Raw genomic sequence first — 57,671 nt, 5'->3', positions numbered from 1 at the left:
TCACTGGACACTACTTCGGTGCTGTTGGTGAAATCAATTTGCTTACGCAGCGGTGAATGCAAGGCCATGTGACGCATGTACTCGTTCAATTCTTCAACCGTAGTATCTTTTTCCAACTCCAAGTTGAGAATAGCCATAGAAACATTCGGAATTGGCACGCGAATCGCATTACCTGTCAGCTTGCCCGCCAATTCTGGCAGAGCTTTGGCAACGGCTTTTGCTGCACCCGTTGAAGTGATAACCATGTTCAACGGCGCACTACGACCACGGCGCTCCGCTTTGTGATAGTTATCAATCAAGTTTTGATCATTGGTGTACGCGTGTACAGTTTCAATATGACCTGCTTTCACACCAAACTTATCGTTGATGGCTTTCAGCGCAGGAACAACGGCGTTGGTGGTGCAAGATGCCGCAGAAATAATTTTGTCATCTTGAATCTGATCATGATTCACACCGAATACAATATTTTTGATATCGCCTTTCGCAGGAGCAGTGAGCAACACTTGGCTGACACCTTTGGCTTTCAAGTGTTTTGACAAGCCCGCTTCGTCGGTCAATTTTCCGGTGTTTTCAACAATAATGGCATTGTTGATGCCGTATTGCGTGTAATCGATCTCTTCTGGCTTATCGGCATAAATGATTTTGATTTCATTGCCGTTAGCGATGAAGCTGTTGGTTTCTTCGTCGACGCGAATCGTGCCTCTAAAAGGTCCGTGCACAGAATCACGGCGCAACAGCGAAGCGCGTTTTTCCAAATCGCCATCGCCTTTACCTTTGCGCACAACGATAGCGCGCAGGCGCAACACATCGCCGCCGCCTGCTTTTTCGATCAACAAACGCGCCATCAAACGACCGATACGGCCAAAACCGTACAACACCACATCGCGCGGCGCAGGAATGGGTTTGACATCTGTGCCAATAGCTTCTGCCAATTCGCGCTTAACAAAATCTTCCACCGACAAACCGCCGCTGTCTTTCATAAATTCAACCGCAATGCGACCGACATCAACATGCGCGCGACCGAGATTCAGCGCAGCAATCGCTTTCACGATAGGAAAAGTATTGAATTCGGACAGCTCATTGTTTTCGATCTGGCGCACAAAACGGTGCGCTTTCATGATGTCGATAACAGAACGGCTATAGAGTTGCTGACCGTAGATGTAGGTGTTCACATTGTGTTCGCGATACAATTTTCCGATCAACGGAATCATGTCTTCTGCCAACGCCTCGCGTTGTTTCCAATCAGAGAAATAATCAGCGGGTTTCGGGCGTTTTTGTTCTTCGGCCATTGCGCAACACCTGTGGTCAGAGGTTAAAAAGAGGCGTTATTATCGTGGTTCGCCGGAGGGGCTGCAACTTGTAGCGCCCTGTTTTTATTCATTTTTTTACCCAAATAGCCAGCACCCAAAGGATACTTCCATGCTTGAGACAACATTGCCATCACTGCTCCCTCAGGTTTTACAACTGGCGCGCGAAGCGGGCGACGCCATCATGGCGATCTACAACACTGCTGATTTTGGCGTGGATATGAAAGCCGATAATTCGCCGCTTACCAAAGCCGATCTCGCGGCACACGCGATTCTTGAGCCAGGTTTGCTCGCACTAACGCCAGAAATTCCTGTGCTTTCCGAAGAAGGAAAATTGCCAGATTGGGCAACGCGCCAGCAGTGGCAACGCTATTGGATTATTGACCCGCTCGATGGCACAAAAGAATTTATCAAACGCAACGGCGAATTCACCGTCAATATCGCACTCATCGAAAATGGAGAACCTGTTTTAGGGGTGGTGCATGTGCCTGCACTCAATATCGGCTACAGCGGCATTAAAAATAATGGCGCATTCAAATACGAAAATGGTGAGAAAAAGCAATAAAAACTCGCTCTCTGGACGCAAGAAAAAATGAGCCTGTTGCGGTTGTCGCCAGCCGCTCTCACGGTGCAGATGCCGTGGATACGCTACTAGAAAAATCAAAACAGCACACGGTGAGATTACGCTAAAAAATATGGGAAGCTCACTCAAACTGTGTTTAGTGGCTGAAGGTGCAGCCGATATTTATCCGCGTTTAGCACTGACTTCTGAATGGGATACCGCTGCCGCACAGGCGGTGGTTGAAGCAGCAGGCGGCCAAGTATTAACCGACAAGCTCGACATCATGCGTTACAACACGAAGGACGATATTTTGAATCCATTTTTCTATGTGATTGGCGACACGCAATACGATTGGCGCGCGCTGCTATAAAACGCGCACAACTACAAAAATCGCACCAACTCTCGTGCCGCACTGTAGGGGGTGATCTGACCAACCACCAGCTCACCCTGCAGCACGGGCAAACGCGCTGCAAAAGCAGGATTTTGCTGTAATCGCTGATCAATCATTTCATGCAGCAATTTTTTCATCCATTCCACATTTTGTTGTGAGCGCTTATTGGCAAATGCCCCTGCATCACAACTAGCCGCGCAATAATCGACAATCATTTTCCACACCGCATCAATACCTTGATGTTGCAGTGCAGAGCAACACACCACACGCGGTTGCCAATACTCTGGATGTTTCAGCAACTTGAGTGCATTGCGATAATGGCCGCGCGTTTGTTCCGCAAAAACAGCCGCCTCACCATCCGCTTTGTTGACGACTAAACCATCTGCCAACTCCATAATACCGCGTTTAATGCCCTGCAATTCATCACCTGCATTGGGCAGCATCAACACCAGAAAAAAATCGACCATGCTGGCGACTTCGTATTCTGACTGCCCCACACCTACAGTTTCCACGATGATGACATCGTAGCCCGCCGCTTCACACAACAACATCGTTTCGCGTGTTTTGTGTGCCACACCGCCGAGCGAGCCCTCAGAAGGTGATGGTCGAATAAATGCTTCATTACGGCGCGACAATTCTTCCATGCGTGTTTTGTCACCGAGAATACTGCCGCCCGCAACAGGCGAGCTGGGATCAACGGCCAGCACCGCCACTTTTTTTCCCTGCGCAATCAAATGCAAACCAAACGCTTCAATGAATGTCGATTTGCCGACACCGGGCACGCCAGTAATACCAATGCGCACGCTTTTTCCAGAATGCGGCAATACGGTTTCTAATAAATGTTGCGCCTGCTCGCGATGATCATCGCGTTTACTTTCAATCAAAGTGATGGCTTTTGCCAATGCGCGACGATTACCCGTATACAGCGCATCAACATCTACAGGAATAGCGATCATTTTCACAAACTCTCTCGAAACCGTTTCCAATCAAATGCAGCACCCGGATCCGTTTTTCTATCAGGCGCAATATCGCAATGACCAACGATACGATTCATTGCGATGGAGGGAAAATTCTGCCTGATTTTTTTCGTCAGCCATTGTAGCGCAGCATACTGCTGATCTGCATAAGGAATGCTGTCAGCGCCCTCTAACTCAATACCAATGGAGTAATCATTACAATTTTCTTTGTCACACCATTGTGAAACACCAGCATGCCACGCGCGATGATTTAACGAAACATATTGTGTGATTTCACCGCAACGCTTGATAAAAAAATGTGCGGATACGCGCAAGTTACGCAGTTGATCAAAATAAGGATGTGCGTCGCAATTCAATGTATTGCTAAACAATGCGTCAACATAATCACCACCGAATTGTTCTGGCGGTAGGCTGATGTTGTGTATGACTAATAAATCAACAACCGCATTCTGTGGGCGCTCATTAAAATTTTCAGAAGGTAAATGGCGCACACCTTGCAGCCATCCTTCCTTAAAATCCAAAGCTTTCATTGGCGTGGTGTGGATGTTGGCAACAACGGCGCAAGAGCAGGCATTACTTCCAAATGTCCATCATAAAAGGCCGTTTGTAATGCTGCGGTGCTGCAACACTCCAACGCGGCATTGTGTGTATCGAGTAGTGCTGTACACCAACCATCAGAGAACTCTACGGCTAACACACGCCCATCTTCACTGCGCAGCCAAGCCCCCACTTCAAACGGCTCACCTTGCTGTGGCATTTCACCCACAGCCGGCCACACAACGGGCTGTTCTGCTAGATCAACGGTGTGGCCACTTTTCATCAGACTAAGATGAACGGCTTGTAAGCGCTCCAGCAGCGCACTATAGGTTTGCCGCGCGCATCCCAAACTGTCGAAACCTTTGCGCAACTCCTGCAATAAGCTGGGAATGCTTTGCATTATTTGCTGACGAGCTTGCCTATCCTGCTCAGGTTGTACAGACGCCAATAAAGCATCAACTACCGCTAATGCATTCAGCCATGCAGTCGAGGCGGTACCCTCTCGCCAATGGATGTTCATTAACAAGGTGAGCCAGTAGTTGTATACGATTTCAACCACAACAGGCGGCCACAAATTCTGCTCTGTACGGCTTGCCAGCAGCTGCTCCACTTCAGTACGCACCGTGAGTACCTGTAAAGATAAACGCGTACTTGCAACCGCAGTAGAGACATCTTTTTGCAGGCGGTGGCGCAACTGCTGCAAATAATCCAAGAGTGCTTGCCACTCAGGCATTGGCGATGATGAGCCATGCACAAGCTGCTTCGCTAATTCTGCCGCTAACTCGCAGCAGCGCTCCGGCACTATGCCTTCCAACCCAAAACTATCCTGCCAACCTGGCGCCCAGTGCATCCATTCCGATAATGCTTTGCGCGCTGGATGTGCATGATCGACAAACGATTCATCACAAGCCGCTTGCAACAAAGGCCCTGCAAGCAAACACAGCATTTTTCTTGCTGGCAAAGGCGTACTACTTTCTGTTTCTCGCACATGCTCGGCAAGCCAAGAAAACAGCGTAGTCACACGCTGACTATCCAATAAAAATTGCACACGCACATAATCTTCAGCAAGTGCCGCAGCGGCCACAGATTCTGCCAGTGACTGTACTCGCTCTACTGTGCGCGGCGGTGCAATCAAAGCCAAAGCTGTTGCAGAAGGCTGATGCGTTTTTTCCAGCGGTTCCCACCACTCAGGCATTGCCACTGGCTCTCCCTTAGCATCCGTCGCCCCACGCAGTTGCAAAGCAGCAAACAAAGCGCTCTGCAACTGCGCAGAAAACTGCGGCAAACCCTCAATAAAAACTTGTGCCAGCCGGTAGCGCACTCGTAACGGTGCACGGATATCGGACAGCAAGAGAAAAAATAAACGCGTCAGCGTGTGTGGCGTGAATGGGCATTCAAACACCGTCACTGTACCGCCTGTTTGCTGTATCCAAGCAGCCACTAAGCGTCCTATATCTATCGCTTGTGATTGGTACAGCGCGCGCACAACGCCATCAGCGTCGGCAAAGTACAGCAGTGTGCGTGCACGCGTGGCAGCGTTACTGCCGCCGACAACCCATTCTTCTTTAGGGTTCTGACAACGCAACCACAACTGACTGAGGTAACTATCAATAAAAGATCGGCGCGCGCGACGCAATTCACAACACAACGCAGTGCGTTCTCTGGCAGCCAACATATTTGATTCACACACATCAAAAACATGGCGCAGTTGATCGTGTAAATAAACGCTGGCTACAGCAAACCAGTGTTGTTGAGAGGATGTTTTTTTTGTTGATTCAGCGATTGATGCCACCATCGTTGCGCGCCTTCACCGGTGTTATTGGCTGAACAGAAACTCAGGACAGCATAAGCGAAGAGCGCGCCGAGGTCACTGCATCAAATCGTCAATATTGTCATCTTCTGGGTTGCTGTGCCCAGTGTCATCACCTGTGGTTTTAGCGCGTACCTGTAACCAGCCATCACGGGTATAGGCATACGGATCCAGTGCAGCATCCTTGATAGTGTCTTCCACACCCAACAGTGATTCGCGTGTGCTAATGGCTGAAGTTACACCGGAAAGACTACGGCGATCACTGTGAGGGTTGCTGTAAATAATTTCGTTGCGAAAGGCAGTATCGGCCACTTCACCTATGCCATCGCGAACAGTTGAAGGCCCATACAAGGGCAACACCAAGTAAGCGCTATTTTTCCAACCCCAACGCGCCAGCGTTTCACCAAAATCTGTCTTAGCAAAACGGCGCTGTTTCTCACCGGTAAGATCAAACACACCCAAGATGCCCGCTGTTGAGTTAAGCACTACCCTAGAAAAAGAATAAAAACTGGGTAGTGGTTTTGCCTGCAACGCGTAATTGACCGTGCTAGACATATCGTCCAAGTTGTTAAAAAAGTTTCTTACACCCGTGCGTACTGGCTGCGGCGTAATGGCTCGATAGCCCTCGGCAACTGGCTTCATAACATAAGCATCGGCTTTGTCATTAAATTGATACACCGCGCGATTCATCGGCTCCAAAGGGTCACGAGAATTACTGCTTGCACAAGCCGTCAGTAGAGGTAAAAAACTGAATAACAATGCTAATTTTATTTTTCCAGCTGTCATGGTTGCATTTCCATCATGTCTTTTAACAGGCTATCAATACCATACACTCGCGCCAAACTGAGCATATCGTCCTTCATACCGCGCACCAATAAACGCTTACCGTGGTGCTGCAATTGGCGCTGCAAATCCAACATTGCCGCCAGCAACAAAGAATCTGTAAAAGCCAGCGCACTGATATCGAGATGCAAAACTTCTTCTGTCTGTAGTTTCTTTGGCAGCGCTAATAATTCACGCAACAGCGGCGTGCTGTCACGCATACCCAGCTCTCCTTGCACACGAAATTGATTGACTGACAATGCTTCCAACATCACAAAAACCGTTTGAACTATTGCGCAGGCTGCGCATTTTTATTGCGCAAAGATTGAATTAAGCCAGCCATTCCGCCTTTATTGATTTCTTCGGCAAATTGATTGCGGTATACCGTTACCAAGCTAGCACCTTCAACCACGACATTAAACACCTTCCAACCTTGATCCGTGTTATACAAAACATAATCAATTTTGACTGGCTGCTGGCCACCATCCATTGCGACAGAAGTTTTTACTGTGGCTTGCCGACCTTCGTTTTCCATCAAGGTATCTGGGCTGATATTCACCTTGACATGACGATAACGCAGCATGGTGGTGTAGTAAGTGCGAGTCAGCAATACTTGAAATTCATTGCTCAGCGCCGTCTTTTGCTCTGGTGTTGCAGTGCGCCAGTATCGGCCCACTGCCAAAGCCGTCATGCGCGAGAAATCAAAACGAGGCAACACTAATTTTTCTACAGCAGAACGCACTTCATTGGTGTTACTACCATCTTCTTTCAACAATTCCGCACGCACAGATTCTGATGTGCTGCTAACAATCGAAATAGGCGTTTCATTGGCTTGCGCGTGAAAACTCAAAGCCAATGTCGCTGCCAATACTGCTTTCAACCATGCACGCATTATCTTCACTCCTTATCAAGGATTTGTTGCGGGTGCAGCGCTCTGGCTCACCGGCTTTTCTGCCATGGAAGTCATGAACTTACCAATCAGCTGTTCTAGCACCAAGGCTGAAGATACCAAAGTAAATTTATCACCCGGCTTTAATGTTTCTTCATCGCCACCTTGCGTGACACCGATGTACTGCTCGCCCAACAAACCGGAAGTAAGAATTTCCGCACTGGCATCGTGGCTAAACTGATACGACGCATCCATAGTCAATGCAACATGCGCACGGTAAGTTTCTTTATCCAAACTAATATCGGCAACACGCCCCACCACAACACCGGAAGACTTTACAGGCGCCTTTACTTTTAAGCCGCCAATATTGTCAAAATCAGCATAGAGCGTGTAAGTGGCACCACCGCTACTGCCCGTAAGGTTCGCCACTTTCAAAGATAAAAATGCAACAGACAATAAGCCAATTGCGACGAATACGCCTACCCACAAATCAATGGTTGCCCTTTTCATTCTTCAACAACACCCTTTATCAAAGTAATTCCTAAAACATAAACGCTGTAAGCACGAAATCCATCGCCAAAATGACTAAAGCGGATGTCACCACGGTGCGCGTTGTCGCCGCTGACACACCCGCTGCTGTAGCGTCGGCATCATACCCCTCAAACACAGCAATCAAAGTGACGGCTAGGCCAAAAAATAAGCTTTTAATCAAGCCGTTGATGACATCGTCGTGTAAATCCACAGCGTTTTGCATCTGCGCCCAGTAAGAACCTTGATCTAAACCGATCATCTCCACACCGACAAAATAACCACCAATAATACCCATGACATTAAACAGCGCTGTCAGTATAGGTAGCGAAAACAAACCGGCCCAAAAGCGCGGCGCAATCACGCGCGCCAATGGATTCACGCCCATTACCGCCATCGCGTCTAATTGTTCGGTGGCTTTCATCAAACCGATTTCCGCCGTCATCGCTGACCCAGAACGACTGGCAAACAGCAGCGCAGCCAACACAGGACCCAACTCACGCAATAGTGACAGCGCAACCAGCGTACCCAGCGCATCGGCTGAACCAAAACGCACTAAAGTGTTGTAACCCTGCAAACCCAACACCATGCCGACGAACAAACCCGACACAATAATGATGATGAGTGAAAGCACACCGGCGTAAAAAATTTCACGAATCAGCAGTTGCGGACGTAAAAATAATTGCCCCGACTGCAATACCACTGCTGCTAAAAACCGGCTGGCAAAACCCAGTTTCCACAATGTATTAATAAACCACGCTCCCAAAGCGCGCAGCGTGTTCAAGCCACCACTCGGCAAGTTGCGATCTTCAGCCATGCCCACTTTTCCCCAACTGCTTCTCCAAACCAAAATCCTGCGCCACACTGGTTTTTGCAGGGAAGGAAAACTGCACTGGGCCATCTGCAGCGCCGCGTACAAACTGCGCGACCCAAGGGTCGGTAGAACTCAACACTTCCTGTGGCGTGCCTGACGCCACAATCTCTCCGTGTGCCATGAAATACACATGATCGGCCAGTTCCAATGAATGATGCATATCGTGCGTCACCATGATGGCTGTTGTGCCCAGCGCTGCGTTAATGCGCTTGATGAGATGCGCAATGACGCCCAAAGAAATTGGGTCCAAACCGGTGAATGGTTCGTCGTACAACATCAGTGCCGGATCCAAAGCAACTGAACGCGCCAAGGCCACGCGACGAGCCATCCCGCCAGACAGCTCTGATGTTTTCATGTCTTGTGTGCCGCGCAAACCGACTGCCGACAGCTTCATCAACACCAAATCGCGAATCACACTTTCAGGTAAATCAGTGTTTTCGCGCAGTGGAAAAGCCACATTGTCGAAAACGGACAAATCGGTAAACAGCGCACCGAACTGGAACAACATACCCATCTTGCGACGAAAGCGGTACAGCGCCTTGTTGTCCATTTGATCCACGCGCTCGCCGCCGACAGTCACTTCGCCGCGTTGTGGTCGCTGTTGACCAGCTAGCAATCTCAATAGCGTGGTTTTGCCACAGCCGCTGCCACCCATCACTGCAACCAATTTGCCCTTAGGGATGGAAAGATTGATGTTGGTGAGAATAGGCCTTTCACCATAAGCAAAGGCTACATTCTTGATGTCGATAAAAGATGCTGCTGTCACGAACTTGCTGCCGTATTAACAGGAAGGCGCATTGTATCGGCTCGCTGTGTACTGTCCAAATATCATGGCTGATCTCTCTTTGCCGCTTTCGCAAACCCTATGCGAAACGGAATGTGTATCCACTCCGGCATCAAGCGTTTGAAGATTTCAAAAATGTACGCGTCTGGTCCAATCAAGACACGCATACGATTATTTTTCACGGCTTTGATCACTTTTTTAGCTAGCACTTCTGGCGACTTTCCAAAACGCGCCACCAAATCCGCCACGCGTTGTGTGTCTTTATCCACACCAGAATGCGCCATTGTGGCGTTCATAATATTGGTGCGAATCGCGCCCGGATGAATGCTGGTTACGCCGATGTTGTAGCGCACCAACTCCACGCGCAGTGTTTCACTAAAAGTTTTTACGGCAGATTTACTCATGGAATACGCGCTTTGATTGGGAAAGCCGAGAAAGCCCGCCATGCTAGAGGTGTTGACGATATGCCCTTCACCCTGTTTTTTCAGATACGGTAGAAAATAATGACAACCGTAGATCACACCCCATAAATTGATACCCAGCACGAAATCCCAATCCGCCATCGTGTGATTTTCAAAACTTTTATTAACAGTGACACCCGCATTGTTAAACAGCAGATGAATCGCGCCGTGTTGCTGTTCCACTTCTTCCGGCAACGCCGCCATACGATCGCGATCTGCCACACTCGCCACATGCACACTCGTGCGAACTTGGGTACTGGCTACTAACTGCACGGTTTCTTGCAGCCCTGCTTCATTGATATCCACTAGAGCCAAATGGCAGCCCTCCGCCGCCAACGCTTGCGCCAAAGCACGGCCAATACCGCTACCCGCGCCTGTCACTACTGCCACTTTGTTGTTCAAGTCTTTCATGCACGCTCCTGTCTTATCTGTAACAATGCGCTCCCGCCAAAATGCCGTGAAGTGACTATGCACCGCATCCAACATCTGCAATCGGACATCATCGCACAAGTGCGCGCAGCACTGGCAGAGGATATCGGCACCGGCGACATCACCGCACAACTCATTCCTGCCAAACAAACAGGGCAAGCACGCGTTATCACCCGCGAACCGATGATTATGTGCGGCAAAGCGTGGGTGGATGAGGTTATGCGCCAAGTCGACGCCAGTATTCGTGTGGAATGGAAAGTCAGTGAAGGAGAACTGGTGGATGGCGACAGTGCTCTATTCACGCTTCACGGCTCTGCGCGCAGCCTGCTCACCGCCGAGCGCACTGCCCTCAACTTTCTGCAATTACTAGCTGGCACTGCAAGCACTTGCCGCCGCTACGCCGACATCGTTGCCGGTACTAGCGTGCGTTTGCTGGATACACGCAAGACCATCCCAGGTCTGCGCACCGCACAAAAATACGCGGTCACGATTGGTGGCTGCCACAACCATCGCATCGGTTTGTACGATGCATTTCTCATCAAAGAAAACCATATCGCCGCCTGCAACGGCATTGCCGCCGCTGTGCAGCAAGCACGCATCATTGCACCGAATAAACCCGTTGAAGTGGAAGTTGAAAACTTTGATGAACTCGATCAAGCGTTACATGCAGGCTGTGAGGTCATCATGCTGGACGAATTCTCAATGGATGATATGTGTAAAGCTGTGAAACACACAGCGGGCAAGGCACTCTTGGAAGCCTCAGGCAATATCAACGATGAGAACCTTCGTGCTACCGCTGAAACCGGTGTCGATTTCATTTCCATTGGTGGGCTGACAAAACACTGCCGCGCCATTGATTTATCCATGCGTTTTTTCTGAAAGTAGACCCGTTATCATTGCTGCTGAAATTTTAGAGAAGGACTTTTCCATGCGCCAAATCACACAACATTTTTTGCTGGTCATTAGCCTACTCTTTGCACCTGTTGTATTGATCAACACAGTCGTGGCGCAGGAAACTTTGCGAATTGGTATTTCTCCTGACTATCCACCACTGGTATTCAAGCAAGAGGGGCAATTAACCGGCATCGAAGTTGCTGCAGGCGAAACCATCGCACTGCAACTTAACCGCAAAGCAGAATTTGTTGAATTGCCATTCAACCAACTCATCCCTGCACTGCAAGCAGGAAAAATCGACATCGTTATGTCTGGCATGTCGGCCACACCAGAGCGCAGCCGCTTGGTTGATTTCAGTGACACTTATCTCAACGCAGGTCAGATGGCCATAATTCGTTATGCTGATGCAGGTCGCCTAGGCTACAAAGGCACGCTATTTCGTCCAGGCGCGCGCGTGGCTGTTATCAAAAAGACTACCGGAGAAGACTTTGCTAACAGCACTTTACGCAATGCAGAAATTTCACACTGCGATTCAATTAGAGAAGCACTCGCCAAACTCAAAAGTGGCAGCGTCGACTTTGTCATCCATGACGCAGCAACCAGCTGGTCTCTTTCCACTGACTTATCGCACCAAGAGTTTATGAGCCTCAATACAGAGCTAACGGATGAAAAACTCGCTTGGGCGGTCAACAAAAATAATGGCCGTCTATTGCAAGCTGTTAATCAGCAGCTTGCCATCATGAAAAAAAATGGCATGTTGCGCGCCATTATCAACAAATGGATTCCTGTCACTGTTGAAGTGCAAACTGCAACTCCAACACCAACCAGTGCAGCCGACAGCGAAGCCTCTCAAGTTCAATCCTCTTCCATCAACCGTGGTACTCGATAATGATCTCCAACTCTTTTTTTCGTCTCGCTTTGCTATCCATAGTGTTGGCAACTACTGCCTGCTCAACCACCAATCGTGACAATGTAAAAACTTACAGCACCGAAGCCAGCGCTGATTTTTCTGATACAAAAACTTATCGCTGGGATTTTTCTGGCATGGAAAGCACAGTGCCGGAAGGTGGCCACACGCAAGAATTTAATCGTGTTGTCTGCGAGCATGTTGATATGTTGATGAACGATCGCGGGTTCAAGCGTGTTGCGCAAGGTGATGCGGATATCACTTTGGATTACCGTGTTGTAGTGACGCAAGAAGAAGCCGTGGAAGATAGTACGGCTGACATCGACAACACTGCTGAAACCGACAACGACTACGGTTTACGCTGGACTTTCGATAAAGACGAATTACCTGCCTTCCAAGGGCTGCAAGCACCCAAAGATCAAACAACGCTATACCGTCGTGGCACTTTGCACATTGCCGCTTTCAACTCACAAGGACAGGCAATTTGGCACAGCTCTTCCACTCGCATTCTGGAAGGTCGCTCTAACGAGGCAGAACGCCGTGCAGCATTGCGTATTGCCGTTGATAAAATTATGAAAACTTTTCCAGTTGAGCCAGAAGTTCAACAATAAACGAAACAGCTAACACGGGCAGCGTTTAATGCTGCCCTCTTCTCCACCGTAACGACTGTTTTGACAGTGGCGAAAATACTCTCGCTCCGACATCACTGGTGCATCGGCATGATGTAATTTCATGTGCGCAACATACTGCGGATAATCACCCACACCCACCATCAAACGCGCTGTCTGCGCGACTTTCTGCAACATCATAGCTATGGCATTTTTATTCATGCCACACTTATTCATGCCACACTGCCTCTTCGCGCCAAGCGTGATCGGTGCGCCATACCACTAAGGATTCATTGGCGGTCACCGCTGGGTGTTGATGCGCACGCCAAATCGTTTTTACAGCACAGAACAACATTGTTATCACCACTGCAATAAACAGCAGTGCCATCACGGCATCGACATAATTATTGAAAACGATTTGTTCCATCTGCTGCACAGTTTTAGCGGGGGCCAAAACTTCATTGCGCGCCAAAGCGGCTGAAAATTTTTCCGCTTGTGCTAGGAAGCCTATTTTCACATCCGATGAAAAGATTTTCTGCCAGCCTGCCCACAGAGTGACCAACAACACTCCCGCCGCAGGCAGCGCCGTGACCCACACGAAGCGTGTTTTTTTCATGCGTACCAAAACAACAGTAGCGAGAATTAATGCCATACCCGCCAACATTTGATTGGCTATGCCAAACAACGCCCACAAACTATTGATGCCACCAAAAGGATCGGTAACGCCTTGATACAAAAACCAACCCCACGCACCAACAGCTAAACCGGTAGCCAAAATATTAGCCATCCAAGATCGCGTGTTACCCAATGCAGGCACAACATTACCTAAAAAATCTTGAATCAGAAAACGACAAACACGCGTTCCTGCATCCAATGTCGTCAAAATAAATAACGCTTCAAATAAGATGGCAAAGTGATACCAAAACGCCATCATCGATGCACCACCCGTTATATCGGAGAGAATTTTTGACATACCCACCGCAAAAGTTGGTGCGCCACCGGTGCGCGACAACACAGACTGCTCGCCCACATTCTGTGCCAGCTGCGACAACATCTCTGGTGTCAGCACAAACCCCCAACTGCTAATGGTCTGCGCTGCTGACTCCACGCTCGTGCCAATCACCGCCGCTGGGCTGTTCAGTGCGAAATAAACGCCGGGATCCAACACGCAGGCGGCAATCATCGCCATCACCGCGACAAAAGATTCCATCAGCATTGCGCCGTAACCAATGGCGACGATATGCGATTCTCGCTCCAACATTTTTGGTGTAGTGCCAGAGGCGACTAGCGCGTGAAAGCCACTGACAGAACCACAGGCGATAGTGATAAATAAAAATGGAAAGAGCGAACCGGCAAACACAGGACCTGTGCCATCCACAAATTGTGTGATCCCTTGCATTTTCAATGGTGGCGCAACAATCACGATGCCGATTGCCAAAGCCACGATGGTGCCAATTTTTAAGAAAGTGGATAAATAATCGCGCGGCGCAAGCAATAACCACACAGGCAAAACTGCTGCAATAAATCCATAAATAATTAATCCCAGTGCGAGTGTTTCACCTTTCAAATTAAAAGTAGCACTCAGCACAGGATGTGCAGCTGCCCAATGGCCGCCGTACAGTGCCAGCATCAAAAAAATAAAACCAATCAGCGAGACTTCACCCACTTTGCCTGGACGAAACCAACGCGAATAAATCCCCATAAATAACGCAATAGGAATAGTGAGCAGTAAAGTCGATACCGCCCAAGGGCTACCGATCAAGGCTTTCACCACCACCATGCCCAGTACAGCCAACAAAATCACCACGATGGCCAAAATTCCCACCATCGCCACCGTGCCAGCCGTGCTACCCATTTCCATGCGTATTATTTCGCCCAATGAGCGACCATCTCTGCGCGTGGAAATAAACAAAATCATGGCATCTTGGATTGCGCCCGCTAAAACCACGCCTAACAAAATCCACAAAGTACCAGGGAGATAACCCATTTGCGCAGCTAGCACTGGCCCTACTAGAGGCCCAGCACCGGCAATTGCAGCGAAATGATGGCCAAACAACACGCCTTTATGTGTCGGCACATAATCCAATCCATCGTTGTGGCGTTCTGCAGGTGTTAAGCGGCGATCATTGAGTTCCATCACGCGCGTTGCAACAAAACGCGCATAAAAACGATAAGCGATGGCATAAGTACAAATGGCGGCGATCACCAACCACAAAGCATTAACGGTTTCGCCTTGCGATAAAGCCAACACACCAAAAGCTGCCGCGCCCAATAAGGCCACAGACATCCATATCAGCCATTGTTTCATTTTTATTTCCTATCTTTTATTTTCTATTTTTTAACTAGACAAGCACTAAATTATCGCGATGGACTAATTCTTCGCTGCTTAAATAGCCTAATTCTTCAGCAATAGCAGCCGTTGTTTTTCCGATAATTTTTTTTGCATCTTCCGCACGATAGTTAACCAATCCATGAGCAATTTCATTACCCTCTTGATCGAGGCAAATCACCATGTCGCCGCGCTGAAAATCACCACGCACAGCAGTAACCCCCACAGGCAACAAACTTTTTCCCTGACTGCGCAACACATTGACTGCACCGGCATCCAACACCAATTCGCCGCGCATTTGTAACTGCCCCGCCAACCAGCGCTTGCGTGCCGCCATCGGCTTTTCATCCGCCACCAACAAACTGGCCGGCGTTGTTTCGTCATGCAAAGTACGCAACAGGGATTGACGGCGACCACTGGCAATAATGGTGTGGCAGCCAGAACTCGCCGCCAATTTTGCTGCGCGAATTTTGGTGCTCATACCGCCGCGCCCTAAACGACCGCCGACGCCACTGGCCATACTCTCTAAACTTTCGTCATTGGCAGGCGCGCGCGCAACGAGCTGTGCATCACTATGGCTGCGCGGATCTTTATCAAACAAGCCGTCTTGATCGGTAAGAATGATGAGCAAATCCGCTTCAACGAGATTGGCCACCAGCGCCGCCAAAGTATCGTTATCACCAAAACGAATTTCGTCTGTCACCACAGTATCATTTTCATTAACGACAGCAATCGCACCCAACTCAATTAAAGTTTGCATGGTGCTGCGCGCATTCAAATAACGCTCACGATTCGATAAATCGTCGTGATCTAAAAGAATTTGTGCAGTGTGAATATTGTATTGATGAAAACAAGATTCATAGGCTTGTACCAAACCCATCTGCCCAATCGCCGCCGCCGCTTGTAATTCATGCAGTGCTTCGGGACGATTTTTCCAACCTAAGCGACTCATGCCTTCGGCAACCGCGCCGGAAGACACCAGCACCACTTCAATGCCGCGCTGACGCAACTCGACGATTTGTTCTACCCAATGTTGAATGCTATCGCGATCTAAACCACGACCATCATCTGTTAGTACAGCGCTGCCAATTTTAATCACCCAGCGCTTAGCTTCCTGTACTTCTGCTCTCACACCACGACCTTTTTATTTCTGTTTTTATTTATTGAACATAATGGACTTCGACATCGCCGTCATCCCAATCTTCGTCCCAATCGTCGTCATCGTCATCCGTTTTTTGCAGACGCGCACGACGACGCGCTTCTGCCAACTGCGCAATCGCTTCACGCGATTCTTCTTGCATCGCCTGTTGAATCGCCAATTCTTCACGCGCCAACTCAGGATTTTCTTGCTGCATTTCGCGCTCAAGTTCGATGTGCGACATGATGGCTTCGCACAAATCTTTCGTACCTTCGCCCGCTGCGGCGATGATCGAAAAATGCGGCATTTTTTTCGTCAGCTTCAATCGTTTGTATAATTTTTTGCAAAACGCTTCGCGTTCATCTTCTGGAATCAAATCCAATTTATTCAGCACCAACCAACGCGGGCGTGCCGCCAATGTCGGACTAAATGCTTTCAGCTCTTTTTCAATGGCGCGAATGTTATCGAATGGATCAGAGCCATCGGGTGGCATCACATCCACCAAATGCAGTAACAAACGCGTGCGCGTGAGGTGCTTCAAAAAGCGGATGCCTAAACCAGCGCCTTCAGCCGCGCCTTCGATCAAGCCTGGAATATCTGCCACCACGAAGCTGCGCATTTTGCTGACGCTGACCACACCCAAGTTCGGCACTAAAGTCGTGAACGGATAATCCGCCACCTTGGGGCGCGCAGAAGAAATGGCGTGAATCAGGGTGGATTTACCGGCATTGGGCAAGCCGAGTAGACCGACATCCGCCAGCACTTTCAATTCGAGGCGCAAGTTGCGCATCTCGCCAGGCTGCCCCGGCTTGGTTTGACGCGGCGCGCGATTGACGCTGGATTTGAAGCGCGCATTGCCGATACCGTGAAAACCGCCTTGCGCCACAAGCAAGCGTTGGTTGGCTTGCGTCAAATCGCCCAAGACCTCGCCGGTGTCTTCGTCGATAACGGTTGTACCCACAGGCACATCCAGCACCAAATCTTCACCACCGTGCCCAGTGCAGTTGGCACCGCGACCCGACTGACCATCTTTCGCGCGATGGCGGCGCTGATAGCGGTAATCCACCAAGGTATTGAGCGATGCATCGGCGCGCAGATAGACGCTGCCGCCGTCACCGCCATCACCGCCATCTGGGCCACCGAAAGGCACATATTTTTCACGACGGAAGCTCATGCAGCCATTGCCGCCCTTGCCCGCGTGAACGGCGATAGGTGCTTCATCAACAAATTTCATCGGGAAATATCCAGCTTGCTGCGCTTTTCACTCAAGAGACGCGCTAGATTAAAACAAAAAAGCCCCGCATGGCGGGGCTTTGTCGAGCAAGAAACCTTGATTAAGCAGCGATGATGCTGACAAAACGGCGGTTGTGCTTGCCTTTTACTTCAAATTTTACTTCACCGTCTGCTTTTGCAAACAAAGTATGGTCAGTACCCATACCTACATTGGCGCCAGCATGATATTCAGTGCCGCGCTGACGCAGAATGATGTTGCCTGCAACCGCTTTCTGACCGCCAAACATCTTTACGCCAAGGCGTTTTGACTGGGAATCGCGGCCGTTTTTGGTACTACCGCCTGCTTTCTTGTGTGCCATGTCTGCTTACCCCTCTATCTCAAACAATCAGGCGCTGATTGCTGTAATTTTGATTTGGGTAAACCACTGACGGTGACCCTGCTGCTTACGGAAGTGCTTACGGCGGCGAAACTTGATGATACGAATTTTATCACCGCGACCGTGCCCCACCACTTCCGCAGATACCTTACCACCAGCCACAAAAGGCGCACCGATTTTGACATCAGCGCCGTTGCCGACCATCAATACTTCATTGAAATCAATCTTCTCGCCTGCTGCTGCTTCCAGCAACTCGACATTCAGAACTTCACCTTCAATAACCCGGTGTTGCTTGCCACCAGACTCAATAACCGCGTACATGTTTGCTCACTCCAAAAAACGCCCGCCTTTTGAGGCAGGTCGAAGGGCGCGCATTGTAAGAAACTCAAGCCCTGCAAGCAAGCCATTCTCTAGCAATAATCGCGTAAATGGGCAATTGCATTAGAATTGCCGCCCCAACGCCGAGCAAGCCCATGGAAATCTACAAAGAATTCTCGATTGAAGCCGCCCACCGCCTGCCTCATGTGCCTGAAGGGCACAAATGCGCACGCCTGCACGGCCACTCTTTTCAAGTCTCTATCCATGTTTCAGGCGAGGTAGAACCGCAGGCTGGCTGGGTGATGGATTTTGCCGATATCAAAGCAGCCTTTCGCCCCATTTATGAACGGCTAGATCACCACTACCTGAACGACATCAGCGGACTGGAAAATCCCACCAGCGAAAATCTCGCACGCTGGATTTGGCACGAACTAAAACCTGTACTTCCGCTGTTGAGCAAAATCACCATCAAAGAAACCTGCACCAGCGGTTGTGTGTATTTGGGTGACTAACCGCCGTGGTGACTGATACCACACTTGGAAAAAACCACTCGGCGGGATTATCATTCAGCCATTACTTATTCATGAAGAAGTTCTTCTAGCCATGCAACGCAAGCCTCTCGACAAGCATTGCACTCATCGCGGACTCGCCCTGCAGTCCCCGCATGGCTTTTGCCTGCTCCTGCTGCCCTGAGGGGCATCGATATCGCACGCCTCGCGCGAGGCACCCCAGAACGCATTTTCTTTTATTTAGCAGCAAACAAATTCTTGGAGCAGCATCATGTCCACTAAAGAACAGTTAATTATTTTCGACACCACTTTGCGCGATGGAGAACAAAGCCCTGGCGCATCCATGACACGCGATGAAAAAATTCGCATCGCTCGTCAGTTGGAAAAACTGGGCGTGAATGTCATTGAAGCCGGTTTTGCAGCAGCGAGCCCTGGCGATTTCGATGCCGTGCGCACTATTGCCGAAACCATCAAAAACTCCACCGTGTGTTCATTAGCGCGCGCGACAGAAAATGATGTGCGTCGCGCCGGTGAAGCAATCAAACCAGCAAAATCAGGTCGCATTCACACTTTTATTGCCACCAGCCCAATTCACATGGAAAAGAAATTGCGCATGGCGCCTGACCAAGTGGTTGAGCAAGCCATCATGGCAGTGAAATTGGCGCTCGAGTACACAGACGACGTGGAATTTTCTGCTGAAGATGCCGTGCGTTCTGATATTGATTTTTTGGTACGTATTTTTGATGAAGTGATCAAAGCTGGCGCAAAAACTATCAATGTCCCCGACACGGTGGGCTACTCCATTCCTGCCTTATGGGGCGATCGCTTTCGTCAATTGATTGAACGCGTGCCCAATTCCAACAAAGTAATTTGGTCCACACACTGCCACAACGATCTCGGCATGGCTGTTGCCAATTCTCTCGCCGCCGTGATGAACGGCGCGCGACAAGTGGAATGCACCATCAACGGCCTCGGCGAGCGCGCAGGCAATGCATCGTTGGAAGAAATTGTGATGTCTGTGCGCACACGCAAAGATATTTTTCCGGTGGAAACACGCATCGACACCACGCAAATTGTGCCGACATCAAAATTGGTTTCCAGTATTACCGGCTACCCTGTACAGCCGAATAAAGCGATTGTCGGCGCAAATGCGTTTGCACATGAATCCGGCATACACCAAGACGGTGTACTCAAGCATCGTGAAACTTACGAGATCATGCGCGCGGAAGATGTGGGCTGGAACGCCAATAAGTTGGTACTTGGAAAATTGTCTGGTCGCAATGCATTTCGCACGCGCCTCAAAGATCTCGGCATTGAATTAGATGAAACAGCGTTGAACGAAGCCTTTGCTCGCTTCAAAGATCTCGCCGATAAAAAATCTGAAATTTTTGATGAAGATTTGCAAGCCTTGGTGAGCGACATGGAACCACGCGAAGCAGCGGAAACCTATCACTTAGAATCACTTGCTGTAACTTCAAAAACAGGCGACCGCCCACACGCCAGCCTTGTGCTGAATGTCAAAGGCGAAGCCACTGCCAGCGAAGCGCACGGCAGTGGTCCTGTCGATGCAGCATTCAAAGCGATTGAAAAAATTGTGCAGAGCGGTGCTGATTTATTGCTCTATTCCGTCAACGCCATTACCAGCGGCACCGATTCGCAAGGCGAAGTGACCGTGCGTTTAGAGCGAGCTGGACGCGTAATCAATGGCAATGGCGCGGATACTGATATCGTCGTCGCGTCTGTGAAGGCTTATCTCAATGCTTTGAATTTATTGGCGGAAGGAAAGCTGCGCATCAACCCACAGGAAGGCGATCACATTTAATAACGTGATCGCAAAAAAGGAGAGCGTGTGAACGAGTGGCTGCGACTGGACTACTTAGAGGCGATGGGCGTAGTCCAGTATGCAGCGCGTTTTCCACTGCCAAACGCCCTGTCCTCACCTGTTATTGAAATAGAAGAATCTTTCGAGGATGAGATCGTCGCGCCAACTGCCAATAGTGCGCGCGCTGCTATGCCTGAAAGTCTGCGATCTATTTTAGAAAAAGAAACCGCTTTGCTTACCCCCCCTCAACCGCAAGAAAAATCTACCGCAGCGCCAAAAACAGAAGTCACTCCCGCACAGACCACAGCATTGCCACTATTCCGCTGCCAAATTGCGTTTTGGTTGATTGATGATTTGTTAGTGATCGCTGAAACGCCGCGCATGGATAATAAGCAACTCACGCTGTTGCGCAACATCCTGAAAGCTATTGGTCGTCCCGAACAATTAGCCAATACCCATCAATTTTCTTGGCCATTGTCACAAAACAAAGACAAAACACTCCATGCTGCACGCGATCACTTCCAAGGCATGTTGGACGGCGGCGCATTAAAAAATACCGCAGCACGACAAATTATTTGCTTTGGCAATACAGCTAACACCCTGCTCGCACATACCGATTCTGGCAGCACACACACAACGCAATATCGTGATTGGCCAATCATTACCGTCTGCGCACTGCATGAAATGCTAGAACAACCTTCACGCAAAGCAGAAACATGGCGCACCCTGCAAATACTGGTTCGCGCTTGAATTTACGCGAAGCCACACTCAAAGATCTGGACGAGCTACTGTTTATTGAAGAACAGGCACACCATTATCCTTGGTCAGCAGAAACACTGCGTTGGTGCATTATCCAGCCACATATCCACTGCTTCGTCTTGCATGAGCAGAAAAATATCATCGGATTTTCAGCGTATGAGATTGTGATTGATGAGGCTTCACTGCTCAACATCGCCGTCTCACCTTTGCTGCAAAGCAAAGGTTATGGAGCCACTCTACTGAAGCAATCCCTACTGCAATTAGACGAAGCTATTGAGAAAATTTTTCTTGAAGTGCGCGTATCCAATATTGCCGCTCAGAAACTGTATCAGCGAGCTGGCTTCATTGAATACGGGAAAAGAAAAAACTACTACCCAACAGATACGGGTCGTGAAGACGCACAGTTATTTAGCCTAGAAATGGCACCGTTTCGCACAGCACACACATCCAATACCAATTCGCACTGAGCAAAACGATTAGCTTATCGCCATACTGCGCAAAGTATAAATATCAAAGCGCGTTGACTCGCCTTCCATCACCAAACTGGGTTTAATCCCCGACAAAACAGGAGCGTGGCGCGGTCTTTTCACCACCACGCGCCGCTGCGCCACTTGCAAAGCTAAGGGCAACAACGCATCTGCATCTTCATCTGCACCCACCAAAGTATGAAAAGCCGTCATACTTTTTTTCGCTGCTGCATTTTTGCGTTTTTCTGGAAACATAGGGTCAAGAAAAACCACATCCGGTTTGTGCCGCACAGAATCAGAACACAGTAATTGTTGCATATAGTCCACGGCATTGATCGACAACAAATCCATACGCCCGACAATTTCGCGCACTTCGTTATCATCACATTGTTTTGCGCGTTGAATGCCATCATTTAATAAAGCAAATGCTAATGGCGACCGCTCACACAACTGCATCGCACAACCTAAAGATGCCAGCACAAAGGCATCGCCGCCTAAACCAGCTGTTGCATCTAAAACTGTAGGAATAATATTGCCCGCTTTTAAACCGACAGCTTTCGCCACTGGCTGACCGCGCCCACCACCTTGTAAACGACGATGACGGCTTGCACCTGCAACAAAATCCACCGCAATGCGCTGCTTATTTTGTTGCAAGCTGCAGCCGTTTTCATCCAGCACAAGGAGATAAGAAAAATTGGCTTTTTGTGATGGCTCCACATCCGGCGGCAGCTGAGGCGCAGATAAAAAATCGGCTAAAAGTTGCGCCTCTGAGTACAAGTGCGATGCCGTTGACCAAACAGCCAAAGGCATGACCGAGTTATCTTGATCAGCGCCGAGCTTTAGATCGACGCAGCAAAGCACACACAAAGCAAATACAATCCAACAACACTGGCACAGCTGCAATATTGATAATTTTAATACTGTACCGAGCCGATCAACATCACTGTTAATTGATGCTGTACATCGCATAGATTTTTCTAATTTGCGCACGCTCTTTCTAGAAATTGGCAATTTCTTGTTGTTGTGCTGGTGAAATCTCAGCGGATGAACCGGATTCTCCTTCTGCTGCGGCATTGAGCTGAAGCAATTTTCTTTCTGTTGCAGATAAGGCTTGCGCTAATGCATCCTGCTGCTCGCGCGAACGGCTGCTGCATTTCAGGCATCTACTCGTGTGAATGGGCGCTGGTAAGTACCGCGGCTGCGCAGATTAGTCAAATCCATACTGCCTCCCAGCGCATCCAACATGATAACGACCATATCGCCGTTCGCTGCAAAGGTGTCGCCATCGTTTTAGCCCGTACATTTCACTATCAGCCCATACGATCCACAATACATCGGTATCAATACAACGACCAACTGTATAGGCGATTTTGATGACTTCAATATGTCATCGGAAAACCGGCTATGCTGGCTTCCCCTCAGGAAATGCTGTTTTCACATCACCGCTGACCCACGCAGCAAAGGTGTACTGCTTGTCACTGGGTTTCATTTTTTCCAGCAGCTCGGCGTGATTACCAATCATGCTGTAGGTTTGTGAATCCATGACATCGGTTTTATGGCTCGATCTCAGTAAGGGAATAAATTGCGTGTTAGCACCCGCGTGGTGCGCAATAAATCCACTGGAAGCGATATTGATATTTTCCAAATCGGCAATCACATTCTGTTCACGATTAATTGCGTCGCCTTCTAGATTTAAAATACCCACATGTGGAATGGGTTGCCCACTCATCTGCGCAGGAATTTGATGCGCACGGCCTAAATCCAAAACAATTTTTGATGCATCATAATCAATACCCCAGGCAGTAAATAATTGCTCCAAATCAGAACTGCGGTCAGCAAAACCCGTTGCGAGCAGCCTAGTGTCGCTATCATCTGCTTCGGCTAATGGATCTACAAAAACCAATAGCTTTCCACCGCGTAATACAAATTGATCAATAGCAAACAGTGTTTTTTCTGGCAACTTGCTTGGGTGAGTCACAATGAGCAAGTTGAGATCATTATCAATTTTGTCGACACCGACATCGATCATGCGCCGCAAATCAAATAGCTGTTTTAACTGATTGACAATCAACCAATCTGGGCGCGGGCGATTTGTCTTTGGATCAACACCGCGAAATAACGGAAGATTTCCAATAACGCCGACGATTCGTTGTTGTGGCAACATCAGGCGGTATACCAACTGGCTAATTTGGTATTCCAAAAGATTTTCTTTTTGAGGATTAAATACATCAATAATTTCAGAATGATCAGCGCTTGACCCAATCAAACCCAGATAAATTTTATCACCTCGACCATTGGGCATGCCTTGCAAACCACCAGCCGCCGCCGCGTCTTCTTCTTCGGAGAATGGCTCTGGATTTATCACTTTTAAAGTAATATTTCCATGTGATTTGCGTTCATATTCACGCAAAATATCCTGCACACGCCCTGCATAATTACGCAGCATTGGTATGTCACGCGATAAAGATTCCGAGTAATACAATTCCAATACAATGGGTTTATCAATGCCTGCTAGGATATTTCGTGTCCCTTGTGACAAGGTATACAACTTATCTTGCGTTAAATCGATCTGCCAACGGCTCAGCAAAGACAACGACGCCGAGGAAACTAACAGCAATAAAGCTAACACCAATAGGCGAATAGTAAATGGCAGTTTTTGTAATCGCGAATATATAGAAGCTTTAGATAGAGACATCTGCCACTCACTCCGCCTTATTTTTTTCGATAATAATGCTGTTAGCTATCAACCAACAAGCAATAAACAAACCGTAATACAGCAGGTCAGCTACATTGAGCACACCGCGAGAGATCGCACTAAAATGTGCCAGCAAACTTAATTGGGCAACAAGATCAATGCACCACTGTGGCACAACGCCTTGTAGCGCATTGAGCACTTGAGAGAGTCCTAACAACACAAACAAAAAACAAACCGTTACCGTAAGAACAAAAGCAATGACTTGGCTTTTGCTCGTAGAAGATAAGCAACAGCCAATAGAAAGAAACGCTCCGGCCAATAACCAACTACCCAAATAGGCTGCGAAAATAACGCCGTTATCGGGAGAGCCCAAATAATTCACCGTGATCCAAATCGGAAATGTCAGCAGTAACGCCAAACCGATAAACAACCACGCCGCAAAAAACTTAGCTAAAACAATGGTGCGTAATGGCAAAGGCAAGGTGAGCAACAACTCGACAGAGCCACTCTTTAACTCTTCCGACCATATACGCATTGAAATGGCCGGTACAAGAAAGAGAAATAACCAAGGCTGATAAGAAAAAAATACCGACAAATCTGCCTGATTCTTCTGGTAAAAACCACCCAACTCAAAAGTAGCAAACCCGCACAACATTAAAAAAACAATCAAAAAAACATAGGCCAAGGGTGTGGCAAAATAAGACTTCCACTCTCTAGTGACTACTGCGATAAAACCTGTCATCACATACCCCCAGTCAGCTGGCGAAACACATCATCTAGCTTTCCTGTTGTCGACCGTGCCATCAGTGCAGTTGGCGTTTCATCCACCAGCATTTTTCCACGCGCAATAATCATGGCTCGCGTGCAAACTGCTGACACCTCTTCCAAAATATGCGTTGAGACGATCACCAATTTCTCTTGTGACAAACTGCGAATCAATTCACGCACATGGTGTTTTTGATTGGGATCCAAACCGTCAGTGGGCTCATCCAAAATCAACACTTGTGGATCATGCAAAATGGCTTGCGCCAAACCCACACGGCGACGATAACCTTTCGACAAGGTATCGATAACTTGCAGCATCACATCAGACAAAACCGCTTTTTCTGCGGCAACTGTAACAGCGCGCTTCTTATCACCTCCGCGCAAGCCACGCACATCGGCAATAAACTCCAAGAAACCGCGCACCGTCATTTCACCGTAACTGGGCGCACCTTCTGGCAGATAGCCGATCATTTGTTTAGCAGGCAAGGGCGAGCGCCACATGTCATGGCCAAACACATCAACACGACCACTGCTAGGCTGCAGAAAGCCCGTGATCATCTTCATGGTGGTGGATTTGCCCGCGCCGTTTGGTCCAAGAAAGCCCAGCACTTCACCAGGCTTTACTTGAAAACTGAGATTATCCACCGCAGTAAATTCGCCAAAACGACGCGTCAGATTTTCAATCTGAATCATAAATAACCCTTATTTATTTCGATGATTGGAGCCTAACTACGCATCCAAGTTCCGCACGGGATTGGCATACATTGCCAACCAGTAAGGACGACAATTTTCTGGGCATTGCGCTAAACGCTGCTGGAAAAGACTTTTTTCAGCGACAACATTCGCAGTAGAAAATTGCCGCGCAGGAAAATCAAAATTTCCAACTGCTTCACGCCCCAACTGTTCTGCCGCCAAATAATTGGATGCAAAACGCACATAATTTTTATGAATTTGCCTATCCAACTCAGCAGTAACTTCTTCAGTCGTTTGATAATCACCGTGTAGCACATCACCAAAACTGACATGCACTCGACCTTTTTTCCCAGCTATACCTTGCGCAATACTTTGCACATCTTCATGTGTGTCTTTTTGATAGCTACCCTGCTCTGCTTTCTGCTGCAACTCGCGCGCTTTAGCCACATCGCAAGGATCCCATTCATACGAAATAGATACCGGTACAATATTTAATGCATGAATAAAATCGGCAAGTGACTGCTCTTTTACTTTACTCATAGCAAACATTTTGATGATGGCCTCTTCCGTCAAATCAATGCCGTCCTTAGCGCGCCCTTCTCGTTGTGCAATCCATACAGAGGCTTTTTCTTCCACTACAGAAAAAGAAATATAGGAGGACAACAATTTCAACGCCGCATAGATTTTTCTTGGCGCCGTTTCGCCACGCTGCACCAAAAAGCTTTTATTCATTCGCATCAAATCAGAAACAAACGGTTTGGTGAGTAAGTTATCGCCAATCGCAATACGCACCGTATCCATACCGTTATGCCACAACACCCAATTTACCAGCGCTGGATCCATCGCGATATCACGATGATTGCTGACAAATAAATAGGCTTGTTTGCTATTCAATTTATCCAAACCAGAAACTGTCAAATGGCTGATTGTGCTATCAACCATATGCCGCATATACGACTCGATAATTGCTTGAAAACTGCGCACATCATGCACAGACTGCGTTTTGTTACGCAAAAATAAACGCACTAATGGCGATGCAAAACTATGCATCCAAGCAGGCAATGACGGAAAACGAAAGCGCATCAACGCAGAGACTAGCTCTTTATCCTCTAACACACGGGCTAATACAGCAGGTACTTCATCATCGTTATACGGACGAATACTATCGAAACGAGAATCTGAAACAGACATCAACAATCCTTACATAAACTATCGACCAACTCCTTGAATGTTTCTTTATTTTTTTGATTCAAGGTCATTAAAATTTGATGCGCTTGCAGCACTTTTTCTTTCGCTTGTTTTTCGTCTAGCTCCGCAGCCTGTAACTCGCAATCAGCCACGGCTTGCACTTCACAAGTACGCTGTATATCCATGATCTGCTCAAAACCCATACTGTTGAGCAGATGGATAATACTTTCATTACTAGTCACCGCGATGGGACGCAAATGTAACTGTTTACGCACAAAAAGCGCCATTTTGGCGAGCATACCCAAAGTTGTACTATCCAAGCCTTCAGTTTCCGTCAAATCAATAATAACGGACTGACATGACACACTCGCAAACATTCTTTCAACACACTGATCAATCGTGGATGACAGCGTTAAACGCACATCACCCAGCAACTTCACAACATAAGCACCTTTGTGTTCGGCGACTAGAACTCGTCCTTCCATTTCACACCTGTACCTGAAAACGCTGCACGCTTTCGTTGCAAATGAACAAAACTATCACGCCGTTTTTACCAATGTCATTACGGCAATATCATCGGGCGCACCGCTGACATCATCCAAATTCAATTTTTCTTCAATACCTTTTTGTGTACGGTCACTTGATTTAACCAGTTCCAACAACAAGGCTTCTTTAGCAATAAGGTCTGCGGCAGGCATAATTTCCAGCACACCATCCGAACACAACACCAAAGTAAAAGTATCTGGTAACTGTACGGTAAAGTTTTGATACTCCGCTTCTTGCAGTATCCCCACCGGCATCCCGCCTCCCTCTAGGTAATAGACTTTATCACCAGAGGCAAGAATAGGACGCGGTAAATGCCCTGCTACGCTGTAAGTCAGCACATTACTTTTTCTGTCAATTAAACCCATAAACAGCGTTGCGTATTTGTCTATCCCCGCTGCCAAAAGTTCGCGGTTGTAATACGCCATGGCATCAGCAGGTGTCGGGAAAGGAATGGGCTTTCCATCCAGAGCTGCTTCACGCGTTTCACGGTGAATATTGAGCGAGAAATGGCGCAGCAAGGCGGTGACAAATGCCGACGACACACCGTGACCGGAAACATCCGCGATATAAAAACCTAAATGTTCTTCGCCAAAACGAATGTATTCCAAAAAATCGCCACTCAAATACAGCGAAGGAATCATGCAATGCGAAAAGTGATACTTGCCCAGATGCAAATCTTGTTGTGGATACAGCTTCAACTGCAACTGACGGCCAGACTGCTGATCCTGCTCCAAAGCCTGCAAATGCGCTTTCAATTCGCTGTTGGTTTTTTCTAATTGTGCTTGGTACGCACGGTTCTGATTAAGCAAACGCACACGCTCTAAACATTTCTCAATGGCGTGCTGCAAAATATGAAAATCAACAAACGGTTTGACGAGATAATCTGAAGCGCCACAACGCAGCGCCTCAACCACTTCATTCACACTGCCAATCCCTGAAAATACAATCACGGGAACCGGAGACTCAGAGGCCATAATTTGTCGAAGTAACTGCAAGCCATCCATGCGCGGCATACGCAAATCCGTCAACACCAAGGAAGGCTGGCGCTGCTGGAAACGCTCCCAAGCATCCACACCGTCAACAGCCTGCTCGACTTCAAACAATCGGCTCTCTAAAAACGCCGCCACGCTCGTGCTTACGGCGGCATCATCATCAACCAGCAGTATCGAAACAGCGTGTTCTTGGATGTAGGTTGCAGGCATAAATGCCATTCTCCGGCGCTGGGGTGCAGGCCATTGACAGGGTGGCAAACCCTACTCCGTTCGTAGTAGGGCTGCAAGCTTGACTAAAGGAATAGATAGATGGGCAATTAAGCCGCTTTTTCTTCTGCCGTCATCTGGCGCGCTTCTTCTTCCAACATCACGGGAATGCCATCGCGCACGGGGTAGGCTAAGCCGCTGGCTTTACACAGCAACTCTTGTTTTTCGGTGTCGTAAACCAGTGGGGCTTTGCTCACCGGACAGACCAGTATGCTGAGTAATTTTTCGTCGATCATGACAAGCTCCTAAATCGTGTTGGCATCATAGCAAATCAGCGCAACTGCCTCAGAAAACCCAATACAGCCGAGGAAAAATATCATTTTGATCACCCGCCACCATGTGCCCCGCATCTTGAATATCTGCGTATTGCGCGTGCGGCACCATACGCAAAAAGCTTGCGCGGATTCTGGGCTGATCAAATCACTCATACGACCGCGCACCAACATGGTCGGAATGGTTAAGGCGCGCGCAGATTCTTCCAAAAAACCAACACGAATGGTCGAGCCATCTTCTGGCCGATGCCCCGTTCGTATCATAAAGTTGGGGTCCCAATGCCAACGGTAGCGACCGTCATCACATAGACGCAAATTTTTTCGCAAACCTTCGGTACTGCCGCGACTTTTTCGATGAGAGGTATAACTGGCAACAAACTCTGCCGCCTCTTCCAGCGAAGCAAAACCTTGCACCGCACGCTCCAACATGAAATCACGAATACGCGCCAAACCATCCGCTTCTAAATGCGGTGTCACATCGACTAACACTAAAGCGCGCAATAAATTTTGATGCGCAATCTGCTGTGCAGCCAACGAAGAAATACCGCCCAAAGAAGCGCCAACTGCCACAGGCTTTTGCGAAAAAGTTTTTGCGATATCGATAAAATCTTGCGCGAAAGTATCAAACGCATAATCTTTATCAGCAGCCCAATCGCTCTCGCCATGACCGCGCAAATCCACCGCCACGGCATAGAAGCCAGCGTCCGCCACTTGCTGCGCCGTTTTTCCCCAAGCGTGGCGCGTCTGTCCACCACCGTGCGCTAAAATCACTGGCTGTAATTGCGGATCGCCGTAAGCATCCGCCACCAAACGCAATGCACCACGCGATGTCTGAAACGCTAATTGTGTCGACATATTCTGTGTTTCCTCAATTTCTTACCGCATGATAGCGAATTGCTCATCCAGCAACACCGCAGGAAAAACCGTAAACTAGCTGCATTCACTGTTCAATAAACTCACCATGCTGCACATCGTACTGTATCAACCCGAAATACCGCCCAATACCGGCAATATCATGCGTCTGTGTGCCAATACAGGATTTTCCCTGCATTTGATTGAGCCGCTAGGTTTTACGCTGGATGAAAAACAATTGCGCCGCGCCGGTTTGGATTACCGCGACAGCGCCTGCACCACCACTTATCGCAACTGGCAGCAGTTTATAGAGACAGTGCAGCCGCCTCGCATTTTTGCGTTGAGCACCAAAGGCACACGCCGTTATAGCGATGTGCAATTTGCAAAAAATGATGCCGTGGTTTTTGGCCCAGAAACGCGCGGGCTTTCACAAGAATTTCGCGAGAGCTTGCCAGAAGGTCATGTACTGCGACTCCCCATGCAGCCAGACAGTCGCAGCCTCAATCTCTCCAACGCGGTTGCCATCATCGCCTATGAAGCATGGCGACAATGGGATTTTTCTTGACGGTTTATGGCAGGGAGTAACTCGGTTGGCTCGCTTTAAAGGCATCAATGTCATCAATGCGATGGAATGCTTTTGCCTCGCCCTCCAGCCATGTTTGCACACCCAACTTGCCAGGGCTAACCAATAACATCTCCCTACGCTCTGGAGATAACAACACCGTTTGATAGACAACCAACAAATCTTGCTTCGTCATTTTTTGCAAAGCGGCAATTTTTTGTGCACGCGAATCAAATGCATTATAGCCCAGCGTCAAATCATCAAAAAATCTTTCTGCTTGTTCCGATTGATTTTTAGGCTTATCTTCGAGCTGCACTAAAAGCGCCCTTTTCTGCTGTTCAAACCATGCATCATCGCGCTGACTAATTGTAGAAAAATATTTTTGAATAAACTCTTGGGATTTCTCATCAATATCCGCCGCACTGTGGCTGGGCGACTGCACTAAAAACGCCAAGCCCGGCACGCGCGTCAAAGGCAAATAACGCGCCGTGACGATATAACCCAACTGCTGCTCTGTGCGCAGGCTATTAAAATAAGCGGGGGCTAACACTTGTTCCAACATCAGCAGATGCACTTGCTGCACTACCGTATCTGCAGGCGCTTGAAAGTATTTCACCAACGCAGCGTCATTGTGCTGCATGGCATCAACATAGATGGATGGCTGCTTTTCAGGTTTTAATGCAGCAACCAATAACGGTTTTTTGCTAGAGAAATTTCCAGCAACATCCACTGCACGCTGAATAGTACCTGCCAATTGTTTGGCATCCTCTTTTTCAAAATTCCCATACACCAACATTTCTGCCTGCGCATTGCCTATAAAGCCCTGCGCAAATTGCTGCACGCTTTGTAGTGTTACCGCATCCAACGCGGCAAGATATTGCGCCCGAGACCAATAACCATGCATCAGCACTACAGGAATATCCGCCATCAACGGCTTATAAGGTGCTTGCTTATCAACATTATTTAATTCATCGCGCAACTGTGCTTTCAGAAGATTAAAACGCGCTTCGTTAAACTCTGGTCTTTGCAATAATTCTATTGCCTCTTTTAGTAACACGCCCTGCTTTTCACTGTACCCAGCCAAAGAAAAACTAACGCCGCGCGCACGCTTCTCAATGGCGAGCTCCAAGCCACCGAGTAGCGCGCTGTACAGCGTAGGATTTAATTTGTCTCGCAACAAACGCACAAATAACTCCGTCTTTAATGCATTCTCAGCAGAGTCAGAGGTCTGGTTATTGTAAAAATACACCATGACATTGCCTTTCGGCACTTTGAACTGAGTATCTTGCAAAAACCACAGCCGTGTGTTTTTTGAAGAAGAGGCTTCCTTTGGCACATTAACTAATTTTTTTTGAGCATTGTCAGAGTGTTTCAATTTCAAATTTTCTGGAATAAATGGATTAGCCGCGGGTAAAGCAAGGCTACTATCTTTTGTGACGCCTATCCATGTTGCTTTTTTATTGTCTGGAATACTTTCAACGCGATACGCCGTGTTGTAATACTTAGAGTGTTGATCGCCTTTGATATCTGGCGCACTGATACCAACGAGCACATTGTCTGGCTTTAATTGCGACAACACAGAATCAATCAATGCCTGATCAAAACCCTCCATTAAAGCAGCACCGCGCATTACCTCTTTCGCAGGGAAATATTGCAAATTGTTAGCCAGCGTACTAACAAACATCATGGCATCCGCCTTTTCAGAAAAGCGAAAAGCGATATCCATCATATTTTTCTGTTCTTGATAACGCCACGCAGCAACGCCGCTCTGGCGCAGCAAAGCAATCGCATCAAAACTCAGCGCGAGAATATCATCAATATGTTGATAACCTTCTTGCGTCAGCTTGATATCCACATCCATCGTCGCAGCAAAACGGTTGGACAAACCACTGCCTGCCACCAAAGATTCCGCCCAACCTTTCTGCTTTAACACATAGAGCAAGCTGCCCTCGCCTTCATGCCCTAACAAATAACTCACATAGGCGTCTGGCTTTACGCGATAAAAAGGCTGCATAGAAGGCAGTGGAAAACTCAACACCAGATGACGCTCGTCGCGTTGGGATTGCGCATACACTTTGGCCGGCAGCAGGTTTTGGCGGAACACTGGCTTGGCCGACTGATCAATCACCAACTTGCGATTAGGCACTTCAGCAAAATATTGCTCAACCATGGCTTGCAAGACAGGCAACGGCTCACGCCCCAACACCACCAGCGTCATCACATTGGCGGAATAGTGTTGTTGGTAATACGCCAGCAAATCGTCTCGCACTTTATTGTTTGGCCTATCTGCCAGTGTTTCCAAACTCCCCACACTAAATTTTGACGCTGGATTTTCTTTGGCGTACAACTCGCGATACACATCGTTCATGCGCCGCGCGTCATCATTGATACGCGCTTGATACTCTGCATTCACCGCATTTTTTTCTCGCTCAACATAGTCTTCATTAAATAAAGGCGAAATAAAAAACTGTGAAAACCGCTCTAAAGCTGGTTTTAACTGTGTAGTGTCAATATCAAAAAAATAGTTGGTGTGCTCTAAGCTGGTATAGGCATTGTGCGAACCACCATGCGCACTAATAAACTCTTGATATTCACCTGATTGGGGAAATTTTTTTGTCCCAAGAAATAACATATGTTCTAAAAAGTGCGCCAAACCCTGCCTCTGCCGAGGGTCATTGTCACTACCTGTTGCCACATCCAACGCTGCCGCCGATTTATCCGCTGTTGGGTCTGATATCAACAATACTTTCATGCCATTGGGCAGCTCAATATTGCTGTAACTACGCTGATCAACATCACTTTTTATTGGAGCATCCAATAGTTTCGCATGCGAAACCTCTGCCAATACAGCAGGCGACATCAACCACACGAAGCCAATCAACAAGAGAGAATAAGACAAGCGAATCGTGCGCAAATTAAGCATAAGCACTCCGTTTATTTCGATTAATCAACAAAAAAAATTAGGCGCGATGTTGAATCAAATAGTAATACACAGCATCCATTTCAGCTGCTTCGAGCAATAAGTGACCACTTTGTTCCGCAAAAGCAGCAAAATCTCGCCACGAGCCAGCATCAGTGGCTAACACCAATAAAGTCTCACCCGGTTGTAAACCGCGCAAAGCTTGCCGTGCTTTTAGCAGTGGCAATGGACATGCTAAACCGCACGCATCAAGCTGCTGGTTGATTGCAATCGATTGAAACTTTTCTGGCAGTGAAACCGTCATAACATCACACACTCCACAGAGTGCGCCTTAAACAAGCAGAACCTGTGTAGTATATCTTAGCCCCTTTTAACTGGCAGACAACGATGATACGCATAACATCTCGCACACTACTGCAATTAGTACGCATCTCTGTAGCTTGCGCACTAACAAGTATTTATCTCACTGTCTCCGCACAAGAAAAAAAAATTCTGCTGCCAGAGTTAGGTGATAGTGTTGGCTCTCTCACTTCTGATGAAGAAACACATGACCTCGGCCAAGAGTGGTTGCGCCAGTTTCGCGCCAAAGTCCCCGAATCTAACGACGCTGTAATGTATGACTATTTACAAAAACTCATACAGAAAGTAGCAAGAGGATCAGAGTTACAAAATAAACAACTAGAATTGATTGTGGTGAAAAATCCAACACTGAATGCTTTTGCTGTACCAGGTGGCATCATCGGCATACATGACGGTATGTTTTTACACGCAGAAGATGAGCAACAACTGGCGGGGGTTATTGCGCACGAACTAGGTCACCTTTCCCAAAAACATTGGCAGCGCAGCGTAGAACAACAAGAAAAAAACCGTATTCCTACCATGGCTGGCATGCTCGCTGGTTTAGTGTTGTTGGCTACATCAAAATCATCCGATGCCGGCATGGCTGCCATCATGTCGACACAAGCAGCTAACTTACAATCCATGCTGCGCTTTAGCCGTGAAAATGAAGCGGAAGCCGATCGTATCGGCATGCAAACAATGGTTAATGCAGGCATGGATCCACGCGCCATTCCCGCCATGTTCGAAAGCATGCAACGCGCAGCGCAATATGCAGGTGAAAGACCACCAGAATTTTTATTAACACACCCTGTGACAGAAAAGCGGATTGCCGATTCTCGCAATCGCGCTGAACAATATCCAACCAAGAAACATGAAAATAATCGCGAATTTGCTCTGATTAAAGCGCGTGCAAAATTAGCTGCTTCAGAAAACCCATCCGTTGCCATCAAGCACTTTCAAAGCGAACTGCAAGGTAATGACTTAGATTCTGATGCCAGCCGCTACGGTATTGTGCTCGCCCAAACAAAGTTGCGCCAATTTGATGCCGCCGAAAAAACATTGCGGCCATTACTTGAAAAAGAACCCAATAATCTTTTTTACACACTGGCTTATGCCAATATTCTGAATGGCCAAGGCAAATACGACGCGGCCTTAAACCTTATTAAACCCACACAAATTGCGTATCCGCGCAACTACCCCGTCACAATGGTTACCGTCAATATCCTGCAAAACATGAAAGATTACACTGGCGCAGTGCGCCAACTAGAAAATCTTCTACCTGAATATGAAGACCTGCCTGATGTATGGCGTGACCTTGCTGAACTACGAGGCCTAGCCGGTGATACCGGCGGCGTTCATATGGCGCGTGCGGAATATTTTATTCTCAACGATGATTTTGATAAGGCGCGCCAACAACTAACTTACGCGCTAAATTTTTATCGTGACAACCGCTCAAAAAGCGGCCGTGTGCAAAAACGCTTGCAAGACATTACCGAAATGGAAAGTAAGAAGATGTTGGATGGCTGATTACTTTCTCGCCGCTGTAAAATCCAACATCCTTTGCAGCGGTTTCATCGCGCGCTCTGCCAGCGCCAAATCCACATGAATTTCTTGTTGATCGGTAGGATTGCGCAACACCGCTTCGAGCGCCTGTAAATCATTCATCGCCATCCACGGGCAATTCGCGCAACTACGACAAGTTGCTCCGCTGCCAGCGGTCGGCGCAATGATTAATTCTTTTGTATCACCCGCTGCTTGCTGCATTTTGTAAAAAATGCCTTGATCGGTCGCGACAATAAATTGTTTGCGATCCATCGTTTTTACAGCATTAATCATTTGCGAAGTCGAGCCGACAACATCCGCCAATTCAATCACTGAGGCCGGTGATTCTGGATGTACCAAAATTGCCGCGTCTGGGTACACCGCTTTCAAATCCAACAAACCGCGTGCTTTGAACTCCTCGTGCACGATACAACTGCCATTCCACAGCAACATATCTGCACCGGTTTTTTTCTGCACATAATCACCGAGATGCTTATCAGGCGCCCAAATAATTTTTTCGCCTTTGGCGTCCAAACTTTCAACGATGTCCACTGCGCAACTGGAAGTGACCACCCAATCCGCGCGCGCTTTTACTGCCGCAGAAGTATTGGCGTACACCACTACAGTGCGATCAGGATGCTCATCACAAAATGCAGTAAACGCATCGTCTGGACAACCTAAATCCAAGGAACAAGTCGCTTCCAAAGTCGGCATATAAACGCGTTTATGCGGTGTGAGGATTTTTGCGGTCTCACCCATAAAACGCACACCAGCAACAATCAAAGTGCTAGCAGAATGATTGCGTCCAAAGCGCGCCATTTCCAGAGAATCCGCGACACAACCGCCGCTCTCCTCTGCCAAGGCTTGTACGATAGGCGCGGTGTAGTAATGCGCCACTAAAACAGCATCGCGCTCTTTTAATAATTGCAAAATCGTGCGACGACTTTCTTGAATCTGTTCTGGTGTCATTTCCGGTGCATACGGATGCGCCAAATAGGCGCGCACAACTTCACGCTCAACCGTATCCACTAAATTTTTATTCTCAGATGTATGCAAAGGCATACGATCACCTCACGATTAACTACCGCGCTCATCGCGGCGATACCATTCCAATAATTGTGCAACACACCACAATAACAATACGCCGCCTAATGCAGTAACACACTGCACCCAAAACTGATCATGTGCTGACGCATTCAGTGCATCCGCCATCGGCGACAACATCACGCTGGTACAAAATACTGGCAGAGAGTGTCTTCCCATCGCTTGCATGACTCGCGGCAGCGCTCGCTCCAACCATCGTCCTTGTGGCACCCATAAAGCGACAGCAAGTGCCAGTACTAAAAAGTGCAATAAACGCGTACCCGCCAAATCCGTTTTGCTGATGGGATACAACCATTGAGCAACAGACAGCGGCATCCACGCATCGTGTATTGCAGGCCAACGCCACGACAGAACAATCAATGCAGAAAGCACAAGATAAATAAATGCTGCTACTGAAATGCATAAATATATCTGAGGATGCCAGCGCTTGACCCACTCCGACAAAGCCTCACGATGCGCTCCAATTAACGCCCCAATAAAAAATAAAAACTGCCACGCAAAGGGGTTAAAAAACCACACTTTGCTGGGACGAGCTTCCAAGTTCCACTCACAGAAAATAGCGAGTAAATACAGCTCTGCAGAAAATAAAAAAACCAACAATGGGCGACGAAACAAAAAGGGCAATACCACCACCAACATCGCCAACAAAACAATGTATAAAGGCAGCGGGTCCATCAAACCAGGTCGAAACTTTAGCAGTGAGCTGGCAACCAGTGCGGCCTTAGGATTCTCAAGAAAATAATGCAATCCCATTTCATGCACATAATCGCGCGTTAAAATATGATCATTAAAAATAAACAGCATCGCCATCAATTGTGTCAGTACAAAAACATGCGCGATATACAGTGTCCATGTGCGACGCAAAATATGCATTGCAGTTGAAATATAACCTTTGCGTTGCATGCGTTTGCCGTAAGCGATTGCCACTGACACACCGGATAAAAAGACGAACAACTCCGCAGCATCGCTAAACCCAAAGTTGCGCATGGTAATGTCGCCGAATACCGTGCCTGGAATGTGATCCCAGAAGATAAAGACCAGCGCCAACCCGCGAAAGAAATCGATCCGCAAATCACGCTTGGAGGTGCTGGCTGGCTGCATGTCACGCCTGCTACTGCAAAAAAGTGGCGGCATTATGCCTGCAAGCAGCAGAAAATCTATATCAAAAAACTTTGATATAGATTGCTTGGCTGCTATGATGCCCCCTCACCGCAGTCAGGAATTACCTCATGTCTACGCCAAACCAAGCCAATATCGCCGCTCGCACCCTGTTGCTACAGCAGGCATTAAAGGAACGCATCCTGATTTTGGATGGTGCGATGGGCACCATGGTGCAGACCTACGGCCTAGAAGAAGCCGATTATCGTGGCGAGCGCTTCAAGAATGTGCATCATGATGTCAAAGGAAACAATGACTTACTGGTACTTTCTAAACCAGAAGTCATCCGCGAAATTCACCAAGCCTATTTGGATGCCGGTGCGGACATCATCGAAACCAATACGTTTAATTCCACGCGCGCCTCCATGGCCGACTACCATTTAGAAGACTTGGTGCCTGAGCTAAACCGCGAGGCCGCCCGCCTTGCGCGAGCCGTGTGTGACGCCAACAGCACGCCAGACAAACCCCGCTTCGTCGCTGGTGTGCTCGGCCCCACCACCAAGGCGGCTTGCACGATCTGCGATGTCAACGAGCCTGCCAAGCGCTCCATCGAGTGGGATGAGCTGGTGCGCGACTACTACGAAGCTTGCCAGTATTTAATAGAAGGCGGCGCAGACATCATCTTGATCGAAACCGTGTTCGACACACTGAACTGCAAAGCCGCCATCTTCGCCACGCGCCAATATTTTGAAGACAGCGGATTGGAATTGCCGATCATGATTTCCGGCACCATTCCCGATAAAAGCGGCCGCACGCTGACTGGCCAAACCGTCGAAGCGTTCTGGAATTCCATCGCTCACGCTAACCCAATTTCTGTCGGCTTGAACTGTGCCCTCGGCGGTAAAGAAATGCGCCCGCACATTGAAGAACTGTCTCGTGTCGCAGGCGTATTTACCAGCGCGCACCCCAACGCTGGTCTGCCTAACGAAATGGGCGGCTACGATCAAACCGCTGAAGAAATGTCTGACATTATCGAAGACTTTGCCAGCCACGGTTTTATCAACATTATCGGCGGCTGCTGCGGTTCAACACCCACGCACATTGCCGCCATCAGCAAAACCATCCGCGAAGGCAATTACAAACCGCGTGTTATTCCCACCATTCCACCGGCACTGCGCCTCTCCGGTTTAGAAGCTGTCACCATTGATAACGACTCGCTGTTTGCCAATATTGGCGAACGCTGCAATGTCACGGGCTCCGCCAAATTCAAACGCTTGGTGATGGATGGCGATTACAACGCTGCACTTTCGGTTGCAGAAGAACAAGTGAGCGACGGCGCGCAAGTGATCGACATCAATGTCGATGAAGCGATGTTGGATTCACTGTTTGCGATGAAACATTTTTCACAATTGATTGCAGTGGAACCCAACATTGCCAAAGTGCCGGTGATGCTCGATTCCTCCAAATGGGAAGTGATCGAAACCGGTTTGAAATGCACACAAGGCAAAGCCATCGTCAATTCCATCAGCATGAAAGAAGGCGTGCCAAAATTTATTGAGCAGGCGAAACTGTGCCAGCGCTACGGCGCAGCGATTGTGGTGATGGCATTTGACGAAAAAGGTCAAGGCGACACGCTGGAGCGCCGCATCGAAATCTGTAAAAAATCTTACGACATTCTCGTCAACGAAGTCGGTTTCAATCCTAACGATATTATTTTTGATCCGAATATTTTTGCCATCGCCACCGGTATTGAAGAACACAATAACTATGCGGTCGATTTCATCGAAACCACACGCTGGATCAAACAAAATCTCCCAGGCGCACTGGTGTCTGGCGGTTTATCGAATGTGTCTTTTTCATTTCGCGGCAACAACACGGTACGCGAAGCCATTCACTCGGTTTTCTTGTATCACGCGATTAAAGCAGGTTTGGATATGGCCATCGTCAATGCGGGGCAGCTCGCGGTATACGATGACTTACCCACCGATTTACGCGAGAAAGTCGAAGATGTGGTATTGAACCGCCACGCCGGTGCAACCGAAGCACTGCTCGCAATCGCTGACAATTACAAAAGCGGCGGCGCCACCAAAAAAGAAGAAGATTTGAGTTGGCGCGAATGGCCGGTCAACAAACGCATTGAACATGCACTGGTATTGGGCATCACCAACTGGATCGTGGAAGACGCTGAAGAAGCGCGTGTTAACAGTGAAAAACCGCTGGATGTGATTGAAGGCCCGTTAATGGACGGCATGAATGTCGTTGGCGATTTGTTCGGCGCGGGAAAAATGTTTTTACCGCAAGTGGTAAAAAGCGCGCGCGTGATGAAACAAGCAGTCGCCCATCTCACACCCTTTATTGAAGCGGGGAAAATTGCCGGCGCGAAAAAAAGCAACGGCAAAATTGTGATGGCGACGGTAAAAGGTGATGTGCACGACATTGGCAAAAACATTGTCGGTGTCGTGCTCGGCTGCAATAACTTCGAAGTAGTAGATCTAGGCGTGATGGTGCCTTGCGATAAAATTTTGCAAGTCGCCAAAGAAGAAAACGCCGACTTTGTAGGTTTATCTGGGCTTATCACACCATCCTTGGACGAAATGGTACATGTGGCGCGTGAAATGCAACGACTGGATTACCAAGTGCCCCTCTTAATCGGTGGCGCGACAACATCCAAAGCGCACACGGCGGTGAAAATTGAACCGCGCTACACCAACAACCAAGTGGTGTATGTGCCAGATGCTTCGCGTGCGGTGGGCGTGGCGACTACCCTGCTCTCCAAAGATTTGCGCGATGACTATGTCGAAAAATTAAAAGCGGAATATGTGCAAGTGCGTGAGCGCACAGCGAAGCGACGCAGTGGCGAGCATTTACTGTCTTTTGAAAACGCCCAAAAAATTGGCTCTAAAATTGATTGGGAAGGTTATACACCGGCCGTTCCGCAACAACCGGGGTTGCATATCTTTGAAGACTATCCATTAGAAGCTATCGTGCCGTTTATCGACTGGACACCTTTCTTTATTACTTGGGAACTGGCAGGAAAATATCCCAATATTTTGGAAGATTCTGTCGTTGGTGAAGCGGCAAAAAATCTGTTTCATGATGCACAAACCATGTTGAAAGACATCGTTGACAATAAACGATTAAAAGCGAGTGCTGTATTTGGTTTATGGCCTGCGAATCAAGTCAACGGTGAGGACATTGAAATCTACACTGATGAAACCCGCAGCACGGTGCAAACCACTCTGCATCATCTCCGTCAACAAAATCATAAAAACGATGAAGCGCCTTTGTTGGCACTGTCAGACTATGTCGCGCCGAAAGACAGCGGCCTGAAAGATTACATGGGTGCATTTGCCGTGACTGCTGGCACTGGTGCTATGGAATTGGTGAAAAAACATCAAGCAAACAACGATGATTACTCCGCCATTATGGTCAAAGCTTTAGCAGATCGTTTAGCTGAAGCCTTTGCCGAGCATTTACATCAACGCGTACGCAAAGAGTTTTGGGGTTATGCCGCTGAAGAAAACTTCAGCAATGATGAATTGATTCGCGAACGCTATCGCGGCATTCGCCCTGCGCCCGGCTACCCAGCCTGTCCTGATCACACCGAGAAACGCAAATTGTTTGCACTGCTCGATGCCGAAAAAAATGCCGGCATCACACTCACAGAGCACTACGCCATGTTACCTGCGGCAAGTGTCAGTGGTTGGTACATGGCGCATCCACAAGCACGCTACTTCGCTGTAGGGAAAATATTGAAAGATCAAGTGGAAGCCATTGCAGCGCGTAAACAACAAGATATCTCACAGGTAGAATACGATCTCTCACCTGCACTTGCTTATGAACCCTGAGGTATCCGATGAGTGACGAATCATCACAGCAAAAAAACCAAGAAGCAGCCAAGACACCAGGATTCCGCGCCATTCTTATGAGCACTTTGGCTGCGGGTATTGGCATTCAAAGCAATAAAAATCGTGAGCGGGATTTCACACAAGGCAATATAAAAGTCTATGCGGTTGCTGGGCTGATTTTTACCGTTGTTTTTATTTCCAGCATCGTCATCCTCGTGAAATGGGTGATTAACAGTGCAGGAATGTGACACGCCGCTCAACAGTTTTTTTGACGCGAGCGATTTTGCTTCTGCTGCAGAACTACTTGAGCTGCTGGCGGCACAAGGAAAAACGCTCGCCTGTGCTGAATCTTGTACTGGCGGGTTAATTGCCTCGATGCTCACCGAACAGCCTGGTTCATCTCGCGTTTTTACAGCAGGCTTCATCACTTATTCCAACGCGATGAAACAAGCCATGCTCGGAGTGAGTGAAACGACACTGCAAGCGCACGGTGCAGTCAGTGAGCAAACCGTGTGTGAAATGGCAGCAGGCGCACTGCAGCGTAGCGGCGCAGACTACGCCGTCGCTGTCTCTGGCATTGCGGGCCCTGATGGCGGCACAAAAGAAAAACCTGTCGGTACGGTGTGGATCGCTTGGGGCAGCAAAGACAACATTCGTGCGCAGCAATTTCAACTGGACGAACCGCGCAAATACTGCCAGCAGCTGGCTGCCGCTATTGCACTGGATTTAATACACCGCACCGCGCTGCAACAAACCGGCACACCGCCCTACTTTGCCCGCTGGGCAGTGTAAGCAACGCAAACCAAAGAGACTGACCCCAACGCAGCACAGCGTTACAATGCGAATCTATTTTCTGTTGTTGAAACACCGCGCATGACGCCAACACCGCCTCCCACACTGTTTCACGAGATCCCTCGCCAGCGGCCACAAACACCGTTGCTGGACAGTATTGACACGCCTGCGCGCCTGCGTGAATTGGATGAAGCGCAGCTGCCGGAACTCGCCAACCAACTGCGCGAATACTTGCTGTACAGCGTTGGGCAGAGCGGCGGGCATTTCGGGGCAGGTTTGGGCGTGGTCGAACTCACCGTTGCGCTGCACTATGTTTACAACACGCCGGATGACCGACTGGTGTGGGATGTCGGCCATCAAACTTATCCGCACAAAATTCTCACCGGTCGTCGCGAACAGATGACGAGTATTCGTCAGCAAGATAGCCTGTCTGGTTTCCCCAAACGCAGTGAAAGTATTTACGACTCGTTTGGTGTCGGTCATTCCAGCACTTCCATTTCTGCTGCACTCGGCATGGCCTTAGCTGCGAAAGCGCAAAATCTTGCGCGCAAATCGGTTGCTGTGATTGGCGATGGCGCAATGACCGCGGGCATGGCCTTTGAAGCACTCAATCATGCAGGGCACACTGGTGCGAATATGCTGGTGGTGTTGAACGACAACAATATGTCGATCTCACACAATGTCGGCGGGCTCGCCACTTATTTTGCCAAAATCTGGGCAAGTAAACTGTATACATCGGTACGCAGCAGCGGTAAGAAAGTTTTATCAAAAATTCCACCGGCTTTTCAATTAGCACAGCGTACCGAAGAGCATATGAAAGGCATGGTCGCGCCAGCCACTTTATTTGAAGAATTGGGCTTCAATTACATCGGCCCAATCGACGGCCACAACTTAACGGATTTAGTGCGTACGCTGAATAATTTACGCGATCTGGAAGGTCCGCAGTTGTTGCACATTATTACCACCAAGGGTAAAGGTTTTGCGCCAGCCGAAGCGGATCCCATCACTTATCACGCACTGTCAAAAATTGAAGCCACACCCAAAACAGTTCAACTGATTGACGACAAACCAAAAGCAAAAAAATACCAAGATATTTTTGGCGATTGGTTGTGTGACATGGCCGTCGCCGATAAAAAATTGATCGGCATTACACCCGCCATGAGTGAAGGCTCTGGCATGGTTACTTTTAGCGAACGCTTTCCTGATCGTTTTCACGATGTGGCAATTGCTGAACAACACGCCGTTACACTCGCCGCCGGTTTAGCCTGCGACGGCATGAAGCCTGTTGTGGCCATTTATTCCACTTTTTTACAACGCGCTTACGATCAATTGATCCACGATGTTGCACTGCAAGAACTGGATGTGTTGTTTGCAATTGATCGCGCTGGTTTAGTCGGCGAAGACGGAGCAACCCACGCCGGCAGTTTTGATTTGAGCTATTTGCGCTGTATTCCCAACATCGTAGTGATGGCACCTTCCGATGAAAACGAATGCAGACAAATGCTCTACACCGGCTATCAACACCAAGGCACTGCTGCGGTGCGCTATCCGCGCGGCACGGGAATTAACGCCGTGGTTGCGCGTGAAATGACGGCACTACCAATAGGCAAAGGCGTGATGAAACGCGAAGGGCAACGCGTTGCCATTCTTAGCTTTGGCACATTACTGCAACGCGCACTGGTTGCCGCAGAGACGCTCAATGCCAGTGTTGCCGATATGCGTTTTGTTAAGCCTATCGACGAGCAACTGATTCTACAGTTGACTTCAAAGCACGACTTATTAGTGACACTCGAAGAAAATACCGTGATGGGTGGCGCAGGTGCAGCAGTCAATGAATTTCTTGCAGCGCAAGGTATCGTAATGCCGATTATCAATCTCGGCTTACCGGATACCTTTTTACATCACGGCAAGCACAGTGATTTGTTGGATGATTGCGGTCTTTCTTCACAGGCCATTGCACAAACGATTGAACAGCGTTTGCAGAAACTAGCAAAGAATAGTCATCAATTAATCGCTTGAAGAAATACCGTATCCTGCGTATCTGTAGCCTGCTGTTTTAGAGCGCGCTTCATTTTTTGATACACAGATTCTGAAGCTGTATCGCCCACTAAATTATGAAAACTCATTGGGTCAGCCTGCACATCGTACAACTCTTCTGCGGGTGCGCGATGACCAAAGCACAAAGCCTGCTCGCGATTCAATTTCTTTTCGCGAAAAGCTTGCAGCAAAGCTTTCCCCATCGGCTGCGCTTCCAAAATACAACGATTAGCATTCTTCGCAAAATTACTGATATAAAGATAACGCTCTGTACGAATAGCTCGGCGATTCAACACAAACCCATGATCCCACTGCTCGGCAAAAATTTTCTGACGAAATGCAGCATCGGGCTTTTGAAATAAACGAGAAAAAGATTCACCTTGCATCGTTGTCGCCTTGGGCAGACCTGCCAAATCCAATACAGTGGGCATTACATCTATCGCGCTCACCAAGGATGCCGTTTTTAATCCCGCTTTAATTTTGGGGCCAGCAATAATCAAGGGCGTTTTTATACCCGCATCGTAGAGTGTGGTTTTAGCTCGCGGCATTGGTGCGCCGTTATCAGAAAGAAAAATAATATAGGTATTGTCTAATAAGTTTTGTGTGCGCAATTCTGCAACCACCTTGCCCACATAATTATCCAGCCGACTAATTTCTGTGTAGTACTGCGCAATCGTGTAGCGTGCTTCAGGGCTGTCGTAAAACACCGGCAACATCACGGCGTCTTTGGGTTGATACGAACTATCTGGCGGCAAAGGCGAATACGGCACATGCGGATCACGGCTCGCCAACCAAAAGAAAAATGGTTTATCTTTTGGTCTGCTGCGTAATGCATCAATCCAACCTTCACCACCACTCTCTCCCGGCGGGTCTTTCACCACATCAAATTGTGGAGCAACCAATCCACCGTTGTGCCATTTACCAATCGCTGCGGTGTAATAGCCTGCCTCACGCAAGTACGAAGAAATTAATCGTTGATTTTCTGGCACAACATCATTCAGTTTTGGTGCGCCCGTGCTGTGTGGGTAGCGCCCCGTTAACAAACTCGCACGGCTCGCACTGCAAGACGATGTCGCCAAAAACGCGCGATCAAACTGCATGCCATTACGCGCCAATTGGTCGATATTGGGTGAACGAATAACGGGATGACCAAAGGTGCCCAAATCATTTGCACCCAAATCATCGGCGACAATCACGACAAAATTAGGCTGCTGCGGTGCTGCCGCATACGAAACTGTGGCCAGCAACATCAAAACCAGCAGCACGACGCTACGCACCGCGCCATACATCATTTCGCGTCCTGCACAAACTGTTTTTGATGGCGAGCAAGAATTTCCTCGCCAGATGGCACAGCACACACTTCAGTGTTGCGTCCCGATAGAAACGGCATGGCAAACACCTGTTCAAACCATTCGGAGTACGCATTGAAATGGCTCTGAAAGGCGTGCTGTTTAGGGTAGGCACTTTTTTTCATGCACGCACCACACATCGCGGTGAGGTATTTGCCTTCTACTGCTTGCTGGCGAATCGTTTGATAAGTGTCATTGCGCCAGATAGTTGCACCTGAATGCTCATCCAAATGCCCAATCCAATTTTTGCTTTCGGTAAAACAACAGGTTTTCACTCGACCATCAAACGATGCATGAAATGTTTTAAATGGCTCCAAACAAGGCGAACCTTGATGCTCAAAAAATTCTTTGTCGTCAACAGATAATACATGGCGATCTTTCATCGTACGATCACCAGTTACCGCCGCTTTCTTTTCTTCACGCTTCTCAACAGAAGTTGCTACAGATTTCAACTGCGCCACTGGAATTTTTTCTTCCAATATCTGACGAAATAATGCCTCGCGCTCTTCATCAGGCATCGCGTCAAATGCGCGCTCATAATTTAAGGCGTGTTTTTGAGTGGCCTCGTAAGGCGCACTCGCTAAACGCACGCCTGCGGCATCAGCAATTGCTTTCGCCTCTCGCACAAGAAGTGCTTCGCGATCTGGATGCATATGCGATTCATGATGACGCAACTCCACCAATCTCTTTCCGTAAAGCCGTAACGGTTTTACATGGATCACATCCGCACCAGCATCAGCCATCAAGCGCACAAAGTCTGGTAAGCGTTCAATATGATGCTGAAACGCCAAGCTATTAATTTCTATGCGCGGATATTGACTGTTCGCATCGCGCTTTGCTTGTGCCAAGCGACGAATGCCATTGAGAACGCGCTCAAAATCACCGCCAATATACACATTCTCGTATTCTTCTGCTGTGACGCCGGAAAAACTGATCGACACGCGATGCACATGACCTTGCACCAGCGACGCACACAAGGCATCGTCCAAATGCATGCCATTGGTAAAAAAATCAATTAATGCTTCGTAATGCGATAGGTAAAACAAAAGCTCTTTGTACTGCGGATGAATCGTCGGCTCACCATAGCCACTGGCATGTATTACCAGTGCGTGTTTGAGGATTTCATCCAGTGGTTCTGTTGCTGTTTCATAGGCGATAACACCGCGGTCTTCGCGCTTCAGTGCAAAAAAGCGATCGGTATTCAGTGCGGAAAAAGTGGGGCACATGGCGCACTGCAAGTCGCAAATATTGCTGACTTCGATAAAGACTTCCAGCGGCCAATCGGGGAAAGACTCTCCGCGCGCAAAGCGCAAAAAAGAGTCAACCGTTTGTTGTTTTTGAGCAAGGAATTGTGGCTGTGCACCACTCATCCCAAAACTTCTTCACGAATTGCGCTATGCAATGCTGGTTCTAAACGCGGACCGTAATCACTCACCACTTGCGCAGCAGCGCGGCTGGCTAAATTACCCGCTTCCAACCACGAATAACCGTGCGTGATGGCATACAAAAACGCACCGGCAAACATATCGCCCGCACCGTTGCTGTCGATGGCTTTCACAGCGTGTGGCGCGATAGTGTGCTGTGTATTGCCATCAAATACTAACGCGCCGCGTGAACCGCAAGTAATAGCAAAAGACTTGCAATATTTTTTCAAGGCTTCTGCCGCAGCAGCAGTATCAGCGCATCCCGTAAAACCGCGCGCTTCGTCTTCATTACAAAACAATAAATCGACGCTATTGCCGATCATTTCGCGCAAGCCATCACCAAAAAACTCCACCATACCCGGATCAGAAAGTGACAACGCTGTTTTTACTCTGTGCTGCTCTGCCAATTCACGCAACTGAATCGCTGCTGCGCGACCAGTCGGCGAAGTGACGAGATAACCTTCCATGTAAATGTATTGCGCTTGTGAAATAGCTGCAGCATTGAGTGCTTGGCTGCACAGTGTTTCGCTAATACCTAAATGCGTCAGCATCGTGCGTTCCGCATCCGGTGTAATCAACACCAAGCATTTGCCCGTTTCACCGCTGGCAGATGGCTCAATACCATTGCACGCCACACCGGCAGCTTGCATATCGTGATGATAAAAATTGCCGTTGTCGTCATTCGCCACTTTGCAGGAATAAAAAGTTTTCGCGCCGAAATAACTGGCCGCGATGATGGAGTTCGCCGCACTGCCACCACTGCGCTTGGTGTGGATGGTGTGCTGCGCCAAATACTGCATCACCGCTTGTTGTTTTTCAGCATCCACCAAAGTCATGTGACCTTTGGTGATACCCAGTTGTGCCAAATCGTGATCGCTGACTTCGATTTCTGTATCGACCAAAGCCGCACCAATACCGTAAATATGGTAACTCATTGAATTCTCGTTAAATGTTTTTGTGAGCGCGGCATTATCCCTCACAAAAGCCTTGCCTGTAATGCATCGCTGCGTACACTGGCGCGATGCCAAATAAACGCCCCTCTCCCGCTCAAAAATCTCGCCGCCAACGTACCGCACGCCGACAGCGTCGCTGGTGGGTTTCACTGCTGATTTTCGCTGCCAAATGTGCGGCCGTTTTGATTCCTTTGGTGTTGATTGCCAGCATCTATGTCGATTCGCTGGTTCGCCATAAGTTTGAAGGGCGTAAGTGGACTATCCCCGCCAAGGTGTACGCTAAGCCACTGGAGCTGTATCCGGGGCAGCCTTTTACCGCCAAAGGCATGACCGATGCGCTAACACTCTTAGGCTATCGATCTGCTTCGGCTGCCGGTTCTGCAGGGCTGTATCACTTAGCCGGCAATACCGTCGAGCTACACACACGCGGCTTCGCTTTTGCCGATCAACCCGAGCCCTCTCGCTGGGTAAAGCTGGGCTTTAACGGCAATGGCATAGACCACATCAGCGACAACCAAGGCAGAGCACTCCCTCTACTGCGCCTTGAGCCACTGATGATCGGCAGTTTGTACTCCGGCAAACACGACGACCGTTTGCTCATCAAAATTGAAGATATGCCGCCGGTGATGCTGGCAGGCTTGGTCGCCACGGAAGACCGCTATTTCATGGATCACCACGGCATCTCTCTGCGCGGTATCGCGCGCGCTATGTGGATCAACATCAGCGCTGGCGGCCTCGTGCAAGGCGGCAGCACCATCACTCAGCAACTAGTAAAAAACTTCTACCTCAACTCCGAGCGCACACTGTCGCGCAAAATTTTGGAAGTGTGGATGTCGGTGCTGCTGGAAGTGCATTACAGCAAGCGAGAGATTCTGGAAACCTACATCAACGAGGTGTATTTCGGGCAGGAAGGCGGCCGCTCCATCAACGGCTTTGGCTTGGCAAGCCAGCAGTTCTTTCGCCAACCGCTCAACGAACTGAAACTGCATCAAATGGCACTGTTGATCGGCATGGTCAAAGGTCCGTCCTACTACAACCCGTGGCGCAACTCTGAGCGCGCAACAGACAGACGGCGCGTGGTACTCAGCACTATGTTGGAACAGGGCGTTATCAGCCAAGCGGAGTTTGACTGGGCAAACGCGCAGCCATTGGGCGTGGGTGAAGGCAGCCAAGCACGCATCGGTGTTTATCCGGCTTTCTTGGAACTGGTGCGCCGTCAGCTCAATACGGAATACAAAGACGAAGACTTGCTCACCGAAGGGCTCAAGATTTTTACCACCATCGACCCGCAAGTGCAGTGGCTGGCGGAGCAATCGCTCGAAAACGGCATTAAAAAGCTGGGGCAGTCTTATAAATCCTTGGCAGATGTTAAAAACACACCGCAAGGCGCCGTCGTCGTCACCAATCCCGCTAACGGTGAAGTGCTCGCCCTTGTCGGCGACCGCAATCCCAAGTTTTATGGCTACAACCGCGCCATTGACACCAATCGTCCTGTCGGTTCACTGCTCAAACCTTTTATCTTTTTATCGGCACTAGAGAGTGGCAAATATTCACTGGCAACACAGGTGGATGATTCCCCGCTGCGCTGGCGCAATGCCAATGGCACATGGTGGCAGCCTCAAAATTACGATGGCAAATCGCACGGTCGTGTTTCGCTAGTGGATGCCCTCGCCCACTCCTACAACTTGGCTACCGCGCGCGTTGGTCTGCAAGTCGGCGTTAAGCCCTTGATCGAAATGATTCGCCGCGCCGGTGTGCAAGCCAAACTGGATCCTGTGCCATCGCTGCTGCTCGGCGCTGGCGGGATGTCCCCGCTGGAAGTGGCGCAGCTGTACCAGATGCTTGCAGCCGACGGCTTTACCCTGCCGGTACGCACCATTCGTGATGTCTACACCGCCGAAGGCAAACCCATCAAACGCTACGGCTTGGAGATGGAGCAGTCCGTTGATCCCGCTTACGCACAAGAAATTGCTTGGGCAATGCAAGCGGTACTAAGAGAAGGTACGGCGCGAGCAGCCTATGCTCGCCTACCGTTTGGCCTCAATATCGCCGGTAAAACGGGTACCACTGACAATCAGCGCGACAGCTGGTTCGCAGGCTTCTCCGCCAACTACAACACCGTGGTATGGGTCGGTCGCGATGACAACCAAAAAATGCCGCTCACCGGCGCCACCGGCGCGCTGCCTATTTGGATCAATTTGATGGCAGCGCTACCCAATCAATCACTGCCCAATCCTTCGCACCGCAATATCACATGGCAGTGGATCGACGAGGCCACCGGCAATCGCACCGACGAAGGCTGTGGTAGCGCGCGTCGTATGCCCATCGACCAACGCTCGCCGCAACCTAGCTATGTACCCTGTCGTGGTCGCGCACCGGTAGTAAACTTACTCAATCAATTCATCGGACAATAAAAAATGAAAAAGCCTTTCCAACGCTCGTGGTTATTGTGTTGTTTTGCGTCGAGCGCTCTTCTGCTCAACGGTTGCGCCATGGAACCGTATGGCACAGAAACACAAGCCCCGATTGAAGACATCAATCAGCCCGCATCCTCGCCCGCACACAGTCACACAATGCACTCAAACACGCAGGCAAACGACACTGGAGCTCCAGCTGCAACAGATGATGCCCAACCGCAGCCCATCAAAAACCCTGCCGCCGCCAATCTATTGAATGAAGCGGCGCAAGCGCGAGCACAAGGGGATTACGCCCGCGCACAAACGCTAGCTGAACGCGCACAAGCCTTAGCACCACAGGAAGCACGCGCCTACCTCGAACTCTCGCGCATTTATTCGCAGCGCGGCGACAGCACTCATGCGCGCCAAATGGCAACGCGTGGTTTGTCTGTGGTACGCGATGATCCAGCCACCGAGCGCGATCTACAGCAAATGCGCATGCAATAACGCGGCACATGTTTTGCCACGAATGAAACGCCTACTGCCCTTTGTAGGATGCTGTGCGCTGATTTTTTTTATCAGCACCGTCGCTCTAACGCTGTTGTTGCGTTTCCTACCGCCACTCACCTCTGGCGTGATGATGGAACGCCGTGTGCAATCGTGGTTTTCTGATCAACCCTACCAACGCCGCTATCAATGGGTTCCGCTCGAAAAAATTACACCGGCGTTAGGTGTTGCTGTTGTCGCAGCAGAAGATCAGTTGTTTGCCGAACACGATGGCTTTGATTGGAACGCGATAGAAAAAGCGGCGGTTTACAATCAAACGCACAAAAAAACGCGCGGCGCATCCACCATCTCACAACAAACCGCCAAAAATCTTTTTTTGTGGACGGGGCGCAACTGGATACGCAAAGGCATGGAAGTGTATTTCACGCTCTTGATTGAATTGCTATGGCCGAAAGAGCGCATTCTTGAAGTATATTTAAACATTATCGAATTAGGCGACGGCATTTACGGCGCTGAAGCAGCATCGCAGATTTTTTTCAAAAAAAGCGCCCAAAAAATATCTTCGAATGAAGCCGCCCTGCTCGCCGTCGTGCTGCCCAACCCACGCCGTTTTCAAGCAGATAAACCCAGCAGCTACCTACGCGGCAGACAGCGCTGGATACTACGCAACATGCAACAACTCGGCGGAAAAAGTTACATCAACACCTTGCCAGAATAATTTTTTCTCACATCAATAGGAGAGTTTCATGAAAATCAGCATCTGTTTGCCCTACATGAAAAAATCCATCACACGACGCACGATACTTGATTGGTGCGCACACATCGAACAAGGTCCTTTTCACAGCTTGTCTTGCGGCGAACGCATCACCGGCTACACCTTAGAAATGCGCAACACACTGGCCTTTGCCGCCGCAGTGACTGAGCGCGTGCGCATTGTGCCTTCACTGTATGTATTGCCTATGCACTCGCCTGTGTGGGCAGCGAAAGAAATCGCCACGCTTGATTTGCTCTCCAATGGTCGCGTCACCGTAACGGTTGGTGTCGGCGGGCGCGAAGTGGATTACCGCGCGGTCGGCGCTGATTTTTCTCGTCGTCACCAACGCCAAGACGAACACATAGCAGTGATGAAAGATATCTGGGCAGGCAAGCCGCCGTTTGCAGGCGCAGATCCCGTTGGCCCTACCCCTGTGCAAGCCGGTGGCCCACCGCTGTTAGCTGGCGTGATGGGGCCGAAAGCCATGGCACGTGCTGCGCACTGGGCAGACGGCGTGTATTCCTTTTCGATGGGTGGTTCTGCAGCAGAAACTGCAGGCTTTTTTAAGATGGCGGAAAGTGCGTGGCAAAACGCAGGCCGCGAACATGCACCGCAAAAAGTTGGTGGCTTCTGGTACTGCTTGGCCGACGATGCCGAAGAAAAAATGAAAAGCTATGTCTACGACTACTTAGCAATTCTGGGCGACAACATCGCCCGCCCCGTTGCCAACAGCATGAAAAACTTCGACAAACACCGCATCAAAGACACGCTGGCAGAAATGGCGGCTACGGGCTGCGAAGAAGTTTTTCTCTGCTCTGCCACCGATGAATTGAGCGAGCTAGATCGCCTGCTCGATATTCTCTAGTATTCAGTACTATGACGCGCCAACCACAGACAGCAGAAGAACTCGTTCGCAACGGGCAATGGCACGAAGCGATTGAGCTGCTGTCTGCACAGAATCGCGCACAAGCCGATGCCGCCATCGAAAAGCAATTGATTGATCTGCGCGCGCAGGGGTTCGCACACAGCACTTGGCCACCATCCACAACAGCTTGGCCTCCCACCACAAAAAATATCGCTTTTGACAACAATGTCGGCGGCATCCCTGAAATCTCGATGTCGCAACTGGATGCAGAAAAACTAGCTGCTGGTGTGATGCAGCACGGCGCATTGTTGGTGCGCGATTTAGTGCCAAAACCATGCTTGCCACTTTGCGCGATGACATCGAAAACGCCGTTGAACTGCGCAATCGTCGCGCCGCCGGTGAAACCATCGACAAAAACAATCCCTACTACTCGCCGTCTGAATTTCTCAACGCCCATCACAAATTGGGCGTGGGAAGAAAATTTATCGCAGAAACGGGCGGTGTGTGGGCAGCGGATTCACCACGCGGTTTGTTTGATGTGATGGAGATGTATCGCTCACTTGGCTTGAAAAACCTTTTAGCGGATTTTTTTGGCGAAGCGCCGTGTGTCTCCGTCAAAAAATGGGTATTACGCCGCGTAGACCCCATCGCAGGCGAAGCGGATTGGCATCAAGACGGTGCTTTCATGGGCAAAGAAGTGCGCAGCATGAATTTGTGGATTGCACTCAGCGATTGCGGCGGCGATTCCATCAACCCCGGCATCGATATCGTGCCGCGCCGCTTTGACGACATCGTACAAACCGGCACCGATGGCGCGCGTTTTGAATGGACGGTCGGTGCGCCTTATGTAGAAAAAAACTTTAGCGACACGCCTTGGGTGCGCCCTGCCTTCAAAGCGGGCGATGCATTATTTTTTGATCACATGAATTTGCATCGCACAGCGTGGTCGCCAACCATTACAGGCAGACGCTACGCGATTGAGTGCTGGTTTTTTTCTGCCAGTGCCAGTGCGCACAATCAAATTCCTATGTTGTTCTAAAAACTTATACAAAAAATAAGTAGTACGGCTGCATAATGATTCATGACACACCTAAATTTTCATTGCGTATTTTCTTATCAAGAAACACGCGCGCTGCCAGTGGCCTCACCCATACGGACTCCCCCTCCTGCAAAGCCAATTGACGAAAACGATCACGCGACAATTCAGCTTCAATTTCTTCTGAATCATCTTCGCGATGCAACGCCAAACGCACCACAGAACCGATCATGTTGATGCGCGCCACCGTCACAGGAAAAGCAGCGTTGTTGCCAGGCTCGCGCTGTATTTCGATATCGTGTGGCCGCACATACGCAGTGGCATGCGCATCTTCAACATGACGATGTTCTTCTACCTCCACATCAGCGGCACCGATACGAGCAAAACCGTCACGCACACGACTATGAAACACATTCACATTGCCAATAAATTGATAAACAAAGGGCGATGCAGGTTCATCATAAATTTGTTCCGGCTTGCCAATTTGCTCCACCTTACCTTTATTCATCACAACAATGCGATCTGCCACTTCCAACGCTTCTTCTTGATCGTGTGTCACAAAAACACTGGTGATATGCAGCTCGTCGTGCAATCGCCGCAACCATCTTCGCAACTCTTTGCGCACATTGGCATCCAGCGCACCAAAAGGCTCATCAAGCAATAAAACTTTCGGTTCAACCGCCAATGCTCGCGCCAAAGCAATCCGCTGACGCTGGCCACCAGATAATTGAGGTGGATAACGATCCGCCAACCAATCCAATTGCACCAATTGCAGCAACTCATGAACACGGCGACGAATTTCTGCTTCGACAGGACGCGTTTTTTTCGGACGCACACGCAAACCAAACGCAACATTTTCAAACACCGTCATGTGACGAAACAGCGCATAATGTTGAAACACGAACCCAACTTGTCGTTCACGCACATGCGTATCCGTGGTGTCTGCACCGTGAAAATGAATACTGCCATCATTGGGTGTTTCCATGCCGGCAATAATGCGCAGCAGTGAAGTTTTACCGCAGCCTGATGGCCCCAGTAACGCAACCAATTCACCAGTAGGCACATCCAGCGACACATTATCCAACGCCCTAAAATCACCAAACCGTTTGGTGACATTGCGAATTTCTATACTCATAACGACCTCACTCTTTTAATTCTTGCTGTGACAACACACTGTTTTGTTGCACTTTCCATTCAACAAAAGTTTTCAACACCAGCGTAACTAAAGCCAACATTGCCAATACAGATGCACACGCAAAAGCAGCGACATGGTTGTACTCGTTGTAGAGCACTTCCACATGCAGGGGCAGCGTGTTGGTAACGCCTCGAATATGACCGGACACCACCGACACAGCACCGAATTCACCCATTGCGCGCGCGTTCGACAAAATCACGCCGTACAACAAACCCCATTTAATGTTGGGCAGGGTGACACGCCAAAACATTTGCCAACCGGATGCACCCAATACAATCGCCGCTTCTTCTTCATCTTTTCCCTGCGCTTGCATCAGCGGAATTAGCTCTCGGGCGACAAAAGGAAATGTCACAAACAGTGTCGCCAGTACAATGCCAGGCACTGCAAAAATCACTTTCAAATCTCGATCAGACAGCCACTCACCCAACAAACCCTGCAAACCAAACACCAAAACATAGATCAAACCAGCAATGACCGGCGACACCGCAAACGGCAAATCAATCAGCGTGAGCAAAATACTTTTGCCGCGAAAATCAAACCGTGCAATCACCCACGCCGCCGCCACACCAAAAACCAAATTGAGCGGCACAGAAATAACCGCCGCAAGCAGCGTTAAACGAATGGCAGCCCACGCATTCTCATCTTCAAATGCTGCCAAATATGTAAGCCAACCTTTGTTTAAGGCTTCAGTAAAAATAGAGACCAACGGCAGCAGCAGAAACAGCGCCAGCCAAAACAATGCAATACCAATTAACAAACGGCGCAGCCAAGGTGCTTCTGTCGTCGCGATACTTTTACGATTATTTGTGAGCATGACGATGACTACTCCACCATTGCAATAAATTAATAATCAGCAGCAGTGCAAACGAAATCAGCAACATCACACTGGCAATCGCCGTGGCGTGGCTGTACTCGTACTGCTCCAACTTAGTGATAATCAACAGCGGCGTGATCTCTGAAACCAACGGAATATTGCCGGCAATAAAAATCACAGAGCCGTACTCGCCCACTGCGCGCGCAAACGCCAACGCAAACCCGGTCAGTAACGCAGGGGTCAGTGCTGGCACCAGAATGCGTGCGAATGTCTGCCAACGAGAAGCGCCCAAACTGGCCGCGGCCTCCTCCACTTCGCCTTCCAAATCTTCCAACACAGGCTGCACCGTGCGCACGACAAACGGCAGGCCGATAAATGTCAGTGCCACCACGATACCCAGCGGCGTATAAGCCACTTTGATGCCATAGGGCTCTAACAGCGAACCGACCCAACCATTGCTGGCATACAACGCGGATAAAGTAATACCCGCAACCGCCGTTGGCAGTGCAAAGGGCAAATCCACCAAGGCATCCACCACTTTCTTCCCCGCAAACTGGTAGCGCACTAACACCCAAGCCACGATCAAACCGAAAAAAACATTGAGCAAAGCGCCAATCAGCGATGCACCAAAAGACAATCGATATGAGGCCAACACGCGCGGCGCCGTTACCACTTCCCAAAATTCGCCCCAGCTCAGTTCAAATGTTTTGATGAATGCCGCCGACAGCGGAATCAATACAATCAAGCTGAGCCAGAACACCGTGTAGCCGAGTGCCGGACCGAAGCCAGGCAACACGGATGTCGATCGCAACAGTTTCATAACAGACTCTCAAAGCACACGATTACTTGCCGTAGATTTGGTCAAAGGTGCCGCCATCACTGAAGTGATCTTTCTGCGCTTTCTGCCAGCCGCCAAACACGCTATCAATGGTAAATAACTCGAGATTCGGAAACTGCGCGGCGTACTTGGCGGCCACGGCTTTGTCGCTTGGGCGGTAGTAATTCTTCGCCGCTATTTCCTGACCTTCCGGTGAATACAGGTATTCCAAATAAGCCTTCGCCACCTCGGCCGTGCCGTGCTTGTTGGCAAACTTATCGACTACCGTCACGGGTGGTTCAGCGAGAATGGAATAGCTCGGCACAACGATTTCAATTTTGTCCGGCCCTTGCTCTTTTAACGCTAGGAATGCCTCATTTTCCCAAGTCAGCAATACATCGCCCACACCGCGTTCAAGAAAGGTGGTCGTTGCACCACGCGCGCCGGAATCCAACACGGAAACATTTCTGTACAGTTTTCTCACAAAATCTTTCGCTGCCGCAGCATCATTGTTGTTGTGCTTTAGCGCATAACCCCAAGCAGCCAAATAGTTATAGCGCGCACCACCCGATGTTTTCGGATTGGGTGTCACCACACCAACCCCTGGTTTCACAACATCATTCCAATCGTGAATATTTTTGGGATTGCCTTTGCGCACCACAAACACCATGGTGGAAAGATACGGCGCGCTGTTGTTCGCCAAGCGCGACTGCCAATCTTTGGGAATCAACTTGGCTTTTTCGTGCAACTGATCGACATCGTAAGACAGTGCCTGCGTCACCACATCACCTTCCAAACCGTCGATCACCGCACGAACCTGCTTGCCACCACCGCCGTGTGATTGATTGATCGTCACCGTGTCGCCGGTTTTTTCTTTCCAGTATTTACCGAATGCCTTGTTGTACTCGACATACAGCTCGCGCGTTGGGTCGTAAGACACATTGAGCAGAGTAATGTCTTTTGCCAAGGCACTCGTAGTCAGTAATCCTGCCGTAAAAACAACCAACAGGTTTTTTAATGTGAATGAAGTTTTCATGACTGTATTCCTCTTTTTAGAAAATAAGTTTTAAAAAATGGTTTGGATAAACGAATTTCAGAATGAAACTTGAACGCGCCCTAACAACACGCGCTCAGCATCACGATCTTGTGGATTGAGTGATGTGCCACCACCACCCCAATCAAATGCGGTGTTTTCGTAATCCAATGAAACGCGCAAATTGTTGTTGGGATACCAATTCACACCCACGCCCCAGTTATCCGCACCCTGAACAGAACGCGTGGCTTGTGCGAAAGAATCTGTTCCGCCCAACACACCCG

The 57,671-nt window shown here is 49.0% G+C and carries 56 protein-coding genes and 2 pseudogenes (1 of these 58 running past the window's edge); 20 read left to right on the top strand and 38 right to left on the bottom strand.

Going from position 1 to position 57,671, the window contains the following annotated elements:
- A protein-coding gene (locus tag R3E63_04925) for a glyceraldehyde-3-phosphate dehydrogenase (protein ID MEZ5539295.1) crosses the window boundary here: on the bottom strand, positions 1-1,289 show its 5' portion. It extends 172 nt beyond the left edge of the window; only the first 1,289 of its 1,461 coding nucleotides appear in the window; it begins with the start codon at positions 1,287-1,289; its stop codon lies off the left edge, out of view.
- A 130-nt stretch (positions 1,290-1,419) separates the two neighbouring features.
- Between R3E63_04925 and R3E63_04920 the strand changes: the two genes are divergently transcribed.
- Both R3E63_04920 and R3E63_04915 read left to right on the top strand, forming a co-directional pair.
- Entirely contained in the window at positions 1,420-1,872 is a 453-nt protein-coding gene (locus R3E63_04920; protein ID MEZ5539294.1) for an inositol monophosphatase family protein, read from the top strand.
- A 127-nt stretch (positions 1,873-1,999) separates the two neighbouring features.
- Positions 2,000-2,239 (top strand): annotated as a pseudogene (locus tag R3E63_04915) (inositol monophosphatase family protein).
- 11 nt (positions 2,240-2,250) lie between these two features.
- Here R3E63_04915 and meaB read toward each other — a convergent pair.
- The 10 genes from meaB to R3E63_04865 form a co-directional block, all read right to left on the bottom strand.
- Entirely contained in the window at positions 2,251-3,216 is a 966-nt protein-coding gene (gene meaB / locus R3E63_04910) for a methylmalonyl Co-A mutase-associated GTPase MeaB (GenBank protein MEZ5539293.1), read from the bottom strand.
- Between the two features lie 2 nt (positions 3,217-3,218).
- Positions 3,219-3,767, bottom strand: coding sequence for a 1,6-anhydro-N-acetylmuramyl-L-alanine amidase AmpD (ampD, locus tag R3E63_04905; GenBank protein MEZ5539292.1), 549 nt, complete (start codon positions 3,765-3,767; stop codon positions 3,219-3,221).
- Entirely contained in the window at positions 3,764-5,569 is a 1,806-nt protein-coding gene (locus tag R3E63_04900; protein MEZ5539291.1) for a DUF1631 family protein, read from the bottom strand. Before R3E63_04900 ends, ampD begins: the two co-directional genes overlap by 4 nt.
- Before the next feature lie 72 nt (positions 5,570-5,641).
- Positions 5,642-6,370 (bottom strand): VacJ family lipoprotein, encoded by a 729-nt coding sequence (locus R3E63_04895; GenBank protein ID MEZ5539290.1) that lies wholly within the window; start codon positions 6,368-6,370, stop codon positions 5,642-5,644.
- Positions 6,367-6,678, bottom strand: a complete 312-nt coding sequence (locus tag R3E63_04890) for an STAS domain-containing protein (protein MEZ5539289.1) — start codon at positions 6,676-6,678, stop codon at positions 6,367-6,369. Before R3E63_04890 ends, R3E63_04895 begins: the two co-directional genes overlap by 4 nt.
- A gap of 17 nt (positions 6,679-6,695) precedes the next feature.
- Entirely contained in the window at positions 6,696-7,298 is a 603-nt protein-coding gene (locus R3E63_04885) for an ABC transporter substrate-binding protein (protein MEZ5539288.1), read from the bottom strand.
- Between the two features lie 15 nt (positions 7,299-7,313).
- Positions 7,314-7,805, bottom strand: a complete 492-nt coding sequence (gene mlaD / locus R3E63_04880) for an outer membrane lipid asymmetry maintenance protein MlaD (GenBank protein ID MEZ5539287.1) — start codon at positions 7,803-7,805, stop codon at positions 7,314-7,316.
- 31 nt (positions 7,806-7,836) lie between these two features.
- Positions 7,837-8,640 carry a lipid asymmetry maintenance ABC transporter permease subunit MlaE gene (gene mlaE / locus R3E63_04875; protein ID MEZ5539286.1) on the bottom strand — a complete coding sequence of 268 codons (804 nt, stop codon included), beginning with the start codon at positions 8,638-8,640 and terminating at the stop codon, positions 7,837-7,839.
- Complete coding sequence (locus tag R3E63_04870; GenBank protein ID MEZ5539285.1) at positions 8,633-9,463, bottom strand: ABC transporter ATP-binding protein; 831 nt, start codon at positions 9,461-9,463, stop codon at positions 8,633-8,635. The genes mlaE and R3E63_04870 overlap by 8 nt, the downstream gene beginning before the upstream one ends.
- A 62-nt stretch (positions 9,464-9,525) precedes the next feature.
- Positions 9,526-10,353 (bottom strand): SDR family NAD(P)-dependent oxidoreductase, encoded by an 828-nt coding sequence (locus R3E63_04865; GenBank protein ID MEZ5539284.1) that lies wholly within the window; start codon positions 10,351-10,353, stop codon positions 9,526-9,528.
- A gap of 57 nt (positions 10,354-10,410) precedes the next feature.
- On the opposite strand from R3E63_04865, the gene nadC reads away from it, so the two are divergent.
- Genes nadC through R3E63_04850 form a run of 3 tightly spaced genes read left to right on the top strand, consistent with a single transcriptional unit; the run spans position 10,411 to position 12,783 of the window.
- Complete coding sequence (nadC, locus tag R3E63_04860; GenBank protein MEZ5539283.1) at positions 10,411-11,250, top strand: carboxylating nicotinate-nucleotide diphosphorylase; 840 nt, start codon at positions 10,411-10,413, stop codon at positions 11,248-11,250.
- A gap of 49 nt (positions 11,251-11,299) precedes the next feature.
- Positions 11,300-12,154: an ABC transporter substrate-binding protein gene (locus R3E63_04855; GenBank protein ID MEZ5539282.1), complete on the top strand. Its 855-nt coding sequence runs from the start codon at positions 11,300-11,302 to the stop codon at positions 12,152-12,154.
- Positions 12,154-12,783 carry a DUF4136 domain-containing protein gene (locus tag R3E63_04850; GenBank protein ID MEZ5539281.1) on the top strand — a complete coding sequence of 210 codons (630 nt, stop codon included), beginning with the start codon at positions 12,154-12,156 and terminating at the stop codon, positions 12,781-12,783. Before R3E63_04855 ends, R3E63_04850 begins: the two co-directional genes overlap by 1 nt.
- A 9-nt stretch (positions 12,784-12,792) precedes the next feature.
- Here the strand turns inward: R3E63_04850 and R3E63_04845 are convergent, their stop codons facing one another.
- The 6 genes from R3E63_04845 to rplU all read right to left on the bottom strand — a co-directional run bounded on the left by R3E63_04845 (position 12,793) and on the right by rplU (position 18,178).
- Positions 12,793-13,017 carry a YbdD/YjiX family protein gene (locus tag R3E63_04845; GenBank protein ID MEZ5539280.1) on the bottom strand — a complete coding sequence of 75 codons (225 nt, stop codon included), beginning with the start codon at positions 13,015-13,017 and terminating at the stop codon, positions 12,793-12,795.
- A complete protein-coding gene (locus R3E63_04840) occupies positions 13,010-15,088 on the bottom strand; it encodes a carbon starvation CstA family protein (protein ID MEZ5539279.1) in 2,079 nt (692 codons plus the stop codon). Before R3E63_04840 ends, R3E63_04845 begins: the two co-directional genes overlap by 8 nt.
- A gap of 34 nt (positions 15,089-15,122) precedes the next feature.
- Positions 15,123-16,241 carry a glutamate 5-kinase gene (proB, locus tag R3E63_04835; protein ID MEZ5539278.1) on the bottom strand — a complete coding sequence of 373 codons (1,119 nt, stop codon included), beginning with the start codon at positions 16,239-16,241 and terminating at the stop codon, positions 15,123-15,125.
- A 28-nt stretch (positions 16,242-16,269) separates the two neighbouring features.
- The gene (cgtA, locus tag R3E63_04830; GenBank protein MEZ5539277.1) at positions 16,270-17,481 is read right to left on the bottom strand and encodes an Obg family GTPase CgtA; all 1,212 of its coding nucleotides are present in this window, start codon (positions 17,479-17,481) and stop codon (positions 16,270-16,272) included.
- Positions 17,482-17,581: 100 nt separating this feature from the next.
- Complete coding sequence (rpmA, locus tag R3E63_04825) at positions 17,582-17,839, bottom strand: 50S ribosomal protein L27 (GenBank protein ID MEZ5539276.1); 258 nt, start codon at positions 17,837-17,839, stop codon at positions 17,582-17,584.
- Positions 17,840-17,866: 27 nt separating this feature from the next.
- The gene (gene rplU, locus R3E63_04820) at positions 17,867-18,178 is read right to left on the bottom strand and encodes a 50S ribosomal protein L21 (GenBank protein MEZ5539275.1); all 312 of its coding nucleotides are present in this window, start codon (positions 18,176-18,178) and stop codon (positions 17,867-17,869) included.
- A gap of 152 nt (positions 18,179-18,330) precedes the next feature.
- Here rplU and queD point away from each other — a divergent pair, with 152 nt between their 5' ends.
- The 4 genes from queD to rimI all read left to right on the top strand — a co-directional run bounded on the left by queD (position 18,331) and on the right by rimI (position 21,732).
- Entirely contained in the window at positions 18,331-18,687 is a 357-nt protein-coding gene (gene queD / locus R3E63_04815; GenBank protein MEZ5539274.1) for a 6-carboxytetrahydropterin synthase QueD, read from the top strand.
- A gap of 268 nt (positions 18,688-18,955) precedes the next feature.
- The gene (locus R3E63_04810) at positions 18,956-20,506 is read left to right on the top strand and encodes a 2-isopropylmalate synthase (protein ID MEZ5539273.1); all 1,551 of its coding nucleotides are present in this window, start codon (positions 18,956-18,958) and stop codon (positions 20,504-20,506) included.
- 27 nt (positions 20,507-20,533) lie between these two features.
- Entirely contained in the window at positions 20,534-21,256 is a 723-nt protein-coding gene (locus R3E63_04805; GenBank protein ID MEZ5539272.1) for a hypothetical protein, read from the top strand.
- Positions 21,223-21,732 carry a ribosomal protein S18-alanine N-acetyltransferase gene (gene rimI / locus R3E63_04800; protein ID MEZ5539271.1) on the top strand — a complete coding sequence of 170 codons (510 nt, stop codon included), beginning with the start codon at positions 21,223-21,225 and terminating at the stop codon, positions 21,730-21,732. The genes R3E63_04805 and rimI overlap by 34 nt, the downstream gene beginning before the upstream one ends.
- Positions 21,733-21,741: 9 nt before the next feature.
- Here rimI and R3E63_04795 read toward each other — a convergent pair whose 3' ends face one another.
- From R3E63_04795 to R3E63_04755, 9 genes and pseudogenes are all read right to left on the bottom strand, one after another.
- A complete protein-coding gene (locus R3E63_04795; GenBank protein MEZ5539270.1) occupies positions 21,742-22,542 on the bottom strand; it encodes a class I SAM-dependent methyltransferase in 801 nt (266 codons plus the stop codon).
- Between the two features lie 592 nt (positions 22,543-23,134).
- On the bottom strand, positions 23,135-24,427 hold the full coding sequence (locus R3E63_04790) for a GldG family protein (GenBank protein ID MEZ5539269.1): 1,293 nt from the start codon (positions 24,425-24,427) through the stop codon (positions 23,135-23,137).
- 7 nt (positions 24,428-24,434) lie between these two features.
- Complete coding sequence (locus tag R3E63_04785) at positions 24,435-25,169, bottom strand: ABC transporter permease subunit (GenBank protein MEZ5539268.1); 735 nt, start codon at positions 25,167-25,169, stop codon at positions 24,435-24,437.
- Positions 25,170-25,219: 50 nt separating this feature from the next.
- A pseudogene (locus R3E63_04780) lies at positions 25,220-25,885 on the bottom strand (ABC transporter ATP-binding protein).
- A 36-nt stretch (positions 25,886-25,921) separates the two neighbouring features.
- Positions 25,922-27,076 carry a 1-acyl-sn-glycerol-3-phosphate acyltransferase gene (locus tag R3E63_04775; protein ID MEZ5539267.1) on the bottom strand — a complete coding sequence of 385 codons (1,155 nt, stop codon included), beginning with the start codon at positions 27,074-27,076 and terminating at the stop codon, positions 25,922-25,924.
- The gene (locus tag R3E63_04770; protein MEZ5539266.1) at positions 27,076-27,558 is read right to left on the bottom strand and encodes an STAS domain-containing protein; all 483 of its coding nucleotides are present in this window, start codon (positions 27,556-27,558) and stop codon (positions 27,076-27,078) included. Before R3E63_04770 ends, R3E63_04775 begins: the two co-directional genes overlap by 1 nt.
- Before the next feature lie 54 nt (positions 27,559-27,612).
- On the bottom strand, positions 27,613-28,821 hold the full coding sequence (locus R3E63_04765; protein MEZ5539265.1) for a fused response regulator/phosphatase: 1,209 nt from the start codon (positions 28,819-28,821) through the stop codon (positions 27,613-27,615).
- A gap of 107 nt (positions 28,822-28,928) precedes the next feature.
- On the bottom strand, positions 28,929-29,111 hold the full coding sequence (locus R3E63_04760) for a Trm112 family protein (GenBank protein ID MEZ5539264.1): 183 nt from the start codon (positions 29,109-29,111) through the stop codon (positions 28,929-28,931).
- Between the two features lie 12 nt (positions 29,112-29,123).
- Positions 29,124-30,005 carry an alpha/beta fold hydrolase gene (locus tag R3E63_04755; GenBank protein MEZ5539263.1) on the bottom strand — a complete coding sequence of 294 codons (882 nt, stop codon included), beginning with the start codon at positions 30,003-30,005 and terminating at the stop codon, positions 29,124-29,126.
- A 106-nt stretch (positions 30,006-30,111) separates the two neighbouring features.
- Here R3E63_04755 and R3E63_04750 point away from each other — a divergent pair, with 106 nt between their 5' ends.
- Complete coding sequence (locus tag R3E63_04750) at positions 30,112-30,567, top strand: tRNA (cytidine(34)-2'-O)-methyltransferase (protein MEZ5539262.1); 456 nt, start codon at positions 30,112-30,114, stop codon at positions 30,565-30,567.
- Between the two features lie 4 nt (positions 30,568-30,571).
- Here the strand turns inward: R3E63_04750 and R3E63_04745 are convergent, their stop codons facing one another.
- Entirely contained in the window at positions 30,572-33,487 is a 2,916-nt protein-coding gene (locus tag R3E63_04745) for an insulinase family protein (protein ID MEZ5539261.1), read from the bottom strand.
- Positions 33,488-33,524: 37 nt separating this feature from the next.
- Positions 33,525-33,788 carry a sulfurtransferase TusA family protein gene (locus tag R3E63_04740; protein MEZ5539260.1) on the bottom strand — a complete coding sequence of 88 codons (264 nt, stop codon included), beginning with the start codon at positions 33,786-33,788 and terminating at the stop codon, positions 33,525-33,527.
- 83 nt (positions 33,789-33,871) lie between these two features.
- On the opposite strand from R3E63_04740, the gene R3E63_04735 reads away from it, so the two are divergent.
- A complete protein-coding gene (locus R3E63_04735; protein ID MEZ5539259.1) occupies positions 33,872-35,350 on the top strand; it encodes a M48 family metalloprotease in 1,479 nt (492 codons plus the stop codon).
- On the opposite strand, the gene nadA is transcribed toward R3E63_04735, so the two are convergent.
- Together nadA and R3E63_04725 are read right to left on the bottom strand one after the other, a co-directional pair.
- Positions 35,351-36,427 (bottom strand): quinolinate synthase NadA, encoded by a 1,077-nt coding sequence (gene nadA / locus R3E63_04730; protein MEZ5539258.1) that lies wholly within the window; start codon positions 36,425-36,427, stop codon positions 35,351-35,353.
- A gap of 15 nt (positions 36,428-36,442) precedes the next feature.
- Positions 36,443-37,570, bottom strand: coding sequence for an OpgC domain-containing protein (locus tag R3E63_04725; protein ID MEZ5539257.1), 1,128 nt, complete (start codon positions 37,568-37,570; stop codon positions 36,443-36,445).
- Between the two features lie 128 nt (positions 37,571-37,698).
- On the opposite strand from R3E63_04725, the gene metH reads away from it, so the two are divergent.
- From metH to dxs, 4 genes are all read left to right on the top strand, one after another.
- Entirely contained in the window at positions 37,699-41,415 is a 3,717-nt protein-coding gene (metH, locus tag R3E63_04720; protein MEZ5539256.1) for a methionine synthase, read from the top strand.
- Positions 41,416-41,423: 8 nt separating this feature from the next.
- Complete coding sequence (locus R3E63_04715; protein MEZ5539255.1) at positions 41,424-41,663, top strand: DUF2970 domain-containing protein; 240 nt, start codon at positions 41,424-41,426, stop codon at positions 41,661-41,663.
- Positions 41,650-42,207: a CinA family protein gene (locus tag R3E63_04710; GenBank protein MEZ5539254.1), complete on the top strand. Its 558-nt coding sequence runs from the start codon at positions 41,650-41,652 to the stop codon at positions 42,205-42,207. Before R3E63_04715 ends, R3E63_04710 begins: the two co-directional genes overlap by 14 nt.
- Positions 42,208-42,288: 81 nt before the next feature.
- Positions 42,289-44,226 (top strand): 1-deoxy-D-xylulose-5-phosphate synthase, encoded by a 1,938-nt coding sequence (gene dxs, locus R3E63_04705; GenBank protein MEZ5539253.1) that lies wholly within the window; start codon positions 42,289-42,291, stop codon positions 44,224-44,226.
- Here dxs and R3E63_04700 read toward each other — a convergent pair.
- From R3E63_04700 to R3E63_04690, 3 genes are read right to left on the bottom strand one after another with little or no spacing between them, the layout of a single operon-like run.
- Positions 44,211-45,536, bottom strand: a complete 1,326-nt coding sequence (locus R3E63_04700) for a sulfatase (GenBank protein MEZ5539252.1) — start codon at positions 45,534-45,536, stop codon at positions 44,211-44,213. The two genes, dxs and R3E63_04700, sit on opposite strands and share 16 nt — an antisense overlap.
- The gene (locus tag R3E63_04695) at positions 45,533-46,963 is read right to left on the bottom strand and encodes a radical SAM/SPASM domain-containing protein (GenBank protein MEZ5539251.1); all 1,431 of its coding nucleotides are present in this window, start codon (positions 46,961-46,963) and stop codon (positions 45,533-45,535) included. Before R3E63_04695 ends, R3E63_04700 begins: the two co-directional genes overlap by 4 nt.
- Positions 46,960-47,952 carry an adenosine kinase gene (locus tag R3E63_04690; protein MEZ5539250.1) on the bottom strand — a complete coding sequence of 331 codons (993 nt, stop codon included), beginning with the start codon at positions 47,950-47,952 and terminating at the stop codon, positions 46,960-46,962. The genes R3E63_04695 and R3E63_04690 overlap by 4 nt, the downstream gene beginning before the upstream one ends.
- Before the next feature lie 86 nt (positions 47,953-48,038).
- Between R3E63_04690 and mrcB the strand changes: the two genes are divergently transcribed.
- The 5 genes from mrcB to R3E63_04665 all read left to right on the top strand — a co-directional run bounded on the left by mrcB (position 48,039) and on the right by R3E63_04665 (position 53,531).
- Positions 48,039-50,384 carry a penicillin-binding protein 1B gene (gene mrcB / locus R3E63_04685; protein ID MEZ5539249.1) on the top strand — a complete coding sequence of 782 codons (2,346 nt, stop codon included), beginning with the start codon at positions 48,039-48,041 and terminating at the stop codon, positions 50,382-50,384.
- Positions 50,385-50,387: 3 nt separating this feature from the next.
- Positions 50,388-50,873, top strand: a complete 486-nt coding sequence (locus tag R3E63_04680; GenBank protein MEZ5539248.1) for a hypothetical protein — start codon at positions 50,388-50,390, stop codon at positions 50,871-50,873.
- 22 nt (positions 50,874-50,895) lie between these two features.
- Positions 50,896-51,591 (top strand): monofunctional biosynthetic peptidoglycan transglycosylase, encoded by a 696-nt coding sequence (gene mtgA, locus R3E63_04675; GenBank protein ID MEZ5539247.1) that lies wholly within the window; start codon positions 50,896-50,898, stop codon positions 51,589-51,591.
- A gap of 28 nt (positions 51,592-51,619) precedes the next feature.
- Positions 51,620-52,492 (top strand): LLM class flavin-dependent oxidoreductase, encoded by an 873-nt coding sequence (locus R3E63_04670; protein ID MEZ5539246.1) that lies wholly within the window; start codon positions 51,620-51,622, stop codon positions 52,490-52,492.
- Positions 52,493-52,826: 334 nt separating this feature from the next.
- Positions 52,827-53,531, top strand: a complete 705-nt coding sequence (locus R3E63_04665; protein MEZ5539245.1) for a hypothetical protein — start codon at positions 52,827-52,829, stop codon at positions 53,529-53,531.
- A 40-nt stretch (positions 53,532-53,571) separates the two neighbouring features.
- Here the strand turns inward: R3E63_04665 and R3E63_04660 are convergent, their stop codons facing one another.
- From R3E63_04660 to R3E63_04640, 5 genes are all read right to left on the bottom strand, one after another.
- Complete coding sequence (locus tag R3E63_04660) at positions 53,572-54,663, bottom strand: sulfate/molybdate ABC transporter ATP-binding protein (GenBank protein MEZ5539244.1); 1,092 nt, start codon at positions 54,661-54,663, stop codon at positions 53,572-53,574.
- 7 nt (positions 54,664-54,670) lie between these two features.
- Positions 54,671-55,537: a sulfate ABC transporter permease subunit CysW gene (cysW, locus tag R3E63_04655; GenBank protein ID MEZ5539243.1), complete on the bottom strand. Its 867-nt coding sequence runs from the start codon at positions 55,535-55,537 to the stop codon at positions 54,671-54,673.
- The gene (gene cysT / locus R3E63_04650; GenBank protein ID MEZ5539242.1) at positions 55,524-56,357 is read right to left on the bottom strand and encodes a sulfate ABC transporter permease subunit CysT; all 834 of its coding nucleotides are present in this window, start codon (positions 56,355-56,357) and stop codon (positions 55,524-55,526) included. The genes cysW and cysT overlap by 14 nt, the downstream gene beginning before the upstream one ends.
- 22 nt (positions 56,358-56,379) lie before the next feature.
- Positions 56,380-57,390, bottom strand: coding sequence for a sulfate ABC transporter substrate-binding protein (locus R3E63_04645; GenBank protein MEZ5539241.1), 1,011 nt, complete (start codon positions 57,388-57,390; stop codon positions 56,380-56,382).
- Between the two features lie 57 nt (positions 57,391-57,447).
- Positions 57,448-57,671 (bottom strand): porin (locus R3E63_04640; protein MEZ5539240.1); only part of this gene is annotated, 224 nt, incomplete at its 5' end.

Source organism: Pseudomonadales bacterium (genome assembly GCA_041395665.1).
GTDB lineage: Bacteria > Pseudomonadota > Gammaproteobacteria > Pseudomonadales > UBA7239 > UBA7239.
The sequence above is the reverse complement of the archived record's forward strand: the minus strand, read 5'-3'. Positions and strand labels throughout refer to the sequence as shown.

Bases quoted from the DNA above. Each gene is read 5' to 3' on its own strand.
- R3E63_04690 (MEZ5539250.1), bottom strand. From the start codon at position 47,952: ATGAGTTACCATATTTACGGTATTGGTGCGGCTTTGGTCGATACAGAA.
- R3E63_04770 (MEZ5539266.1), bottom strand. From the start codon at position 27,558: ATGGAAGGACGAGTTCTAGTCGCCGAACACAAAGGTGCTTATGTTGTG.
- ampD (MEZ5539292.1), bottom strand. From the start codon at position 3,767: ATGAAAGCTTTGGATTTTAAGGAAGGATGGCTGCAAGGTGTGCGCCAT.
- R3E63_04810 (MEZ5539273.1), top strand. From the start codon at position 18,956: ATGTCCACTAAAGAACAGTTAATTATTTTCGACACCACTTTGCGCGAT.
- nadC (MEZ5539283.1), top strand. From the start codon at position 10,411: ATGCACCGCATCCAACATCTGCAATCGGACATCATCGCACAAGTGCGC.
- R3E63_04845 (MEZ5539280.1), bottom strand. From the start codon at position 13,017: ATGAATAAGTGTGGCATGAATAAAAATGCCATAGCTATGATGTTGCAG.
- metH (MEZ5539256.1), top strand. From the start codon at position 37,699: ATGTCTACGCCAAACCAAGCCAATATCGCCGCTCGCACCCTGTTGCTA.
- R3E63_04680 (MEZ5539248.1), top strand. From the start codon at position 50,388: ATGAAAAAGCCTTTCCAACGCTCGTGGTTATTGTGTTGTTTTGCGTCG.
- R3E63_04900 (MEZ5539291.1), bottom strand. From the start codon at position 5,569: ATGGTGGCATCAATCGCTGAATCAACAAAAAAAACATCCTCTCAACAA.
- R3E63_04865 (MEZ5539284.1), bottom strand. From the start codon at position 10,353: ATGAAAGACTTGAACAACAAAGTGGCAGTAGTGACAGGCGCGGGTAGC.
- mtgA (MEZ5539247.1), top strand. From the start codon at position 50,896: ATGAAACGCCTACTGCCCTTTGTAGGATGCTGTGCGCTGATTTTTTTT.
- mlaD (MEZ5539287.1), bottom strand. From the start codon at position 7,805: ATGAAAAGGGCAACCATTGATTTGTGGGTAGGCGTATTCGTCGCAATT.
- dxs (MEZ5539253.1), top strand. From the start codon at position 42,289: ATGACGCCAACACCGCCTCCCACACTGTTTCACGAGATCCCTCGCCAG.
- R3E63_04785 (MEZ5539268.1), bottom strand. From the start codon at position 25,169: ATGACAGGTTTTATCGCAGTAGTCACTAGAGAGTGGAAGTCTTATTTT.
- R3E63_04795 (MEZ5539270.1), bottom strand. From the start codon at position 22,542: ATGCCTTTGGCTGTTTGGTCAACGGCATCGCACTTGTACTCAGAGGCG.
- mlaE (MEZ5539286.1), bottom strand. From the start codon at position 8,640: ATGGCTGAAGATCGCAACTTGCCGAGTGGTGGCTTGAACACGCTGCGC.
- R3E63_04855 (MEZ5539282.1), top strand. From the start codon at position 11,300: ATGCGCCAAATCACACAACATTTTTTGCTGGTCATTAGCCTACTCTTT.
- R3E63_04665 (MEZ5539245.1), top strand. From the start codon at position 52,827: ATGCTTGCCACTTTGCGCGATGACATCGAAAACGCCGTTGAACTGCGC.
- R3E63_04750 (MEZ5539262.1), top strand. From the start codon at position 30,112: ATGCTGCACATCGTACTGTATCAACCCGAAATACCGCCCAATACCGGC.
- queD (MEZ5539274.1), top strand. From the start codon at position 18,331: ATGGAAATCTACAAAGAATTCTCGATTGAAGCCGCCCACCGCCTGCCT.
- R3E63_04735 (MEZ5539259.1), top strand. From the start codon at position 33,872: ATGATACGCATAACATCTCGCACACTACTGCAATTAGTACGCATCTCT.
- rimI (MEZ5539271.1), top strand. From the start codon at position 21,223: ATGGCGCACCCTGCAAATACTGGTTCGCGCTTGAATTTACGCGAAGCC.
- R3E63_04755 (MEZ5539263.1), bottom strand. From the start codon at position 30,005: ATGTCGACACAATTAGCGTTTCAGACATCGCGTGGTGCATTGCGTTTG.
- R3E63_04895 (MEZ5539290.1), bottom strand. From the start codon at position 6,370: ATGACAGCTGGAAAAATAAAATTAGCATTGTTATTCAGTTTTTTACCT.
- R3E63_04745 (MEZ5539261.1), bottom strand. From the start codon at position 33,487: ATGCTTAATTTGCGCACGATTCGCTTGTCTTATTCTCTCTTGTTGATT.
- R3E63_04725 (MEZ5539257.1), bottom strand. From the start codon at position 37,570: ATGCAGCCAGCCAGCACCTCCAAGCGTGATTTGCGGATCGATTTCTTT.
- mrcB (MEZ5539249.1), top strand. From the start codon at position 48,039: ATGCCAAATAAACGCCCCTCTCCCGCTCAAAAATCTCGCCGCCAACGT.
- R3E63_04775 (MEZ5539267.1), bottom strand. From the start codon at position 27,076: ATGTCTGTTTCAGATTCTCGTTTCGATAGTATTCGTCCGTATAACGAT.
- R3E63_04695 (MEZ5539251.1), bottom strand. From the start codon at position 46,963: ATGAGTGGTGCACAGCCACAATTCCTTGCTCAAAAACAACAAACGGTT.
- R3E63_04885 (MEZ5539288.1), bottom strand. From the start codon at position 7,298: ATGCGTGCATGGTTGAAAGCAGTATTGGCAGCGACATTGGCTTTGAGT.
- R3E63_04765 (MEZ5539265.1), bottom strand. From the start codon at position 28,821: ATGCCTGCAACCTACATCCAAGAACACGCTGTTTCGATACTGCTGGTT.
- R3E63_04890 (MEZ5539289.1), bottom strand. From the start codon at position 6,678: ATGTTGGAAGCATTGTCAGTCAATCAATTTCGTGTGCAAGGAGAGCTG.
- meaB (MEZ5539293.1), bottom strand. From the start codon at position 3,216: ATGATCGCTATTCCTGTAGATGTTGATGCGCTGTATACGGGTAATCGT.
- cysW (MEZ5539243.1), bottom strand. From the start codon at position 55,537: ATGCTCACAAATAATCGTAAAAGTATCGCGACGACAGAAGCACCTTGG.
- nadA (MEZ5539258.1), bottom strand. From the start codon at position 36,427: ATGCCTTTGCATACATCTGAGAATAAAAATTTAGTGGATACGGTTGAG.
- R3E63_04700 (MEZ5539252.1), bottom strand. From the start codon at position 45,536: ATGATGTATGGCGCGGTGCGTAGCGTCGTGCTGCTGGTTTTGATGTTG.
- R3E63_04715 (MEZ5539255.1), top strand. From the start codon at position 41,424: ATGAGTGACGAATCATCACAGCAAAAAAACCAAGAAGCAGCCAAGACA.
- R3E63_04645 (MEZ5539241.1), bottom strand. From the start codon at position 57,390: ATGAAAACTTCATTCACATTAAAAAACCTGTTGGTTGTTTTTACGGCA.
- R3E63_04740 (MEZ5539260.1), bottom strand. From the start codon at position 33,788: ATGACGGTTTCACTGCCAGAAAAGTTTCAATCGATTGCAATCAACCAG.
- R3E63_04850 (MEZ5539281.1), top strand. From the start codon at position 12,154: ATGATCTCCAACTCTTTTTTTCGTCTCGCTTTGCTATCCATAGTGTTG.
- R3E63_04660 (MEZ5539244.1), bottom strand. From the start codon at position 54,663: ATGAGTATAGAAATTCGCAATGTCACCAAACGGTTTGGTGATTTTAGG.
- R3E63_04920 (MEZ5539294.1), top strand. From the start codon at position 1,420: ATGCTTGAGACAACATTGCCATCACTGCTCCCTCAGGTTTTACAACTG.
- R3E63_04790 (MEZ5539269.1), bottom strand. From the start codon at position 24,427: ATGTCTCTATCTAAAGCTTCTATATATTCGCGATTACAAAAACTGCCA.
- rpmA (MEZ5539276.1), bottom strand. From the start codon at position 17,839: ATGGCACACAAGAAAGCAGGCGGTAGTACCAAAAACGGCCGCGATTCC.
- rplU (MEZ5539275.1), bottom strand. From the start codon at position 18,178: ATGTACGCGGTTATTGAGTCTGGTGGCAAGCAACACCGGGTTATTGAA.
- R3E63_04840 (MEZ5539279.1), bottom strand. From the start codon at position 15,088: ATGAAACAATGGCTGATATGGATGTCTGTGGCCTTATTGGGCGCGGCA.
- cgtA (MEZ5539277.1), bottom strand. From the start codon at position 17,481: ATGAAATTTGTTGATGAAGCACCTATCGCCGTTCACGCGGGCAAGGGC.
- cysT (MEZ5539242.1), bottom strand. From the start codon at position 56,357: ATGAAACTGTTGCGATCGACATCCGTGTTGCCTGGCTTCGGTCCGGCA.
- R3E63_04670 (MEZ5539246.1), top strand. From the start codon at position 51,620: ATGAAAATCAGCATCTGTTTGCCCTACATGAAAAAATCCATCACACGA.